This is a genomic window from Actibacterium lipolyticum (assembly GCF_900184935.1).
GTDB classification, from domain to species: Bacteria; Pseudomonadota; Alphaproteobacteria; order Rhodobacterales; family Rhodobacteraceae; genus Actibacterium_A; species Actibacterium_A lipolyticum.
Genome location: NZ_FXYE01000002.1, coordinates 505,855 through 562,023, shown reverse-complemented (window position 1 = coordinate 562,023; position 56,169 = coordinate 505,855). Strand labels below are relative to the sequence as shown.

Sequence of the window (56,169 nt, the reverse complement as noted above, 5' to 3'; positions counted from 1 at the left end):
AGTTGAAAAAACGGGTTGGGCATCATGCCCGTGATCGGGTATGAACCAAAGGCAAGGGCTGTTGCACCAAGCCACTGATTGGTGTTCCGCATGGTTTCCATAAGGTCGTAGGTTGCTAGATTTTTCATTGAGCACTCCTTCGGGAAACCACCCGGTGACTGAATTGCAGGTTTTTCGCACGGGGAGGTGCGATGCTGCAAGTGCGAAGGATAGGGGGGATTTTCGCGCATGACAACTGAAGAAGCGACGCAGGCTGCAAACCTAGATCGGCTGAACGAAAATTTGGCCAAAGTTGAGAAGCTGTCAGAACGTCTTGTGTCTGCATTGTCCAACAAGCGAAAAGTCGATCCGAACCTACAAGGCCCAAGCCATGATTTGTTCATGAAGGCCACGGCGGCTTATTTTTCGGAATTCATGCAAAGCCCGTCGAAAATATTCGAACAACAGATCGGGTATTGGGGGAAAACCCTTAAACACTTCATCGAAGCGCAAGAGGCGTTGGCCAGCGGAAAGCTGATGCCAGCCCCCGACAACACGCCCAGCGATCCGCGCTTTTCCAACGAGCTTTGGCAAACGCACCCCTATTTTAACTACATCAAACAACAATATTTGATGTCATCGCAGGCCATCGAAGATGCCGTAAAGGGTATCCAAGGGCTGGACGACAAAGACCGAAAGCGAGTCGAATACTTCTCGCGGCAGATCATCGACATGATGTCGCCCGCCAATTTTCTGGGCACCAACCCCGAAGCATTGGCCCGTGCGGTTGAAACCGATGGGGCGTCTTTGGTTCAAGGGTTGGAAAACCTTGTGCGCGATATCGAAAGCAACAGCGGCGAGTTGTTGGTGACGCTGGCGGACAGCGCGGCGTTTAAGGTCGGCGAAAACATCGCGGCAACGCCGGGCAAAGTGGTGTTCCGCAACCGTATGTTCGAACTGATTCAATATACGCCGACGACAGAAAAGGTGCATGCAACGCCGTTGATCATCTTCCCGCCGTGGATCAACAAGTTCTACATTATGGACCTGAAGCCCAAAAACTCGTTGATCAAATGGATCGTCGATCAGGGCTTTACGCTCTTCGTTGTCAGCTGGGCCAACCCGGATGCCAGCTATGCCGATGTCGGCATGGATCAGTATGTCGAAGAAGGCTACCTGACCGCAATCGAAGAGGTGAAGGCGATCACCGGAGAGCCGAAAGTGAACGCCGTTGGCTACTGCATCGCGGGCACCACGCTTTCGCTGGTTCTGGGCCTGTTGGAAAAGCGGGGGGATAAGTCTGTCCGCTCTGCCACGCTGTTTACGACTCTTACTGATTTCTCGGATCAGGGAGAGGTCGGCGTCTTCCTTGATGATGATTTCGTCGATGGAATCGAGAGAGAGGTCATGCAAAACGGCTTCTTGGATTCTTTTTTCATGTCGCGGACGTTTTCGTTCCTGCGCTCAAACGACCTAATCTATCGACCCGCCATTCGCAGCTATATGATGGGAGAGGCACCCCCAGCATTCGACCTTTTGTTCTGGAACGGGGATGGGACAAACCTTCCGGCCAAGATGGTTGTCGAATACTTGCGTGGGTTGTGTCAGGGTGATGGGCTGGCGCAGGGCAAGTTCCCGATCTGCGGTGAAACGCCTTCTTTGAAAGATGTCAAAGTTCCGCTGTGCGCCATCGCATGCGAGACCGATCATATCGCCGCGTGGAAATCGAGCTTCAATGGCGTTCGCCAGATGGGAAGCCGGGACAAGACCTTTATTCTTTCTGAAAGCGGCCACGTCGCCGGTATCATCAATCCGCCATCAAAGATGAAGTATGGTCACTACACGAACGACGGCCCGATGAAGGATGCTGACACGTGGCGCGCCGAAGCCGAATACCACGAAGGGTCGTGGTGGCCCCGGTGGGGAGCTTGGCTGAAAAAGCGATCTGGCAAGCAGGTTCCCGCGCGCGAGCCGGGTGATTCTAGTCACCCTGCAGTTGCGGATGCACCCGGGACATACGTCGTTTCCAAGTGAAACTACTGATATTCATGGATTAATATGAATAATGCTGCGCCGCAGCAAAAGTGCTTGCAATGCTGCACTGCAGCACGTATATATTCTTCAGGCACAGAAACGGGGTAGACCACCTCGGACCAATGGAGAATTTAAAATGGCTACCGCACAAGATTTTTCAAAAGTGATGCAGGATATGATGGCATCGTTCCCAGTTGACATGTCCGCAATGCAGGACGCTTTCAAAACATCCGCTTCGCTTGGCGAAAAAATGTCCAAAGTTGCTTTGGAAGCCGCTGACAAATCCAGCGAGATTTCTTCGAAGTGGACAAAAGACACGCTCAACAAAATGGGTGATGTAACCACCGTTAAAGCTGAGCCAACAGATTACACCAAAGCAATCACCGATTTCGCATCTGCTTCGGCTGAGATGGCTGCTGAAAACATGGCTGCTTTCGCTGAAGTTGCGAAAAAAGTTCAGATGGAAACTGTTGAGCTGATGCTGGCTGCTGGCAAAGACATCTCGGAAGACGCAACTGCCGTGATGAAGAAAGCCACAGACGAAGCAACTGCTGCCGCTAAAAAAGCGACCTCGGTTAAGAAGTAAAACGGGATTTCGCATCGACATCCTCCCAGTTGATGTGATCGCGTGGGGCGGGCCTTTGTGCCCGCCCTTTCTTTTTGCGAAAAGGGGGCCTAAGCTTCTCTGCACTGCAACAATGAACACAACGTGGGGGGAATGCTTGTGACGGACGACGCGACACCGCTTCTGATCAAGCGCTATGCCAGTCGGCGCCTGTATAATACCGAAACCAGCGACTATGTGACGCTGGAAGATATCGCTCGGTTTATACGCGAAGGCCGGGAGGTACAGATCATTGATCTTAAAAGTGGGGATGACCTAACACGTCAGTATCTACTTCAAATCGTTGCCGAACATGAAAGCCGGGGTGAAAATGTTTTGCCCATTAACGTGCTGACAGATCTGGTGCGTAGCTACACAACACAAGCGCACAGCGTCGTGCCGCAGTTCTTGGCGATGAGCTTTGATATGCTGCGCGATGGCCAGTCCAAAATGATGGAGAATTTGGGGACGATTCCGAACCCAATGGCCACCATGCCGGGCTTTGACGCAATGCAGAAACAACAAGAAGCGTTTCTGAAAGCTATGACCGGCGGCATGGGCAAAAACTGGGCCACGGGTCCGGCAACGAACGATGACGATGAAGGCAGCGCTGCTAAAAGCGATGATCTGAACGACATCAAAAAACAGTTGGCAGAGCTTCAGGCGAAACTGTCGAAGCTGGGCGAATAGAATTTGGGCGGGCCGCAACCGGGGAGGAATGCGGCCCGCCTTTTAGTTAAGCGACCTCGGCGAAGACTTTCTTCAGCGCGGCTTCCAACTTTTCAAACATTTCATCCATCTGCGGTTCGGTCATGATGAATGGCGGGCACAGAACAACCGATTGCCCCAGCGGGCGACAGATCAGCCCGTGATCGGTGCAGGTGTTGGCGATGCGTTCGCTGACCGAAAGGCTGCTGTCGAACGGTGTTTTGGTGTCTTTGTCTTTCACCGCTTCCAGGGCACCCATCAGGCCTTTGCCGCGCCATTCCCCGATGTTGGGGTTTTCGGCCAGCCGGGCCATGTTCGCTTCGAACTTGGGTGTCAACGCGCGGACGTTTTCCAGCAAACCTTCGTTCAGGATCACGTCGATTGCCTTCAATGCAATTGCAGAACCCACTGGATGCCCTGACGCAGTAAAGCCATGCGGGAATTCTTCGATCGCTTCGCTGGCTGCTTGCAGCCGGTCGCTTAGCTCTGGCCCAAGAATGACAGCGCCCATCGGGAAATACCCAGCCGTCAGGTTCTTGGACGAGATGATGGCATCCGGCATGAAGTCATAGGTCTGACAGCCCCAAAGTTCGCCCGTGCGCCCAAAGCCGCAGATCACCTCGTCCGCGACAAGGGGGATGCCGTGCTTTTTCAGGATGGGCGCGATGGCTTGGAAATAGCCTTCGGATGGCGGGATAACGCCGCCAGCACCCATCACGGGTTCGGCAAAGAAACCGGCGATCGTATCGGCGCCTTCGCGGGCGATGACGTCTTCCAGCTCTTGCGCCATGCGTTTGGTGAATTCGGCTTCGGTTTCACCCTCCAGCCCTTCGCGCCAGTAGTGCGGGCAGGTCAGGTGGATGAACCCGTCCAGCGGCAGACCGAAGACAGAGTTATAGGGCTTGCCCGTCATCGAGGCTGAAACCACCGTCACCCCATGATAGCCGTTCTTGCGGGTGATGATCTTACGGCGCTGCGGCTGCCCTTCGGCACCACCAAGGAACCACAGCATTTTGACCATTGTGTCGTTCGCTTCAGAGCCGGAGTTGGTGTAAAACACCTTGCCGCGTTCGTAGGGTGACACCTCTACCAATTTCTCGCTTAGCATCACGGTTTGGTCGGACATGCGGCCAAAGAAGGCGTGGTATCCGGGGAACCGGTCGTATTGCGCCTTCGCGGCTTCGGCCAGGCCGGCATGATCGAAACCGGCAACCATATTCCAAAGGCCCGAGTTCGCATCCAGATAGCGCCGCCCGTGTACGTCAAACACATACGGGCCTTCGCCGTGGGTTAGGACGACGGTGCCGCGTTCCTTGATGGAGGGCAGGTCCGTGAAACCGTAAAACGTATTCGTGTCGGCGCGGGCTTCCCAGCTGTTTGGGTTTTCGTCACGCATGGCTTCTTTCCTTGTGCCAATGGTTTTTTGCAACGCTATCTCTGCTGTTTGAAAGGTGCAATTGCCCGCGTGAGCGGCACTGGCAGAATGCTTGTTTGCCGGTCAGATTGCCCGATAATTCGCGCGGGTTTACGCCACTTTGTTTTGCCCGCCACTCCGTCCGGGGGCTTAGGTGCGTTGCGCCATGATCGTAATGATCTTAGGTTGGCGCCGTTAGTGTAGGAATATATTTATGGCGCAAACTACTGGCCGCATGACCCTTTGGGGTATCGAAACGTTTATTGCGGTTGCCGAAGAAGGGTCAGTGTCGGCTGCGGCGCGTCGTTTGGGGGCCAGCCCTTCGGGCGTTAGTCAGCAGCTTGCCGGGCTTGAGGCCGCACTTGGTGCAACGTTGATGGATCGTTCGACCCGGCCTGTTTCCCTTACACCAGCCGGACAGATGTTTCGCCGCCGCGCCCAGACCATCCTTGCCGAAAGCCAACAGGCCAAGGCAGAGCTTGCCGCACATGACCTTTCTGCGCTTACCGATTTTCGCCTTGGGATGATCGAAGATTTCGACGCGGACGTCACGCCACGGCTTTTGGCTGACATGGCTGGGGAATTGCAGACTTGCCAGTTCTTGCTGGAAACCGGGGCTAGCCACCGGTTGTTCGGTCTGCTTGATGGGCGGGCGTTGGATATGATCGTGGCCGCCGACATGGGGGCCGCCGCCGACTGGATGGAGGTTCACCCGCTGTTAAAGGAACCCTTCGTTGCCGCGGTTCCCGCGGGAATGATTGACCCTGACAGTGACGTCTTGCGCCAGCTTCAGGCGCTTCCGCTGATCCAATATACTCAGCGCCACCATATGGGCCGCCAAATCGCCGAACACCTTGCCCGCCAGCATCTGACCTTGGCCCATCGGTTCGAGTTGGACAGCTATCACGCCATCCTTTCCATGGTGGCCAGCGGGTCGGGGTGGACGATCCTGACGCCGCTTGGGTATTTGCGCGCCCAGCGGTTTCGCGATCAAGTGACGTTGATGCCACTGCCATTCGCGCCGCTGTCACGCACTATATCACTTAGCGCGCGATCCGGCGTCTTGCAGGATATGCCAAGCAACGTTGCCGCGCGCCTTCGCCCCTTGTTGGACGAGATGATCGTCACCCCCGCAACCGCGCATTTGCCGTGGTTGCAGGGTGATCTGGCGGTTCTTTAGGTGCCGTAGGCGCGGGTGTCGCCCATCACATCTTCTGCCGCGTCGATGAGGGCGCTGGCGATGAAATCAAGCTCTGGCTTTTTCAGGCGGGCGGGCAGGCGCACATCGCAGGCCCGCATCAGCATGGCACGCGTTTGCGGAAGCTCGGGCGTTTCGCCTTTGATGAATTGCCAGTTCCAGAACGCGCGCGCGTTGTCTTGGGACAGGCCAAACACCTGAACGCTGATCCCGCGCTGTTTGGCAGCCGCTTGAAAGGCGCGGGCGTCATCGTCGGATTCAAAACCTACAAGGTTGAACTGAATCGAATCCGGCGCACGTTCTTCTGGCAACAGCGGGGCGGGGACGTTCAGCCAAGCTGTTTCGTTCAACAGCCCGGCGACATAATCGTGGTTCGCGCGGCCATCACGGATACGGCGGGCGACTTCGGGCAGTTGCGGGCGGATTACGGCCGCCGAAAGGTTCTGCATCCGCGTGTTGTAAAGCGGCAGTTTGTTTTGCCAATGCGCGAACCGGTCATGCACGACCTTGTGCTTCTTCCAGTTATGTTCGTACGCGCCCGACATGATGATGGCTTTGGCGATAATGTCTGCGTCATCGGTGATCAGGATGCCACCTTCGCCCGCATTAATCATCTTGTAAGACTGGAATGAGAAGCAGCCGATCTTACCCAAGGTGCCGATCTTTTTGCCATGCCACAGCGTGCCCAGCGAATGGGCTGCGTCTTCGATGACGGGTACACCGCGTGCTTCGGCCAGGGCCATGATCCCGTCCATATCAGACGTGTGGCCGCGCATGTGGCTGATGATGATGGCCTGAATGTCGTCGGTCAGCTTGGCCTCAAAATCGGCCATGTCGATGCGATAGTTTTCGGCAACCTCAACCAGCACAGGCTGGCAATCGGCATGTACGATGGCCGAAGGAACGGCGGCAAAGGTGAAGGCCGGAACCAGAACCTTCGCATCGCGGGGCAGGTCCAGCGTTTTCAGTGACAGGAACAACGCGGCCGAACAAGACGCGACAGCCAGCGCATATTTGGCCCCCATAAATTCAGCGAATTCTTGTTCCAACAGGGCGACTGGCGCGTTTTCTGGCGCCGTATAACGGAACAGATCACCGCTTTGCAGCAGGCGGTCAATTTCTTCGCGCGCCGCTTCGGGGATGGATTCAGCGTCGTAGACATTGGGGGCGAGGGCCATGTTGCACCTTTTCTGAATGTCATATTCAGAAAAACTGTAAGTGATTGCCGGGAAACGGCCAATCCTTTTTTCCAGAGAAGGCGGTTACATGCCGATTTTGTCACGCATCGCATACCAGCTCATCGCGAGGGCAAGCATGGGTGATCTCAACACACCGCCGCCGGGAAAGCGGGGCGTGGGGATGCGCGACATCACATCAAAGCGTTCGGCCTGACCGGCGGTTGCCTCGGCCATGATCTGGCCCGCCAGAACGGCAAGCGCGACCCCATGCCCGGAATAACCTGATGCCGACAACATGTTATCGGCGGGGCGGGTGAAGAATGGCAGGCGGTTCATCGTGATCGCCAGCGTGCCACCCCACGCATAGTCGATTTTCGCGTCCTTGAGCTGTGGGAACACCTCTAACATCGGTTTGCGCACGGTGGCCGCGATGTCGGACGGAAAGCGGTAGCCATAGCTTTCGCCACCGCCAAACAGCAGCCGGTTATCAGCGGATAGCCGGAAATAGTTCACCACGAATTTGCTGTCGGCGACGGCAACATCTTTGGCCAAAACGCGGCTTGGGTCTTCCAGCGGTTCGGTGGCAACGATGAAGTTGTTGATCGGCATAACGCGTGAGGCAACCTTACGCTCCAACCCGCCCAGATAACCGTTGGTGGCTAGGATGACGTGATCGGCAGTGACGCGGCCTTTATCTGTCTGCACAACTGCCTTTGCCCCGTGGCGGATGTTGTGAACGTGCGACATTTCATGGATGCGGGCACCCGTTCTGGCCGCCGCAGTTGCGATGCCAAAGGCAAGGGCCAGTGGGTGCAAATGCCCGGCACCCCAATCGACGCTGCCGCCTTGATACGCGTGTGATCCGACCAGCGCCTGCATGGCGTCACGGTCCAGCGGTTCAACCTGGTCGTAGCCATATTCGTTGCGCAGTTTGTCGGCATAGGCGTGATTGTGGGGCACGTCTTTTGCCTGCCATTCGGCATGAACCACGCCAGGGCGATAGCCGCAGTCGATGTTATGCGCATCGATCAGCTGCGCAATCAGGGCCTTGGCGTCTTCGCCGAACTGCCAAAGGGTGCGCGCATCGTCGCGCCCCACCAAACGTTCCAGCGCATCTTGTTCAAGCCGTTGACCGGAACCAACCTGCCCGCCGTTGCGCCCTGATGCGCCAAACCCGACCCGGTGCGCCTCTAACAGCACCACGTCAAAGCCACGTTGGGAAAGGTGCAGCGCGGCGGATAGGCCTGTGTATCCGCCACCGATGATACAGACATCCGCCTTGGTTTCACCGCGCAATTCGGGGAAAGGCGCGGGTAGGGTGGCCGTGGCGGCATACCAACTGTCGGGGTATTCACCCCGACGGTCGTTTGAAAACAACAGGTTCATACGTTCAACAACAGATGCTCACGCTCCCACGGGCTGATGACCTGAAGGAACTCTTTATATTCAAGGGTTTTGACGGCGGAGTAGACTTTGCAGAACTCCTCTCCCAAGACAGCGCGCACATCGGGGGAGCTGTCGAACAGATCAAGCGCTTCGTTCATGCCGCGCGGGATACCTTCGTCACTGGCATAGGCATCCCCCTTGAATTCAGCGTTGGGATACTTCTTTTCCATCAGCCCAAGATACCCGCACGCAAGCGAGGCCGCGATGCCCAGATAGGGGTTGCAATCCATCCCGGCGATCCGGTTTTCCAATCGGCGCGAGGTAGCATCAGACACCGGAACCCGCAGGCCTGTCGTGCGGTTGTCGCGCCCCCATTCAAGGTTGATCGGCGCGGCAAAGTCAGGGACGTACCGGCGATAGCTGTTCACATAGGGCGCCAGCAGTGCAATCACCGACGGCATGTGGGTCTGCATCCCAGCGATGAAATGCAGGAAGGTTTCGGTTTCCGTGCCGTCGGGTTGGGAAAAGATGTTTTCCCCAGTTTTCGCATCGACCACCGAATGGTGAATATGCATGGCCGAACCGGGCTCGTCCTGAATGGGCTTGGCCATAAAGGTGGCAAAGCAATCGTGGCGCAGGGCGGCTTCGCGGATCATGCGTTTGAAGAAGAAGATTTCGTCCGCCAGACGCACGGGGTCGCCATGGCGCAGGTTCATTTCAATCTGTCCGGCACCGCCTTCTTGCAGGATGCCGTCAATTTCAAACCCTTGTGCTTCGGCGAAATCATAGATGTCGTCGATGACGGGGCCATATTCGTCAACCGCACTCATCGAATAGGCCTGACGGGCCGCCGCGCGACGGCCAGAGCGGCCCATGGGTGGCTCGATCGGGTGGGCCGGGTCGATGTTGCGTGCGACCAGAAAGAATTCCATCTCGGGGGCGACGATGGGTTGCCAGCCTTGCGCGTTGTAAAGCTCTACCACGCGTTTCAGCACGTTGCGCGGGGCGACGGGCACCGGGTTGCCGTCTTGGTCGTTGATGTCGTGGATCACCTGAAGGGTCCAGTCCGCCGTCCACGGTGCGGCGGTGGCGGTGGACATGTCTGGGGTCAGGATCATGTCAGGTTCGGTAAAGGCCTGATCTTCCATGTTGGCCCAATCGCCAGTGATGGTTTGCTGAAAGATCGAGTTGGGCAAATAGAAATGGGTCTGCTTGGCGAACTTAGATGCTGGCATCGCCTTGCCCCGCGCCACGCCCGCAATGTCCGAGACGATGCATTCCACCTCATCCAGCCGTCGGCCCGCGATGAATTCCTGAGCAGCTTCGGGAAGGTCGTTCGTCCAATCAGGCATGATGCACCTTGTAAGAGTGTTTGAAAAACGCGGTAAACATATCCGCTATTTCTAAGCTGTTTGTTTGGGTGGTCAAAGTTGCCTCGGCAGATTTCAGCAACGGGTCGGGGACAACCCCGACACCGCGTTCGCGGATCAATTTGCCAGTGAATTCGGCGTCAAACTCTGGATGGGGCTGCACCGTAAGCGCGCGATCATCATAGGCAAGGGCGGCATAGGGGCAGAAATCGCTGGTTCCGATGACGGTCGCGCCTTCGGGAAGCTTGGTCACCTGATCCTGATGCCAAGCGTTCAGGGCGACCTCTTTCCCGTTTAGGGTATAGGTCTGCCGACCCACCGACCAACCGCCGCTGAACTTTTCGACCTTGCCGCCAAGGGCTTGCGCGATGATCTGATGGCCAAAGCAGACGCCAACCATGGGCACGGCCTTCGCGTACGCATCGCGGACGAATTGTTCCAGCGGTTTGATGAACGGCAGATCGTCATAGGCCCCGTGCCGAGACCCCGTGATCAGCCATCCGTCGGCGTCATCAACACTGTCTGGGAACTGCATGTCGACCACCGACCAGCGGCGAAAATCGAACCCGCGCCCGCCAAGCAGTTGTTCAAACATATCAGGGTATTCGCCATGCGCGTCCCGAAGTGTTTCGGGCACATGGCCGGTTTGCAGGATTCCGATCCGCATTGGGGTGCTCTTGTTTGTTGCTTGCCTGACGGTAGCCGTGGCCGTGACGCCCGGCAAGAGGCGTCAAACAGTATCGAGGTACAGGTCAATCCGTTCCTGGGCGCTTAGCTCTTCGTAAAAACGAAGCTCTTGGCGTTTGGTCAGGGTCAGGTTGTTTATCAGCTCTTCTGGGAAAATGCGTTTGATTTCAGAACTGGCTTCGAAGGCATCGATCGCTTCGCCCCATGTGCCGGGCATCTGTTCCAGATCCAGATCATAGGCGTTACCGGTGATCGGTGCGGGCGGTTCTGCCGCATCCTCTAGCCCGTTCAGGGCTGCGCCCAGCACGGTGGCCAGCATCAGATATGGGTTGATATCCCCCCCGGCGACGCGGTGTTCGATCCGGCGCGCGGCGGGGCTTCCGCCCGGCACGCGGATCGCGGCGGTGCGGTTTTCATAGGCCCAGCAGATACCGGTTGGCGCATGAGCATCCGGGACAAGCCGGTCATAGCTGTTCCCGTGTGGCGCAAACAAAAGGCCCGATCCGGGAATAGCCTTCAGGCAGCCCGCAACCGCGTGGTGCAATTCGTCAGACCCTTTGGGGCCACCGTCATCGAAGATGTTGTTCCCATCCTTATCAAGGATGGAAAAATGGGTGTGCATCCCGTTTCCGGCGTAATCTTCATAGGGTTTGGCCATAAAGCTGGCGGCAAAACCGTGTTTGCGGGCCAACCCGCGCACAAGAATTTTGAACAGCCACGTATCATCCGCCGCCTTCAGCGCGTCGGGCTGGTGCATCAGGTTGATTTCGAACTGGCCCAGACCTGCCTCGGAAATGGCGGTGTCGGCGGGAATGTCCATCGCCTCGCACGCGTCATAAAGGTCGGTGAAGAACGCATCGAACGCATCCAGCGCCCGCAAGGCCAGCGTATCGGCACCCGATCGGCGTTTGCCGGTTCTGGGCGACGGCGGCACGCGCAACGTTCGGCCACTGTCGTCGATCAGATAGAATTCAAGCTCTGTCGCGACCACGGGTGTCAGCCCGCGTTCGGCATAGCGTTTGACGATGCGTGACAGCGCGTGGCGTGGGTCGCCGTCGAATGGGCGGCCGTCTTCGTGATACATCCACAGGGGCAGCAGGGCGGTTGGTGCCTCTAGCCATGGCATGGGGATGAAGCCACGTTCGGTTGGTTTCAGAACGCCGTCTGGATCGCCCGAGTCAAAAACCAGCGGGCTGTTTTCAATGTCTTCCCCCCAGATATCAAGGTTCAGCACGGAAAACGGAAACCGCGTGCCGTCCTCTTCGACCTTGCCAGCAAAGCGAGTGGGGATGCGTTTGCCGCGTGCTTGCCCATTCAGGTCGCAGGCCGCAACGCGGATCGTGCGGACCTCGGGGTGGGCCATAAGCCATTCGCTCATCTAATTACCTGTGGTTTGAAACGTATGCGGCTGCGCGTGGCTTGCGGCAGGTGCCGGTTAAGCCGCCGGTTGATCAGCCCGAACAAAGAGATAATCACCAAGGTCAGCAAGATGAAGTACCCCGCAACGATTGGATAAGGAATAAATGGGTTAAACGTCTTGTCGGCGAAATAGCTGGCATAATACAGCGCATCGCCCTTTTGCTTCCACGCTGGAAAGCCTGAAAAATAGACAAGCGTGGTGGCGTGAAAAAGAAAGATCGCTTCGTTCGTATAAGCGGGCCACGCAAGGCGCAGCATGGTGGGCCAGATCACGCGGCGGAACTTGGTCAGGCCGGTCATGCCATAGGCATCAGCCGCTTCGATATCGCCACGCGGGATCGACCGCAGCGCGCCATAAAAGATCTCGCCGGTATAGGCGGCGGTGTTCAGGAACAGCACGATCAAAGCCCCGGCCCACGCGCGTGTCAGCCAGCTGGTCGCGGCCGTAATCTCTATAAACCCAAGGTTCAGTTCGATCCCCGACTTGGGCAGCAGCACGAAGGTTTCGTAGGCCAGAAAGAACTGGATAAACAGAGGCGAGCCGCGGAACAGAAAGATGAACCATTCGGCCGGTTTGCGGATCGCCCAGACGGGGCTGGCCTTTGCCAGTGCCACGGCGGTGGCAAGGAAGAACCCAAACAACAGCGCCAGCGCACCGAAATAGACGTTCCAGATCAGGCCAGAGCCGATCAACGTGACCTGTTCGCAGAGGGTGAAATCAGTGCGCGGCAACAGCCGTTCACCGATACCGATGGAACGCAGGGCGTAGTCTTGGATGGTTTGCAGGCAGCTCATGCGGCGGCCTTTCTTTGTGCGTCGCCTGCCATCGTGGCTTGGCCATGCGACAGGCGGTAGGTCAGGCGGCTAAGTACCATCTCACTTAGTTTCGTCAGGCCAAGGTAGAACACCAGAAGGCCAAGGAAATAGTACAAGCGCCAGTCAGGGTGCGGATACGCAAAGATGGAGGTTTTGGCCCCACCCAGTTCACGCGCCCAATAAACAATATCTTCGACACCCAGCAGGAACAGCAGTGGCGTGGCCTTGATCAGGATCATCCACAGGTTCGACAGGCCGGGCAGGGCATAGACCCACATTTGCGGCACAAGGATGCGCCAGAAGGCTTGGCGGTCTGTCATGCCATATGCCTCGGCGGTTTCCATTTGGGCGCGGGGCACAGCCTTCATCGCGCCGAACAGAACGTTGGCGGCAAAGGCGCCAAACACGATCGCAAAAGCAAGGACCGCCAGAAAGAAGCCATAGGTTTCGTGAACCCATTGCGGGCTGCTGGACAGCGGCATTTTGGCGACCGAGCAGACGACAAAATCACTGCCCTGACGAATGGGTTCTTCCCAATCGGGGCATTTTGCTTTGTGGCGCAGCCATTCGATGCCCTGATCCAATGCGAAAGGCACGAACAAGAAGAACGCAATGTCCGGGATGCCACGCACCATCGAGGTATAGGCCTTACCGAACCAGCGCAGCGGCAAGAAGGCCGAGCGCGCGGCAATTGCCCCGCCAAAGCCAAAGGCAAGCGCGGCGGGCGCAGTGATAAGCAAAAGCACCATCACAACACCGAACGAGCCGTAAAACGCCATGTGCTTGCCGTTTGTTAGGTAACAGGCAAGCCACGAAAAGCCTTCAAGGCTGGAGGGATCTGAGCAATAGGAAAACATAAAAATCGGCGGGGCCTGATGCGGCCCCGCCTGTGTCTAGATCAGTACGTACCGATTTCTTCGCCGAACCACTTCTGAAGCATGGTGTTCAGCGTGCCATCTTCTTTCATCGAAGTGATGGCGGCGTCGAACTTTGTTTTCAGCTCGGCGTCGGATTCGCGCAGGCCAAGGCCGATGCCACCGCCCAGCGGTACACCTTCGCCGACCCATTCCAGATCGGATTCAGCGACGATTGGCGCAAGGAAGTCTTTGTCAGCGAATACAGCGTCAGCCTCGCCGTTTTTGACGGCAGCAACGGTTTCGTCTGGCGTTGCGAATTCCAGCAGGGTCGCGCCGGTTTCAGCAACATAACCCGCTTGGATCGTACCAGTCTGAGCCGCGATAACGCCGCCTTTCAGGTCTGCGCCCGTGTCGATTGCCGCATAGGAAGATTCAGTTGGCGGATAGTAATCTTGGGTGAAGTCGATGACTTCGTCACGCTCTGCGGTGATCGACATGCCAGCGATGATCGTGTCGTAGTTGCCGGAAACGAGGTTCGGGATGATCGAATCCCATTCGTTTGTGACCCATTCACAGGTCAGTTCGGCGCGTGCGCACAGCTCGTCGCCCAGTTCACGCTCAAACCCGTCAACTTCGCCATTGTCGTTGATGAAGTTGTACGGAGGGTAGGCGCCCTCGGTCCCCATGCGCACGACGTCTTGTGCGGATGCAAAGCTTGCGGTCATTGCCAGTAGGGCGGTGCCAAGCATTAGTTTTTTCATGGTCTTATTACTCCCGTGTTGTGGTGGTCTTCTTTGTTTTTGGTTCAGGCCGATACGGTCGCGCTTAGGAATTGTTGCAGCCGTTCGGTTTTTGGGTTGGCAAAAAGCTCTGCCGGTGGGCCTTCTTCTTCGATCTTGCCCTTGTGCAAGAACACGACATGGTCGGACACGTCCGCCGCCATGCGCATGTCGTGGGTGACGATAATCATGGTGCGGCCTTCTTCGGCCAACGCCCGGATTACGCGCACGACCTCCTGCTCCAACTCGGGGTCCAGCGCCGAGGTGGGTTCGTCAAACAGCAAGGCCTTCGGTTCCATCGCCAACGCACGGGCAATTGCCGCTCGCTGTTGTTGGCCGCCGGAAAGCATCGCCGGATATACATCGCATTTGTCGCCGATTCCCACCTTGGCAAGCAAGGCGCGCGCGCGGGTTTCCACCACATCGCGATCTTGGCCCAGAACGGTAATCGGTGCTTCCATCACATTTTGCAGGATGGTCATGTGGGCCCACAGGTTGAACTGCTGAAACACCATCGACAGATTGGTGCGCAGGCGGATCATCTGTTTTTTATCGGCAGGATGGCGGCGAATACCGGTGCCGTTCCATTTCACGGCCTCACCATCAAACAGAATGTCGCCCTGTTGGCTGTTTTCCAACAGATTCGCACAACGCAGGATCGTTGACTTGCCCGAACCCGAAGACCCGATCAGCGATACAACATCGCCCTTTTGTGCAGAAATGTTCACGCCCTTAAGCACTTCGAGTTCACCGAAGCTTTTGTGAAGGTCGCGGATTTCGATAACGGGTGCTTCTTGGTCGGTCACGTTTGGCACTTTTGTTGGTTTGGCTGTGAAGTAGGGCGCAAAATTGCGTCAAATGCAACGGGGTGCAGCAAATGACGTGACTGTCAGCCTAAGATTCAGGCGTATCCCCGGTTGCTTGCCCCGGGCCGGGCGGTGTCGGAACGGCCAAGTAATCGGACAGCGGAATATGTGCAAGCCCCCGAATGCCAAGCGCGTGACGATCCGCATCGGAAAGGGTGCCCACGGCGGTTTTCAATGCGCGAAAATGCGCGGTCGTATCGGTGCCCTTGGCTGCGATGAACGCCAAGCCCGGCGATGCGTCTGTGCGCCCGATCACCTTAAGCGCCTGCGCCGCCTTGTCGTGGGCGCGGATAAACCGCCAGGAAACTTCATCCAACGCGGCAATGTCGGCCTTGCCCGATGCGACGGCGGCCGCGCTTTGGCGATGTGCCCCTGTCAAGGTCGGGTTGCGAAAGCTGAAACCATTCCGTTTGGCAAACAGCTGTGGCGCGGCCCAGCCCGAGTGCGAGCTTTCGTCATTAAAAGCAAAGTGGCGGTCGGCGTAACTGGCGGCATCCTCAGCGTCGTCATGGCGGGCGACAAACACACTGCGGTAATGCCCGGCGGGCGTGTCAGCCAAACCAAAGTCCAACGTCCCGATGACTTCGACGCGATCATGGAAATCGCGTCTCAGTGGAAGCCCACAGATTTGGCCAAAGACCAGTTCGGGGTGGCCCCATCCGGTAACAATGTCGATTTCGCGGTCAAGTGCGTGTGGCGCGGGAACGCCTTCGTCGCGCAGGGCATCGCGGATCAACGACCAAAGCGCATCATGCGCGGCCGCATTTTCCGGCCGGTCGTACATCGGAAATGACGCGATCATGCGCGCTTGGCTTCCACCCGTTGGCGCGCCAAGTTGCTGTCGCGGTCATTCACGCCAAGCAAGTTGGCGACCAGCCGCAATAGCGCGTCCTCTTCGTGGTCGCGCACGCCATCGGCCAGAACGACATCCCACAGGGCCTCGACCACGGCTTCACGTTCTTCATAGGCGACCGCGTCTTTAATCGCGCGGGTGAAGCGAACAGTGTCGGGGGCTTCGGATTCGAGCGTTTCCGCATTACCACGCAGGGCCGAAGCCTCGAACGGAGAGAGGCCATAACGGGAGGCAAGAATTCGGTCGATCCGCGTGATCTCTTCCGGGGCGTATTCGCCATCGGATTTTGCAATGCGTACCAACAAAGCGCCCAAGGCAAGGCGGGCGTCTTCGTCAGCTAAACGATCGGGCTGTGGCTGGATCAGCCGGGATAGGAAATCAGCAAACATAAAGGTGATATATGTCGCCGGGTCCGGCAGGCCAAGGGGCGTTATCCCAGCGGCGGGGTCAGCTGAAAAATGATGTCGTCGATGGCAACGCCGCCGGGGTCCGTATTGGTGACCACAACGCCGGCGATATCAGGAATGTTCCGGGCGCGTCGCCATCCAAGCTCTGTGATGCCGCTGGAAAGGTTATGATCCTGCGCGTCGATCAGAACACCCGCACGCGTAAAAAACGCGATTTGCAGGCGGCCAAGCACGGGCGCGTTGCCAAGCGGCGTGGCATAATGCGTGTGAACGCGCAGCCCCATAGCGGCCTGATCGTGATCAAAAAGGATCGCAAGCGCGCCTTCGCCTCGGCCGGTGATCTTCCCAATGCCGTCCTGACCCAGCGGGAAAAGCGCGTTAGAGGCAAAGCCGTTGTGAAACGCGACGCTTTGGTTTTGGTTCGCTTGACCGGGCAGCAACCGAAGCGGAGTTTCCGCATCACGGTTTGAAAGTTTATCGTGGCCTTGCGGGCTGAATGACAGAACCTGCCCCTGAAACCGTTCGCCCAACCAAGCGCCCTTGAAATAGACGTTATGGTCGAAGGTCATGCCCGGTTCGGGCCGCTGGGGCAGGGTTTCAAAAGAGATGATGCCGTCCAGCTCTCGCTTCAGCGTGGCATAGTCGGCGGGTGCGATTTGTTGCGCAATCGCGGGCGCAGAAAGCGCGGCCCAAACGATAAGGGCCGCGCGAAGCATTAATTACACCAACCGCGAAATATCCCGCGCCGCGCGAACGAAGTCGGCAAACAGGGGGTGCGGGGCGAAAGGTTTCGATTTCAGTTCCGGGTGGAACTGAACGCCGATGAACCAAGGGTGGTCTTTCACCTCTACGATTTCAGGAAGGCGCCCGTCGGGCGACATGCCCGAGAAGCACAGGCCATGCTCTTCCAGCTGTTTGCGGAACTTTGTGTCCACCTCGTAACGGTGACGGTGGCGTTCTTCGATCGCGGTAGAGCCGTAAACCTCGGCGACTTTCGAACCTTTGCTCAACGTCGCGGAATAGGCGCCAAGGCGCATGGTGCCGCCTTTGTCGTCGTCAACTTTACGCGCCACGGTACTGTTGCCCTGCACCCATTCTTTCAGGTGGTACACAACCGGCGTGAACCGCTTTTCGCCTGCTTCGTGGTCGAACTCTTCCGAACCAGCATCGGCCACACCGGCCAGATTGCGGGCCGCTTCGATCACGGCCATTTGCATGCCAAGGCAGATCCCTAGGTAGGGAATCTTGCGTTCCCGTGCGAATTGGGCCGCTTTGATTTTACCTTCGGTGCCGCGTTCGCCGAAGCCGCCGGGAACCAGAATCGCGTGGAACCCTTCCAGATAGGGGGCGGGGTCTTCGCGATCAAAAATCTCGGCGTCGATCCATTCGGATTTCACTTTTACCCGGTTGGCCATGCCGCCATGGGTCAAAGCCTCGGCTATTGATTTATAGGCGTCTTCAAGCTGCGTGTATTTCCCAACAATCGCGACCTTCACTTCGCCTTCGGCGTTGAAAATGCGGTCGGATACATCTTCCCAACGGGAAAGATCGGGTTTTGGCGCAGGCGAAATATCAAACGCGTCCAGAACAGCCTGATCCAAACCTTCGCGGTGATAGGCAAGCGGCGCTTCGTAGATCGACTTAAGATCCTGCGCGGCAATCACGGAATCGGGGCGTACGTTGCAGAACAGTGCCAGTTTATCGCGTTCTTTCTGCGGAATCGGACCTTCAGAGCGGCAGACCAGAACGTCTGGCGCGATCCCGATGGAGCGCAGCTCTTTCACACTGTGCTGGGTCGGCTTTGTCTTCAACTCGCCGCTGGCTTTCACGAAGGGCAGCAGCGTCAGGTGCATAAAGATACACTGGCCGCGCGGCTTGTCTTGGCTGAACTGGCGGATCGCTTCGAAGAATGGCAGCCCTTCGATATCACCCACCGTGCCGCCGATTTCGCACAGCATGAAGTCAACTTCGTCTTCGCCGATCGAGATAAAGTCTTTAATCTCGTTCGTGACGTGCGGGATCACCTGAATGGTTTTGCCAAGGTAATCGCCGCGGCGCTCTTTCTCCAACACGGTGGAGTAGATGCGCCCAGAGCTAACGGAATCAGTGTTGCGGGCCGAAACGCCGGTGAAGCGTTCATAGTGGCCAAGATCCAGATCAGTTTCCGCGCCATCGTCAGTGACGAACACTTCGCCATGTTCGAAAGGGGACATCGTGCCCGGATCGACGTTCAGATAGGGGTCTAGTTTGCGCAGCCGAACGGAGAAACCGCGCGCCTGAAGAAGTGAGCCAAGCGCGGCAGAGGCAAGGCCCTTGCCTAACGAAGATACAACGCCGCCTGTAATGAAAATGAACCGTGCCATATGGCTGGCATCCCCCGTGATTTTGTCATGTTTTGGCTGCTCGATCCGGTTTCGAAAAACCGCAGCATCACGGGATTTAAGGTATAACGGATTCGCGCCCGCGCCGCAACCTGACCGCAAGATGCTGGGTCACATAAACGGCCCAGAGCAATGTTTAGTGGTTATCTTAGTCCGCGCGTGGCGGAATCAGCGGTGCGTCGCTGGAAGCGGGTGGCAACAGATCACCGGCAGGCAATGTTGGCGCTGTTTCTTCCTCAACCGGCGCTTGAACGCCAATCCGGTCCAGAACAGAGCTGCCCGCGGATTTTTCCGCCGCGATGATTGTCAGCGTGAGCGACGTGATAACAAACGCGATGCCGAAAACCCAAGTCAGCTTGGCAAGCGCGGATGCGGCCGAGCGACCGCTCATCACGCCGCCACCGGCGCCACCACCACTACTGCCCATACCAAGGCCCCCACCTTCGGAGCGTTGCAAAAGAACGATTCCGATCAGGCATAGCGCAAGGATCAGGTGAATGATGAGAACGACGTTTTCCATAGGCGGGCGGATCCGGTTTGTTTGTCGGGTCTATCTAGGCGGATGAACGCCCGGTCGCAACCCCTGTCTGGCAGGGTCGTGCGAAAGTTATCATTGTCGACGCAGGGGAAGACGAAACTATTCGTCGATATCGTCAATGTCGGCCTGACCCGAAAGGGTGCGACGCACGCGGCTCCAACTTAGGCCGATGCCAAGGACGAACGATAGCGCGATAATGCCCAGCCACAGGTTCAGCGATGGGTTTTCCAGCGTCAGAACGCCCCAATCGATCAAGACCCAGATCAGCGCGCCCATCAGCGCAGCCACCAAAAGCATGCCAAAGGCACCGATCGAACGCAGCGTGGCCCGCAGATAAATGATATAGCCGATCAGCAAGATAAGGCCGGACAAAACGGCGACGGGCAAATGTTCGGGGTAGCTTTTCGTGGCCCAGCGTACAAAATTCCACTGGGTTGGATTGTATGTCAGCGCCAAAAGGACAAAGGCAAACAGCCAGCGCAGAAAAATACCCGTCATTCATTCTCTCCGAATTTGCAGGGCTTTGGTGGCCCAATCGCGGCTTTCTGTCTAGCCCTGCGATGAAATAGAGGTTTCCGTGCGCCGCTTAGAAGGCTATACGGGCGCGGGTTTTTCGTGAAAACAAGGATCAATTATGGCCAATGTCGTCGTCGTCGGCGCCCAATGGGGTGACGAAGGAAAAGGCAAGATTGTGGATTGGCTCTCTGAGCGGGCTGATGTGATTGCACGCTTTCAGGGTGGCCACAATGCGGGCCACACTCTGGTCATTGATGGCGAGGTTTTTAAGCTCTCGCTGCTGCCATCGGGTATCGTGCGCAAGGGCAAACGCTCTGTTATCGGGAACGGCGTTGTGCTGGACCCATGGGCGCTGATGGATGAGATTGAGCGGCTGACAGCGCAGGGCGTGGAAGTGACGCCTGCGAATCTGATGATCGCTGAAAATACGCCACTGATTCTTCCGGTGCATGGTGAACTGGACCGAGCGCGCGAAGATCAGAACGCGGTTGCCAAGATCGGCACAACAGGTCGCGGCATCGGCCCGGCATATGAAGATAAAGTTGGCCGCCGTACCGTGCGCGTGGCTGATCTGGCCGACAAGGCGACGCTAGAGTCGCGTGTTGACCGTCTGTTGGTGCACCACGACGCGCTGCGCCGTGGCCTTGGCCTGCCCGAGGTTGATCGCGCCGCACTTCTGGCCAAGCTGGAAGAGATCGCGCCAAAGCTGCTGCCATTCGCAGCGCCGGTTTGGAAAGTGCTTAACGAAGATCGCCGCGCCGGTAAGCGTATCTTGTTTGAGGGTGCGCAAGGCGCGCTGTTGGACATCGACTTTGGCACCTATCCGTTTGTGACATCGTCCAACACGATGGCTGGCATGGCTTCCACCGGTACGGGTCTTGGCCCAGGTGCCGTGGATTTCGTTCTGGGGATCGTCAAAGCCTATACCACCCGCGTGGGTGAGGGGCCGTTCCCGACAGAACTGGACGACGATAACGGCCAACGTCTGGGCGAACGCGGCCATGAATTTGGCACCGTCACAGGGCGCAAACGTCGTTGTGGTTGGTTCGATGCGGTTCTGGTTCGCCAGACATGCGCGACCTCTGGTGTTTCCGGTATCGCATTGACAAAGCTTGATGTTTTGGACGGCTTTGAAAAGCTGAACATCTGTACCGGGTACGAACTGGACGGCGAAACGTTGGACTATCTGCCCACCGCCGCCGATCAGCAGGCCCGTGTGAAGCCGATCTATGAAACCATGGATGGCTGGTCGGAAAGCACCGCCGGTGCGCGCAGCTGGGCGGATTTGCCTGCTGCTGCGATCAAGTATGTGCGTCGCGTTGAAGAGTTGATTCAATGCCCCGTCGCACTTCTTTCAACTTCGCCAGAGCGTGACGACACCATTCTGGTCACCGATCCGTTCGCTGACTGATGGCGTTGTCGCACAAAGCCCGCCGGCGTTGGTCGTTGGTTTTGCTACTGATCGGCTTGCCGCTGTATATCGTGGTGGCCGTCACGCTGGTTGGGCTTTTTGAGCGGCCTTCGATCTTGGTCGAACTTGTTATCTATATCGCGCTTGGCATTCTGTGGGCGCTGCCATTCAAGTTTGTGTTCAAGGGCGTAGGGCGCGAAGATCCTGACGCATAAAACGAAAAAGGCGGCGGACTGTTGGGTCCACCGCCTTTAATTTTTCTGCCATCTGGCCGGGGCAATTAGCCCGCGGCAGATTTAAAGCGCGATTCCTTGGCAATTGTGAAAAGACCGCGCTCGACCCGTTCAAAGTGACCTTCACGCAGCAGGCGGCCAAAGGCACGTAGCTTGTCTTCGCGGGAAAACACTTCTTCGCCGCTGTGTTCATTGACGACGCTCATGACCTGCATGCGGGTAAAGTTGGGCGCATCTTCCACGGAAGCGGTGTAAACCGCCGCAGCTTCCAGCAGCTCGTGCAATTCAGCGGCACCCGTACGGTTGGCGAATGCTTTGAAGCCTTCATCAGCGCCGAAGGTGTTTGTATCAACAGTGGCTTCGGGCTTACCCAGAACAAGCGTCCCGATTTCGTTGTTCCGGTCTTCTTTTCCGGCAACATCATCTGCAACCTGAAGATCGGTCATCTCAACGGCGTCTGTTTCGTCGATGCGCTGTTCGGAAACCAGCATCAACGGAGGCATCCGCTTGGACGAAGGGGGCTTGTCACCTTGGCGCGTGCGCTGAGCGACAGCATCGGCAAGATCTTGACGATAAAGCTTTTTCTCGGCCTCTTCGTCTTCGGTCTTTTTGTTTGGCTTGCCGCGGCGTTCTGCAACGGTGGCAGCAACAGCAGCCTTCAGATGGGCGATGGCCGAACGGCGGCGCTTATGCTCTGGGCCGTCCATCTTTGTGTTCACTTCGTCGACAAGGCGCGAAACTGCGGCCTCTTCGGTTTCAGCGTCCGTCGCATCATCCTTCTTGTGCGCTTTGACTTCGGCGGCGTGCTCGTCCTCGTGGACGGCAGCCAACTGATTGCGCAGGTCTGCTTCGTCCTCTTTGGAAAGCTCTTCTGCCGCTTCGGATTTCGCGACCTGGATTTTACGAACTTCGACTTTGCGGCCTGAACTGCTCCGGTCTGCGGGGCGTTCTTCTGGCACGGAGGGCACGATGGTTTCAGCTTCGGGAGTGTCCGAACGCTTAACCTTCACAACGCGGGCACGTGCGCGGGCAACCGCGTCGCGCGCTTTGTCGAACTCGTCAACCTCGTCTTCTTTAGCGGGGTGCATCACAAGCACGTCGGCTGGAGCCTGCTCTTCGACTTCTGCGGCGGGCTCTTCTACGATTTCAGCGATCGGCGCTGCGATTGCTTCCTCGACCATGCTGGGTTCGACGGGCTTTTCTTCGGCGACTGTTTCGGCTTCAGCTTCAACCAGTGCCTCGATGTCCGCAGTCACGGCAGGGGTGTCATCCTCTGCTGCTTCGGCGGGGGCTTCGTCTTCAACAGCCGGTTTGGCGCTGGTTGCTGCAAGAATGCGTTCGATCGACAGCGGCGCTTCGTCTTCGACGGCCTCTGCTACTACGGCTTCTTCCTGCGCTTCTTCTTCCACGACCTCTGCAACTTCGGCTTCGTCTTCGACGGCCTCGACAGTTACGTCTTCGGCTTCGGCCTCGTCAGCGAGAACCAGTGGGGCCTCTTCCGCTTTCGCGTCATTATTGATCGCTTCCAGAATTTCTTCTGTAACGTCTTCGACCTGTTTGGCTTCAGCAGCCTCGGTAACGGCAGGTTCTGCTGCTACTTCCTCGGAAACCTCTTCAACGATTTCCTCGGGCAAGACAGCTTCTTCGGCGACCGCTTCTTCTACGACAGGGGCGGGAACCTCTTCGGCTTCTTCTTCAAATGCTGCTGGCTGTGCCGGGGCGCTGGGGCGCGGTGCGTCAACTGCTGCGCGGATACGGGCCAATTTGTTTGCAACCGAACCCATATCGCTCTGCGCGGGCTCAACAACTTCTGCAGCCGGGGCGGGCTGAGGCGCAGCGGGCTTTTGAGCGGGCTCAGCAGCCACGGCGGTAGGTTGTTGTGCGTCATCAGCGCGAAGGACGATCCCGTTGCCGTCAACATGCGCTTCGACAGAGTGGCTGATGCCGCGCTGCGCGATGCGCTGAAGCATGTCGGCATCTGGGGTCGGAGGTTCGGCACCAAAATACCGATCATCCGCGGCAAGGTCGCGGAAATACTCCGCAATTGCTTTCATTGTGCTAAAGGAATCATCAAATCCTTCGAGCGTACATGAGAAGGTTCCGTAAGATACGGTGAGAATTTTACTCTCTCCAACCATTGGCTCGTTCACTTTCTTCGGCTACCTGCGTTTACCTATCAATCATAGGCTTGTTTCTTAAGATGAAACACAACTGGGAAATTTGGGGGGATTAATCGTGTCGAGAATGTGGCGATTTATCCTTTTGGATAGGGTCTGAGCTCGAAATAGCATGAAACTGCACGAAATTGACATAATTACGCTGATTGGCGGCGGCGACGTCAAAAACGCAGATCTTAGAGAATCATTAGCTATAGCGCCCACTTTGGTTGCTGCGGACGGTGGCGCGGATACTGCGTTGGCGGCCGGTGTTCTACCTAAGGCTGTTTTTGGTGACATGGACTCAATCAGCGCTGAAACAACGTCCGCTATCCCTGCGGATCGGTTACATTTTATCGCAGAGCAAGAAACGACCGATTTTGAGAAATGTTTACGCAGCATTCAGGCGCCGTTGATTTTGGGTTTGGGTTTTTTGGGTGATCGTTTGGATCATCAGCTTGCCGCGTTAACAGCGCTGGCGCGTCACGCAGAAACGCGTTGCATCCTAATTGGGCCTTGTGACGTTACGTTTGTCTGCCCGCCACAATTATCGCTAAATCTTCCGGTCGGCTCGCGGGTCTCATTGTTTCCATTGGGGCGTGTAAACGGAAAGAGTGATGGGTTGGAATGGCCCATCGATGGAATAGAATTTGCGCCGGACGGATTGATCGGTACGTCAAACCGCGCGTCCAAAGATGTGGTGACCCTTGAAATGGATGCGCCGAAGATGGCCGTTATCCTTCCCCGCGCGGCGTTGGGGGCGGCGGTCGCCGCGCTGAAGCCTTAGCGGTTTGCCTTCAGCAATTGGGAACGTTGACGGCCAAGCCGCCTAGGGCGGTTTCTTTGTACTTGTCGCTCATGTCTTGTCCGGTCTGGCGCATGGTTTCGATGCAGGCATCAAGCGGCACCAGATGCTGCCCGTCACCGCGCAGCGCAAGCGAGGCCGCCGAAACCGCCTTGATCGCGCCCAGCCCGTTACGTTCGATACAAGGGACCTGAACCAACCCCTTAACGGGATCGCATGTCATGCCAAGGTGATGTTCCAACGCGATCTCGGCGGCGTTTTCCACTTGTTCGGGCGTGCCGCCCAACACGGCGGCCAAGCCGGCGGCGGCCATTGCGGCGGCACTTCCGACTTCGGCCTGACATCCACATTCAGCCCCCGAAATGGACGCGTTATGTTTGACCAGCCCGCCAATGGCCGATGCGGTCAGCAAAAACTCCCCCACACGGGACCGGGTCGCGCCGGGCACGTAATCCAGCCAATAACGTATGGTCGCAGGTACAACGCCCGCCGCTCCGTTGGTCGGGGCCGTCACGACCTGCCCCCCGGCGGCGTTTTCTTCGTTTACCGCCATGGCATAGACGCTGATCCGGTCATTAATCGTGTGGGGCGCGGTCAGGTTCATGCCCTTTTCAGCCTCAAGTGCGGCGTTGATGGCGTGGGCGCGGCGGCGCACGTTCAACCCGCCGGGTAAGATGCCCGGTGTTGCCAGACCGCGGTCTATACAATCTGACATCACTTGCCAGATGCGCGCCAGCCCCTCGTCGATTTCGGCCGGGGACTGAAAGGCACGTTCATTCGCATCTTTCATCTGCGCGATGGTCTTGCCGCTGGACTGCGCCATCTTCAGCATCTCAGCGGCGCTGTGAAACGGATAGGGGATTGGCGTCGCCGGTGTGGAGGCCGTTTCATTGCCGCCTTGAAGTTCGGCGTCGGTCACCACAAAGCCACCGCCGATGGAATAATAGGTTTCCTGCAGGATGATATCGCCCTGCGCATCGCTTGCCATCAGGATCATGCCATTGGCGTGGCCGGGCAGGGGCGCATCATAATCAAAGATCAGATCGGTCTCGGGGTCAAAGCTTAGCGCGGCCAGCCCATCAGGGCGCACCATCTTTTCACGCTTCACGTCGGCCAGCGCGGCTTCGGCTTTTACCGCGTCATAGATATCGGGCGTGAACCCAGCCAGCCCAAGGATAACGGCGCGATCCGTTGCATGCCCAACGCCCGTAAACGCCAATGACCCATGAAGCGAGGCGCGCACGCCTTGCGCCACAAACGGGGCAGCGCGCAGGGTATCAAGGAACCGCGCAGCCGCCACCATTGGCCCCATCGTGTGCGAGGACGACGGGCCAACACCCACTTTGAACATGTCAAAAACAGAAAGGAACATTCCCAACCTTTCGCGCCGCTTTCCATCAGAAGACTGCGCTTTCCATCCTGCAGCCAGTCTGAAAACGACGCAATAAGCACCGCAATGATCATGGATTGCCCCGGTTGCATGGGTTTCTATGGCAAAGCCGACGCAATTGCCCCTCGCAGCCACGGTGCACTTCTCTTATAACAGCCGGGAACAGGACAGGAGATCAGCCATGAGCGGAGAGCTTTCCCCAATCGATAGGGCTAAATTCGTAGCCGCCAAACGCGCGGTTGATTTCGTCGAAGACGGGATGCGGGTTGGTCTTGGCACGGGGTCCACGGCGGCGTGGATGGTGCGGTGTCTTGGTGAATTGGTCCGTGATGAAGGGCTGAAAATTCGGGGTATTCCAACGTCGACTCGTACGGCGGAGCTGGCACGGCAAGTTGGCATCGAAGTCACCTCGTTGGACGAAGCCAAATGGCTTGATCTGACGATTGATGGTGCCGACGAATTCGACGATGAACTGAACCTGATCAAAGGTGGCGGCGGTGCGCTGTTGCAGGAAAAGATCGTGGCGACAGCGTCTGATCAGATGATTGTGATCGCCGATGTGGCCAAGCAGGTGTCGAACCTAGGCGCGTTTCCATTGCCGGTGGAGGTTATTCCATTCGGCTGGCAGACCACCAAGGCGCTGGTCGAAGAAACGCTTGTAAGCCTTGATGTTTTGGGCCGCGAAACGACCCTGCGCATGAACGGCACATCGCCCTTCGTAACGGACGAGGGCAACTATATCGTTGATCTGCATTTGAACCGTATCTCTAACGCGCGGCAGATGGCACTGGTCATGAACCAGATCCCCGGCGTGGTTGAAAACGGTCTGTTTATTGATATTTGCGATGTGGTCATCATCGGCCATGGCGACGGCAAGGTTGAAATCCGCGACATTAACGCTGGCACCGTTAACGAAGAGCGGATCGATTTTGTAGATAACGACAACCTGTTCGCAGATATCTGAGGCATCCAAGACTATGAGCTTTGACTATGACCTGTTTGTAATCGGCGGCGGTTCCGGTGGGGTGCGTGCGGCGCGCCTTGCGTCCAGCGAAGCGGGGGCCAAAGTTGGCCTTGCCGAAGAATACCGTATGGGCGGCACCTGCGTTATCCGTGGCTGTGTTCCCAAAAAGCTTATGGTGTTTGCATCCACCTATTCCTCTGCCTTCGAAGACGCGCGGGAATATGGCTGGGATGTCACGGCGGGTGATTTCGATTGGCCGGTCTTCCGCACAAAGCTTAACGCAGAGCTGGACCGGCTAGAGGGGCTTTACACAAAGAACCTTGGCAATGCCGGTGTGGAAATTCACAACGCCCGCGCAGTGATCAAAGATGCCCACACCGTTGAACTTTCAACCGGGCAGACCTTTACCGCCAAACATATCCTTGTGGCCGTGGGCGGTACGCCGTTCGTGCCTGATATGGAAGGGGCGGAACATGTCATCACCTCGAACGAGGTGTTCAATCTTGAAAAGCTGCCCAAGAACATCCTGATCGTCGGCGGCGGGTACATCGCGTGTGAATTCGCCTGCATTTTGAATGGCATGGGCGTTGACGTGACACAGTATTACCGCGGCGCGCAAATCCTTCGCGGGTTTGATGGCGAGGCCCGCGGGCACGTTGCCGAACTGATGGTGCAAAAAGGTGTGAACCTGCATGTGGGCACCGATGTTCTAGAGATCAAAAAGGTCGATGGGGGCCTTTGGGTGAAATCTGCAGATGGCGAAGAGGGCGTGTATGAACACGTCATGTACGCCACCGGTCGCCGCCCCAACACCGATGGTTTGGGGCTGGAAGAAGCAGGCGTAAAGCTTGGCCGTTGGGGGCAGGTAGAGGTTGACGATTATTCGCAAACCTCGGTCCCGTCGATTTACGCGGTGGGCGATGTGACCGACCGGATCAACCTGACGCCTGTCGCAATCCGCGAAGGCGCGGCCTTTGTTGAAACCGTCTTTAAGGGCAACCCAACGAAGCCGGATCATGAACTGGTCGCTGGTGCTGTATTTACGCAGCCCGAATTGGGTTCGGTTGGCCTGACAGAAGAAGATGCGCGCGATCAGGAACCGATTGAGGTGTACTGCGCCTCGTTCCGGCCGATGCAGACTTTGTTTGCGGGGCGCACGGATCGTGTGATGATGAAACTGATTGTCAGTCAGGCAACACGTAAGGTGCTTGGCTGTCATATCGTTTCAGATCAGGCCGGAGAACTGATACAACTTGCAGCAGTCGCAATCAAAATGGGCGCGACAAAAGAAGATTTTGACCGCACTGTTGCGGTCCACCCGACGATGTCGGAAGAACTGGTAACGATGAAGACGCCGGTGCGGACGGCTTGAATTCCGCGCCTGTAGGACCACTTTTGGAATGCACGACGCGATAACACGAAAAGAGGTAGTAACCTGAATGTCTGGTAATGGCGGAGGCCCTTGGGGAGGCGGCGGTTCTAATAAGAACGGCGGCGGGAACCGTGGAAATGATGGGCGCGGCAACGGTAACGAAGGCCCGCAGATTCCTGAAATCGACGAGTTGATGAAAAAAGGCCAAGAGCAGCTTCGCGTGCTTATGGGCGGGCGCGGAGGAGGGAATCCTCCTGGTCGCCCCGGTGGCGGCACAGGCGGCCCCGGCTTTTCGCGTGGAACAGTGGCACTTGCGCTTCTTGGCGCTGCGGTGCTTTGGGGCATGTCCTCGTTCTATACGGTCAAGCCGGAAGAGCAGTCTGTTGAACTGTTCCTTGGCAAGTATTTGGAAACTGGTGAACCGGGTCTGAACTTTGCCCCGTGGCCACTGGTGACCAAAGAGATTGAGGCGGTAACGCGCGAACGTACCGTTGATATCGGCCTTGGCCGTGCCGGTGGCGATGCGGGTCTGATGTTGACAGGCGATGAAAACATCGTGGACATCGATTTCCAAATTGTTTGGAACATCAACGATCTTCGCGGTTTCCTGTTTAACCTGCGCGACCCTGAACAAACGATTGCTGCGGTGTCTGAATCCGCGATGCGCGAAATCATCGCGCAGTCTGAACTTGCGCCGATCCTGAACCGGGACCGTGGCTCTATTGCGGTTCGTCTTCAGGAACTGATTCAAAACACGCTCGACAGCTATGATGCTGGCATGAACGTTGTTCGCGTCAACTTCGACAAGGCCGACCCGCCGCGCGAAGTGATCGACAGTTTCCGCGAAGTGCAAGCCGCTGAACAGGAACGTGACCGTTTGGAAAAGCAGGCTGATGCCTATGCCAACCGGGTTGTTGCTGGCGCACGTGGTGAAGCCGCGCAGGTTCTGGAAGAATCCGAAGGTTACCGTGCACGCGTTGTGAACGAAGCCCAGGGTGAGGCAAGCCGCTTTACCTCGGTCCTTCAGGAGTACCAGAAAGCACCAGAAGTGACGCGCAAGCGCCTGTATCTGGAAACCATGGAAGAGGTCCTTGGCCGCGTGGATAAGATCATTCTGGATGACAGCGCACAGGGCGGTCAGGGCGTTGTTCCCTATCTGCCGCTGAATGAACTGCGTCGCACGACACCTTCGACAGGGGGGAACTAAGCCATGAAAAAATCTACGCTTCTCCTACCGATCGCCTTTGTGGCCGTTATTGCGGTTCTGTCATCGGTTTTCATCGTGGATGAACGTCAAAAGGCGCTTGTCCTTCAGTTTGGTCGTGTGATTGACGTAAAAGAAGACCCCGGTCTGGCGTTCAAAATCCCGCTGATCCAAGAGGTTGTCCGTTACGACGACCGTATCCTCAGCCGCGATATCGACCCGCTGGAAGTTACCCCACTGGATGATCGCCGTTTGGTGGTTGATGCGTTCGCGCGTTACCGCATCGCCGATGTACGCCAGTTCCGTCAGGCTGTTGGTGTGGGCGGTACCCGTTCTGCCGAAGATCGGCTTGATCGGGTTATTCGCGCCGCGACGCGTGAAGTGCTGGGTTCTGTCAGCTCGAACGATATCCTAAGCTCGGACCGTTTCGCGCTGATGCTGCGGATCCGGAACTCGGCGATTTCCGAAGCCAGCAACCTTGGTCTGGAAATCATCGACGTGCGTCTGAAACGTACCGACCTTCCGGAACAGAACCTTGATGCCACTTTCAGCCGTATGCGCGCAGAGCGTGAACGCGAAGCAGCGGATGAAATCGCGCGCGGTGAAGAAGCCGCACAGCGGGTTCGTGCGCAAGCTGACCGTACAGTGGTAGAGCTGGTATCAGACGCCAACCGTCAGTCCGAGATTGTGCGCGGTGAAGCAGATGCTGAACGCAACAACATCTTCGCCGAAGCCTATGGCGCGGATCAGGAATTCTTTGAATTCTATCGTTCGCTTTCGGCTTATTCGCGTGCGTTGCAGGGCCGTAACTCGACAATGGTTCTGTCGCCTGACAGCGAATTCTTCAACTACCTGCGGCAAGCAGAGCGTCCCTGATGGCGACCTTCTTGCTAGCCATCGGGTTAGTTCTGATCGTAGAGGGGCTGGTGTTCGCACTGGCCCCTTCACGTTTGGAGGACCTGTTAGAGGCGCTGAAACAGCTTACGATTGAAAACCGGCGCTCAATTGGATTGCTGGCCCTTGCGGCCGGAATTACGCTTGTTTGGCTTGCCCAATCGCTTTCAAGCTGAGAAGCTTTGCCAAACACACGTCATCACATCGATGTGAAAAAACGCGACAGGCTTTGAGTTGAACGTTCGGCTCCCTATCTAACAGATAGAAGATGTGGGGCAGGGCGCATCGCCTATCGCCCCGGCAGGATTTTACGAGGAGGAACATCCTTTGACACCTCAGGCACTACAACTCACGGCTCGGGCGGACTCCGGGCCATTGCGTGCGCTTTGGGCACTGATGCTTGGACTTGCGCTTGTGATGGCGCAAACGATCGCCGCTCAGGCCCGTGGCATGCCAGAAAGTTTTGCCGATCTGGCCGATCAGGTCAGTCCGGCCGTTGTGAATATCACCACGTCAACCACCGTTGCCGCATCAACCGGCCCCGGCCCGCAACTTCCAGAAGGGTCCCCGTTTGAGGATTTCTTCCGTGATTTCATGGGCCCCGATGGGGACGATGGCCAACGCCGTCAGCGCCGCAGTCAGGCGCTTGGGTCTGGTTTCGTGATTTCTGAAGACGGGTTCATCGTGACCAACAACCACGTCATCGAAAAAGCCGACGAGATTGAGATTGAGTTCTTTTCGGGCAAAACCCTAGAGGCAAAGGTGATCGGCACCGACCCGAACACCGATATCGCGCTGTTGAAGGTTGAAAGCGACGAACCGCTTTCGTTTGTACCTTTCGGTGACAGTGACCTGATGCGCGTTGGCGATTGGGTCATGGCGATGGGCAACCCGCTGGGTCAGGGCTTTTCGGTTTCGGCCGGTATCGTTTCGGCGCGCAATCGGGCGCTAACGGGCACCTATGATGACTTTATTCAGACAGACGCGGCGATCAACCGGGGCAACTCGGGCGGGCCGCTGTTCAACATGGATGGTCAGGTGATCGGTGTGAACACTGCAATCCTAAGCCCCAATGGTGGTTCCATCGGGATCGGCTTTTCCATGGCGTCTAACGTTGTAACCAACGTGATCGGGCAGCTTCAGGAATTTGGCGAAACTCGCCGTGGTTGGTTGGGTGTGCGCATCCAAGATGTAACCCCTGACGTGGCCGAGGCGATTGGTCTGGAAACTGCCGCTGGTGCGCTGGTGACAGACGTTCCCGAAGGCCCCGCCGCCGAGGGTGGTATCGAAGCTGGTGATGTCATCACCTCGTTCGATGGTGTCGAAGTGGCGGATACCCGTGAACTGGTGCGCGTTGTTGGCAACTCTGGTGTTGGCGAAACCGTGCGTGTGGTTGTGTTCCGTGATGGAAAGACACAGACGCTGAAAGTAACGCTGGGTCGTCGCGAAACCGCTGAAAACGCCGTACCTGCCGCAGCACCCGCCCTAGAAGACGAAGTCGTAGAGAAAGAGCTTCTGGGTCTGACGCTGACACCCCTTACCGATGAGCTGCGCGATCAGCTGGAAGTCGGTAGCTTGGGCGAAGGTCTGGTTGTCACCGACGTTGATGAAATGAGCGAGGCTTATGAAAAAGGCCTGCGCGCAGGCGACGTGATCACCGAAGCCGGTCAGCAAAAGGTGGCCAGCGCCGACGATCTTGAAGCGCGCGTGGAAGAGGCAAAAGAGGCCGGTCGCAAATCGCTTCTACTGCTGATCCGCCGTCAGGGAGAGCCACGCTTTGTGGCGCTTTCGCTGGACGACTGATCTTAGCGAATGTTCAAAACAAGGGGCGCCTTGAACGGGCGCCCTTTTTCTATCCAATCAGCCCCCTCTGGCAAATCGCCGATCCATCGCATATCTGACAGGGGAACACGGTTTGACGAGACGAGGCAAGAATGGCGAAGATTACATATATCGAGCATAACGGCACAGAACATGTTGTGGATGTCGCGAACGGGCTGACAGTCATGGAAGGCGCGCGTGACAACAACGTTCCGGGCATCGACGCGGATTGCGGTGGGGCCTGCGCATGTTCCACCTGCCACGCGTATGTCGCCCCCGAGTGGGTCGAAAAAGTTCCAGCGATGGAAGCGATGGAAGAAGACATGCTTGATTTCGCCTATCAGCCTGATCCGGCCCGGTCGCGCCTGACCTGCCAGATCAAGGTGACTGACGATCTGGATGGTCTGGTTGTGAACCTGCCTGAAAAGCAAATCTGATGCTGCGCGCGGCGATCATCGGCATTGCCGCGCTCTGTTGCGGCGCGGCGCAGGGCCAAATCGTTGCTGCGGAATTTGGCGGGCCAACGACCCGCTATGCACACGGCGTTCTGGGCGATGCCATCGAATACGGCACGCTGGAGCTGCGCCTGAAAGGCGGGCAGGGGCGGCGCATCGTGCTGCCCGAAGCTCGCGTCTTCGAAGACCTAGCCCCACGCCTTGCCGATCTGGATGGCGACGGTGCGCCCGAAGTGATCGTGGTGGAATCCGATCAGAACCTTGGCGCGCGGCTTAGCGTCTATGGCCCCGACGGCCTGATCGCCGCGACCCCATTCATCGGTCGCAGTAACCGCTGGCTGGCCCCCATCGGCGCGGCGGACCTTGACGGTGACGGCATGGTGGAGATCGCCTATATCGACCGCCCGCATTTGGCCAAACTGCTGCGCGTCTGGCGTTTCCAGAACGGTATGCTGGAACTAGTGGCCGAGGCTGAGGGACTGACCAACCACCAGATCGGTCAAGACTTCATCTCTGGCGGTATCCGCGACTGCGGGCAGGGGCCAGAGTTAATCACGGCCAATGCCAACTGGAGCCAGATCGTGGCGACCCGTTTGGAAGAGGGCCGCCTGACCACCCGCCCGCTTGCCAGCTATGCCGGGCCGCGAAGTTTCGCGCCCGTACTGGCGTGTGGCGAGTAACCAAGGGAAAGCCCCTTAGGTTTACTTGAAATGTGGCTGACTATGCTGAGCCCCTTACCCGTGTTCAGCGTTTTGCCCGCCCAATCGTCAGTCCAAGGATTGGGCTGCCGTTCCCCAAAATGAATCCCCCTCAATGACGACGACCTTCGGCCGTCGGCAGGTGTTTTGATTTCGGTTGCATTTGATTTCAATCAATTACGCCGCGCCAAATAACGCGAATATTGACCTGTCTGATCTGCCCTGACGCCCCGTCTTTGCTTCGGGGCCCGCTGATTGGGCCAAATGATTTTAGTTTGGGGGCGATATGACAAAACCAAGTGACCGAACGGCAAATGCGAAACCGCGTGAGCGTTTGGGTACTGGCGCGATTGCCGGTGCAACACTTGTTTTTTGTGCCCCCGCAGCGGCCGCGCCTGTGCCATTCCACAAAAGCTGGGACGAAAAGGCAGACGTTGCTGTGATCGGCTCGGGCTTGGTGAGCAACCCCGAGAAAAAGGGAGGCGCGCCACAGACGCACACCAAGCTGTGCGGCCTGTTCCTGCCGCGTGCAGGGGGATTTTCCATGACCGCATCGCGCGTTTTGCACAAATTTAGTGAGGAGCTATGAAAATGTCTGAACAATCGAAAAACAAGATTGGCAAGGCCGTAACACGGCGCGCAATGCTGGGTGCAGGTGCTGCTGCTGGTGCCGCCTTCGCATTGGGCAGCGGGGCCGAGGCCGCACCGCAGGCGATGCCAGAAAGCTGGGACGAAGAAGTCGATGTGATCATCGTCGGAACGGGTTTTGCCGGGCTGGCAGCCGCGATCGAGGCGACCAAAGCGGGGGCTTCGGTCGCCCTGCTTGAAAAGATGCGCACGCCGGGGGGCAATTCGATCATCAGCGGCGGTGTCATCGCAGCCGCAGGTTCGCCGTTGCAAGCCGAAGAGGGCATCGAGGATTCCGTTCAGACGCTTATCGACGACATGATGAAGGCGGGTCTGAACCTTAACCATCCGGAACTCGTGCGTATCATCGCCGAAAAGTCGGTGGAAACTGTGCAATGGACGATTGATGAACTTGGCGTCGAATACCGTGGTCTGGCCCATATGGGGGGCCATGCGGTGCCGCGTTCTTACGCGCTTGCAGCCGGTAGCGGATCGGGCATCGTTGTGCCGCAGTTGGACAAGCTCAAAGAGATGGGGGTCGAGCCGCGGACCCGCACGTTGATGAAGCACCTGTTGCGCGACCCAGATGGTCGGGTGAAGGGCGTGATCGTACATGAAAAGTACCGCCACCCTGATCTGGACAGTGGCACGCCAAAGTCGATCAAAGCGCGCAAGGCCGTGATCATGGCAACGGGTGGTTTCGGCAACGATCCGTCCTTCCGCAAGTTGCAGGACCCGCGCCTTGGCGGTGAACTGGACACCACCAACCACCCCGGTGCCACGGCGCAGCCCCTGCGCGAGGCGATGAACATCGGCTGCACACTTGTGCAACCTTCGTGGATTCAGCTGGGGCCTTGGACCAGCCCGGACGAACGTGGTTTTGGCTATGCGCCGCATTTCGTGCAGGGCGTCGCCGCCTCGTACGGGTTGTGGGTTGATACGCAGACGGGCAAGCGTTTCGTCAACGAATTGGCCGACCGCAAGACCCGCGCGGATGCCATTCTGGCGGCAGGGAACAAATGTATCGCGTTCTCGGATGCCGATGGTTACGTCAAGGGTTCGACGGGCCGTCCGACTGACAACCTCGACAAGATGAAAGAAGCGGGCGTTCTTTTGGAATACCCCTCGCTTGAGGAGATGGCGGCGGCGCATAACATTCCGCTCGACGCGCTGAAGGAAACGATCGAGACCTTTAACGCGGGTGTCGACGCGGGCGAAGACAGCGAAATGGGGCGCTACATGTCCGACAAAGTCGGCAAGATTGGCACGGCGCCATTCTACGTCGTGCGGCTTTCTCCCAAAGTTCACCACACCATGGGTGGTTGCGCCATCAACGAGAAAGCCGAGGCCATCGATGTGGTTAGTGGCGAACCGATCGTCGGGCTTTACGTCGTGGGCGAGGCCGCCGGTGGCGTTCACGGGGCGTCGCGATTGGGGTCATGTGCCTACGCGGATTGCCTGACGTTTGGCCGGATCGCAGGGCAGAACGCGGCCGCGGTGGAAAGTTGGAGCTAAGCCGCAACCGTATGACAAGAACGACCGCATGGCGTTTCGTGCGCCATGCGGTCTGCCACACTTAAGGGAGACGTCGATGGTTTTGCGAAGGCTGACGATAGCGGTGTTATTCGCGCTTGTTTTGTCTGTTCCATTCAGTGGTCAGTTAGCTGCGCAACCCGAAAGCCAGTGTTTCGTGGTGGATGACGGGGTCTGTATTTGGCCTGCCGCTTCGGATGACAACAAGCCTCGTCAGCAACGACAAAACTCCCACGCGGGCGAAGAGGGCCTGACGGGCCATGACGGCAAGCCCGCGCCGGAACATGTCTGCGCAACCTGTCACGAAGAGCCAGACCTGCTGCCCGAAGGCCATTTGCGTACTGCGGGCATGTCGATGCGTGGCTGCCGGATTTGCCACGGCACGGATCAGGCCTCGTCGCTTGATGGCACCATCTTCCAGAGCCACACGCATTTCTTCGCCGGGGGAACCTGTGTCGGCTGTCACGAAGACCCCGAGGATCCGGGTGAACCAGAGACAGCGGTTTGCACCGCCTGCCATGGCACGCTTGAGGAACTTGCGCTTAAAACCGAACACGTCGCGCACGCAAACCCACATGCCTCCCCTCATGGTGCGCCTTATGCGGAATGCGTGCTGTGCCATTACCAACATGAACCGCCAGACAATTTTTGCGCCACCTGTCATGATTTTGAGTTCAAGTTGCCATGACAGGAAATCCAGGCGGAACAGATAAGGCACCTTTTCAAGGAAAGCAGGGAATGATGACGCGCTCTACTCTGGCGGCGATCTGCGCTGTGGCTATCGCTTGGCTGGCTGGATCGGCCGCAGCGACGCCCCAATTGGGCGACGATTGTAAGGCTTGTCACAACAGCAACGTCTATTTGCCCCCGGCGCACCCCAACGTGGCAAACATGAGTTCCGCAGTCTGCCAGACTTGCCATGTGGCCACGATGACCCAAGATCAGGACCAGACGCGCACCACATCGCAAATCCAACAACAGGATCAAGATCAGGACAGGGATCAGCAGCGCGACCAAAATCAGTCGCGTCAGCAGGTCCGCCTTGGTGGGGACCCGGCGGCGAATGTTTTGGGCACCCATGCGGCAGCGCGCAAGGGCGATCCGGGCAAGGAAATCGAACAGTACCTTAACCGCGCACAAGACGCCGCCGTCGAAACCGGTGAGGGGTACGGCGACGACGAAAAGTTTGACCACGAACACCACAACAGCGACGCGCGGATGGCCGAGGATGCCAATCAGTGGCGCTATCGGCTGTTGATGGGGTATCTCTATTCATCGGACATTGAACAGCACCAATCCGGCGGAAATCTGGGTGGCGGCGGTTCACATGAAGATGGCGGCGGCGGCGAACATGGTCTGGCCTCTGGCCACGATGAGGGCGAAGGTGACGACGGGTCCTATTTCCGGGTTGGTGCGCGCGCGGATTACACCAGCTATATCGGTAATGATCAGACCCTGACCTACAGCTTTACGCTTAACCGCGACGACTTTACCGGGCTAGAGCAGATCCGATATGTCGGCAGGGTCAAGCTTGATTGGCATTGGAAACTGGACGATGGGTCGATCAAGGTTTCGCCCTACATTCAGCGGTCCTCGTTCGATGTCTTGGACGGCGAAGATCGCGCATTCTGGGCGCTGGGCCTGAATGCCAACCGCAACCTGTCGGTGTCGCCGACCGAGGCGCTGAGTTTGACTTTCCGCTACAAGCAGCGCCGGTATGACGGCGAAGATACGACGCGCAGGGCCGACCTGCGGTTGGGCACAGTCTATCAGCATGACCTTGGCGAATGGGGCCGGTATCGGTTGGGTTTTGGCCTGCCAATTCGCAATAATCCCAAACGCGACGACAAACGCTATACCGGGCAGGTCTTGACCGCAGGCTTCGGTGGGACACTGACGAACGGGGCGTTCGGGTGGCTTTCGACTGAACTTGGCCGTCGCGTTTATCGCGATGCGGACCGGACGGCGGGTTACGTTCGCAAGGACAGCTACATTGGGCTCGGCGCGTCTTACGTCGATCCGCGGCTTGAGATATTTGGAACCGCCCCGCAGTTCTCCTGCCAAGTCCGATGGACGGATTCTAACATCGCCGCATACGACACAACATCGACCTACTGTGCCCTGCTGTTCGACAAGCGCTTTTGAGGGCGGGGCGGTTCCACTTTCTAGTCAGGCTTGGACCAAAGAGCCAAGTCCGGCTGCCTCCCGCTCTGCGGGGCATTGGCCGCGTCAGAACAGCCAGTCGTAGCGATTAAGCCGCACACCCTTCGCAGACCCAATTCAACCACTTCGCGGACCTTGGCGACAACGCGCGAGCCCCGTCTGAAAACGGGGCCACCTGCTTGGCTGCAATGCCGGGTTGGAAGGTTTGGGCAGTTCTGGAGTGTGGGGGCATATGATCACCCCCTCGCAGGCGTTGCTCACCGAGCGAATGTCCGGTTGGAGCCCAAATTTCTAATTCGATACATGTATTTCGAAAGCCCCCATTTATAATACCAGATGGCGCCTTCAAAACTTCCACAATAGCCAAAATGGTGCCACAAAATAGGGTTAGGCGAGACTCCATGATCCGCATTTTCATTATTCTCATGGCTGTGTTTGTCAGCCTTTGTGTATTCCTATATTCACAGGTCGAGTACAGGATCGGGCCGAGCTTTGTACAGACGAACAGTACCGACCTTGTAACCAAATGGACGGGTGGTGATGGAGCATCAGTTAGGCTGCGCTACCCTCGAGCGGCGGGAACTGACTTACAAACAGTTTCCGGGAAAAACAGTCAATGGGCCAACTTTGAACTGATGGGGCCCGAGCTTACACCTGCGTCCCTAATTCCAAAACAGGATCGTATAGTTTTCGAAATCCATGAGGGGTTCCAAGTGTCGCGCCCGCCCGAAATTGGGATTACGTTGACAGGCAGAAATTATACAGCAATGGGTGTTCGGAACTTTGCCTGCGGCTCTGTTCGACACAGCAGATATATTGGTGAAACCCTTTTTGACCTCGTTGGATTTGACACGCTTGAAGGCCGCGGACGCGGGCCCGGGAGGCTGAAAGTGGATGGTACGAGGGGCAGCCTTTTGCCTGTTTTGCCGGCCCCATTGGGCGATGCCAATCTGTACTTTGCCGAATTGTACGACGATTCGAACGCAACCATGATCACGTGCACATACGGTGCGCCCAATTGCGTTGCTTCGTTCAATTGGCGCGGAATGCAGGCGAGTGTTGCCTTCGACGCCTGGCATCTTGAACACTGGCGGGATAGGCGCAAAACAGCTCGTGACTATCTTGACAGTATAATGGCCGACGACCCGGAAATTGAGGCACGTGTTGTGCCGGACAGGGTCTCAAACTGTCCTGAAATCTCCGGTCTGATTGGCGCTAATTGAACCCACGGGTGCGTTCATTTGATAAGCCGCAAAGCGGACATCGGCGCTGGAACGACACCAGAGCATCTAGAAAGCCAGCGCCACTAAAAGTGTCGCCAGCCTTCGTGGGGCCGGTTCCGTCGGATCGCGAAACCAATCCGAAGCCGTACTTACAACGCCCGCCACCCGATATCGCGGCGGTAAAAGCCGCCGGGCCAGTCGATTGCCTCGACCATCGCATAGGCACGGTCGCGCGCTTCCTGAAGGGTCGCGCCGCGGGCGGTAACGTTAAGAACGCGCCCGCCGTTTGCCGTAACCTTGCCGTCGATTTCTTTGGTGCCCGCGTGGAAAACCATGTTCATGCTGTCTTCGGGCAGGGTATCCAGCCCACCGATGACAGAACCCTTTTCATAGCTGCCCGGATAACCATTCGCGGCCATCACGACCGTCATGGCGTGATCGTCGGCCCAGTTTACCTGAGCTTCGCCCAAACGCCCTTCGGCGCAGGCCAGCAGAAGGTCCAGCGCCTGCGCGCCCAGCCGCATCATCAGCACCTGACACTCTGGGTCGCCAAAGCGCACGTTGTATTCCACCAGACGCGGCTGGCCGTCTTTGATCATAAACCCAGCATAGAGCACGCCTTTGTAAGGGGTGCCGCGCTTGGCCATCTGTGCCACGGTGGGGCGGATGATCTGTTCCATCGCCAGCTCTGCCACTGCGTCGGTCAGGACGGGCGCGGGGGAATAGGCCCCCATGCCGCCGGTGTTTGGGCCAGTGTCACCTTCGCCAACACGCTTGTGATCCTGCGCCGTGCCAACGGGCAGCACGTTTTCGCCGTCACACAGTATGAAGAACGATGCTTCCTCGCCCTCCATGAATTCTTCGATCACGACCTCTGCACCGGCTTCGCCGAATTCACCGCCGAACATATCGTCGATGGCGGCCAGCGCGGTTTCATCGTCCATCGCGACGATCACGCCTTTACCGGCGGCCAGGCCGTCGGCCTTTACGACGATGGGTGCGCCTTGTTCGCGAATATAGGCTTTGGCGGGCTCGGCTTCGGTGAAACGCGCATAGGCAGCGGTGGGCGCGCCACAGGCATCGCAAATCTCTTTGGTGAAGGCTTTGGACGCTTCCAGCGCCGCAGCGGCCTGACTTGGCCCAAAGCATGGGATGCCCGCGGCATCCAGCCTGTCTGCCACACCTGCGGCCAGCGGAGCCTCTGGCCCGATCACCACAAAGCTGATGGCGTTTTCTTCGGCGAAGGTCACGACCGAACCGCCATCGTTGATATTCAGCTCGGCGCATTCGGCCAACTGCGCGATGCCGGCATTACCGGGCGCAACGATCAACCGATCGCATTTCGGGTTTTGTTTAATTGCCCATGCCAACGCATGTTCGCGCCCGCCGCCGCCCAAAATCAGAATATTCATCTGCTGCCCCCGCTTGGCCTTCGTTCCGGCGCGTTCTAAGCTGGTGCAAAGCGCAACACAAGCGAGCAGACATGTCAGACCTGATTGACGACCCGACACCGGGGATTAATGCCCCCGAATTTACCGTCACCGAACTTTCGGGTGCGGTGAAGCGCACGATCGAAGGTGAATTCAGCCATGTGCGTGTCCGTGGGGAGATTGGCCGCGTGTCGCGCCCGCGATCAGGGCATATCTATCTGGATCTGAAAGATGACCGCGCGGTCATCTCGGGTGTGATCTGGAAGGGCGTGGCCGCGCGCCTTGCCACGCAACCTGAAGAAGGGTTGGAGGTTGTCGCCACAGGCCGCCTGACTACATTCCCCGGCCAGTCGAAATACCAGATCGTGATCGAAGACATTGCGCCTGCGGGCATGGGTGCCCTTATGGCGATGCTGGAAAAGCGCAAGAAGGCACTGGAGGGGGAGGGGCTATTTGCGGCTGAACGGAAAAAACCGCTGCCCTATCTGCCCGAGGTCATCGGGGTCGTTACGTCGCCCTCGGGCGCGGTGATCCGCGATATCCTGCATCGCTTGCGGGATCGTTTCCCGCGCAAGGTTCTAATTTGGCCGGTTGCGGTGCAGGGGCAAAAATGCGCGCCCGAAGTGACCCGCGCCATCGAAGGGTTCAACCGTTTGACGCCCGGCGGCGCGCTGCCCCGGCCTGATCTGCTGATTGTCGCGCGGGGCGGTGGCTCGATCGAGGATTTGTGGGGCTTCAACGAAGAAAGTGTCGCCCGTGCGGCGGCTGCGTCTGACATTCCGCTTATCTCTGCGGTTGGGCACGAAACTGATACCACCCTGATTGACTTCGTTTCAGACCGGCGCGCGCCAACGCCCACCGCCGCCGCCGAATTGGCCGTGCCGGTGCGGATGGAGTTGCTGGCATGGGTCGATGGCCAATCCGCGCGCCTGACCCGCGGTATCACTCAGTCCACCACGCAGCGCGGGCAACGCCTGCGCGATCTGTCCCGTGCTTTGCCCAAACCCGGTGTTCTGGTCGAAGCTGCGCGTCAGCGGCTTGACTATACGTCTGACAGGCTTGGCCCATCGCTGCATGCAGCCGCCCAGAAAAAGCGCGTTCGCATGGTCGAGGTCAGCGGCTCTTTGCGCCCGGCAAGTTTGAACCGTCTGACGGCAGAGGCAAAGCGCCGCCTTGGCGACCGCACAAGCCGCCTGCAACCGCAACTTTTGACGCGCGATATTGAGCGTAAGAAAAATGATCTGGGCAAAATCCTTGCGCGTCTTGATCGGGTTGGGAATTCGCAAGTGGCTAAGTGGAGCACTGATCTGTCCGCCCTTGAACGTATGCGCCAAAGCTTGGGCTATGAAGAAACCTTAAAACGCGGATACGCGGTTGTCCGGTCCGGCGATCAGGTGATCACCACGAAATCAGCCGCCGAAAAAGCGACCGCGTTGGAAATTCAGTTTCAGGATGGCAGTTTCAAGATTGGCGCAAAGCCATCAAAGCCCAAATCAAAACCAACCCCGCCGCCTGAACAGGGTACGCTTCTTTAACTTTCAAATTTGGCTAAACATTCCGGTTACGGGCTGCTCCGCCGTAAGGCGGTGCAAAAAAGGAGTGCGCCGCAGGCGCGCAATTGGATCAGACCCCAACCCGTGGCCCCGGGCATATCAATGGTTCGGGGCTTTGATCCACTTCGATCAGTTGGGTGGCTTCCGGATCATTTTCAAACCGGGCCATTACGCCGTCCGATTCATTGAAAAAGCTCCAGCATTGGGGGGTGTCCGGCGCGTTTTCGTAGACAAAGCAGATCTGGCCCGCCTGTTCGTACCAGTGCCCCTCCATGCATTCACCATCCAGAAACGTCCAGATGACCCTGCGATCGGGCAAATACTGTTCCGCCCCATAGGCAACACCATCATTGCCAAAGTACAGGGTTTTGCCGGTCGCGTACCGTTCAAACGCGGCGCCGTTCATCGCCGGTTCGGCATAGGCGGGCGTGGCGGTAACTATAGCGGCAATCAGTATGGCACGGCGCATCGCAGAACCCTTAGCGGTTACAGGTGGTCTTAGGTTGGCATAGCGACCAGAAAAGTTCCATCCAAGTTGCCGTTACCCGGCGGTCTTCCACCGGGCCACGCGTTTGTCCATCACGCGCCGCCATAGCGTTGGGAACAGGGCCAACGTCGCCATCGCGGGCAGGCTGGCGGGAAGGGTGGGCGCGTCTTTCCGTTCGGGCAGGTGCAGTGCCGGATAGGCGCGGGTGGGGTGCGCGTGATGGTCGGAATGGCGCGGCGCGTTCAGCATTAAGTAGCTGGAAAACCAATGTGGCGCGTTCCAAGAATGGCGCTCTCCCACTGGTTCATAGCGGCCATTCGCGGATTTCGCGCGGCTTAGGCCGTAGTGTTGAACATAGTCCGACAGCAACAACTGCGCGGTCGCATAGCCGGCAAGGGCCAGATGGGCCAACAGGCCCGATATGCCAAACACTGCCGCGCTAAGCGCCAATAACACCACCGCTCCGCCGACGTAGCTGATATAGGGGTGGGTCCAAAGCGGGGGCTTGGGGCTGCGCGACCGGCGAAGATGGTTTTCCGCAACTAGACCGGCGCGGAACGATCCGATCCAAGCGCGCGGCGCGAACCGGTAATAGCTTTCCCCCAAATCGGCCGAATTCGGATCATCCGGCGTCGCGACAAACCTGTGGTGTACCTTTGGGTGGGCCGAAGCGTGATGGCCGAACAGGTGACTGATATAAACCCATCGCCCCAACGCCCGCAGCGGCCTTTGCCCCCGGTGGATAAGCTCATGCGCGTTCGAGTTGCTGACCTGCCCAAAGAAAAGGCCGAACGCGAAAAAGGCAGCGATGCGTTCGCTGACGCTCAGACCGCTGGTGCCCGATACGGCCCAGACCCCCAGCGCAAACAGCCCGAAATGAGCGACGGCGAGCGTGGCAGACAGGCCATCAGCGGCAGGGAACTCAGCGCCTTCCGGTGCGTCGGGCGTGATGATTGCCACAAGTTGGTCCAACAGGAACGCAAACGCCGTCAGATACGCAAGCGCCAGCCATATCCACACGCCCCCCGTCGCCGCCCCCAGCACAAGCAGCGGAAGAGGGGCCAACGTGGCCATCGCAAATAGGATAACAGAGCGTCGCTTGTTCATATTCTTCGTCATTCAGATCCCCGTGGGCGCACCATGGGCGAAAGCGCGCCCGCTTGCCAACCCCGTCGGGCTGAGGAATAGGATAGGCACCGGCGGAGGAAAGGGAAGGTTATGGGTATAAACACTGTGCTCTTTGGCGTGGCCGTCTGTGCGGCGGTTGCCTATTTGCCGCTTAGCAGTCGCACATCTTCGACGCGTAAAACCCTGATTAAGACTATTCCGCTGCCGCTGTTCGCGTTGATTGCCATTCTTGCCCACGCGCCATGGCTTTTGGTGATTGGGCTTGGGCTTTCCGCATTTGGTGATTTCGCCCTGTCACGCGAAGGCGAGTCTGCGTTCATGGCAGGCTTGATGGGCTTTGGCGCGGCGCATTTGGCATATATCGCTTTGTTCTTACCGCTGGGTGGAGGGCTGGACCTTGCCTTTGAATTGGCACCGCTACCTGCGATTGCCCTTCTGGTAATGGCCATATCGACCGAGTTTTGGCTGGCCCCGCATACCGGCGCGCTTCGTTGGGCGGTGCGGTGTTATGTGGTGCTGATCACAGTGATGGGGCTGGCCGCATTCGCGTTGCCGGCACAGTATCATCTGGCAACTGTGGGGGCGGGGCTTTTTGTGCTGTCTGATCTGATCCTGTCGGTTCAACTGTTTCGCTTGGCCCCGACATCTGCGGTAAAACGCCCCGCTGGATGGCTGCTTTGGGTGCTTTATGTGGCCGGGCAGGCGTTTATCTTGGCCGCGTTTGTTCCGCTGTCCCTTCCATAGGCCGGAAATAGCCATTAAGTGACGGATAACCGGAGGCACTCATGGCGTTTTTCAGAAAGCTCAAGGACAAGCTGTTCAAATCTTCTTCCAAGCTGGAAGAGGGGTTAGAGGCGATCGTTGACGAAGGCGGCGAAGAAGAACTGGTGGAGGCTGTTTCACAGCAAGAACCAGAGCCCGCTCCGCAGCCAGAACCCGAACCCGAAGTGGAACCCACACCGGAACCGCAGCCAGAGCCTGAACCTCTGCCAGAGCCGGAACCGGCCCCCGAACCAATCCCTGAGCCAGAGCCGCAGCCAGAACCAGAACCGACCCCGGTTCCGATGCCAGAGCCGCCTCAGCCGTTGGAAGAACCCGAACCCACGCCCGAACCCGTGAATGTGCCCATTCCCGGTGGTGATCAGGTTGAGGTTGACGTGCCAGTCGAGGCACCGGTTCTGCCCGATATCATGCCAGACCCCACACCCGTTGAAATGCCCACCTATTCCCCCGGCGGGGTTGAGGTAAGCGCAGACGCGGGCAAACCCGGCTTTCTGGGCCGTATTCTGGGGCGCAGCCAGCCAAAGACCGTCAAGCGCCGCGTGCTGGACGACGACATGCTGGAAAGCCTGGAAGAGCTGTTGATCACCGCCGATATGGGCGTGGATACCGCGCTACGCGTTACGGCCAACATGGCCGAGGGGCGGTTTGGCAAGAAGCTGTCGGTGGACGAGATTAAGGGCCTGCTGGCCAGCGAAATCGCACGGATCATGGAACCTGTGGCAAAACCTTTGCCGCTGTACCCGACACGCCCGCAGGTGGTGCTTGTGGTTGGGGTGAACGGTTCTGGCAAGACGACAACGATTGGCAAGCTTGCCAGCCAGTTCAAAGCAGCCGGTAAAAGCGTTGTGATTGCCGCCGGTGATACATTCCGCGCGGCGGCTGTTGAGCAACTGCAGGTTTGGGGCGATCGCGCGGGCGTGCCCGTGCTGACCGCGCCAGAAGGGTCTGACCCTGCATCGTTGGCCTATGACGCCATGACCAAGGCACAGGAAGACGGCGCAGATCTTTTGCTGATCGACACGGCCGGGCGGTTGCAAAACCGCGCCGACCTGATGGAAGAGCTGTCCAAGATCGTGCGCGTGATCCGTAAGAAAGACCCAGAGGCACCGCATAACACCCTGCTGGTGCTGGATGCGACCACGGGCCAGAACGCGCTTAATCAGGTGGATACGTTCCAAAAGCTTGCGGATGTGTCGGGCCTTGTGATGACCAAACTGGACGGGACGGCCAAGGGCGGTGTGCTGGTCGCGCTGGCGGATAAGTTCGGCCTGCCGATCCACGCCATTGGCGTCGGCGAACAGATCGATGATCTGGACGCGTTCGACCCCGAAGATTTCGCAAACGCGTTGGCTGGCGTCGAAAGCTGATCCAGTTGAAAACCCAAAGGCGCCTCGTTCTGTATGAGTGATTGGCTAATCTCCCTCGAAGGGACCGAGGCGGGCAAGACCTTGGCGCTGTCACTGGCGTTGATGGCCGCGTTTTTGCATGCGGTGTTTGGTGCGTTGCAAAAGGGGCGGTTCGACCCGTGGCTGTCGCGCGGGGCGATTGATATCTGGCTATTCGCGCTTAGCCTTCCCATCGCACTGTTTCTGGTGCCGTGGCCGCAGGGGCACGAATGGCTGATACTGCTGGGGACCGTGCCGATTCACCTGACTTATAAGCTGGGGATGGCGCTGGCCTATAGCAGGGGGTCGTTCACGGTTGTCTATCCCGTTGTGCGGGGCACGGGGCCGCTGTTCACGGTTGTTGGCGCGTGGCTTATCTTTGACGAGACATTCAGCGGCGTTCAGTGGCTGGGCGTTGCTGTTTTGTTGGCCGGTATCTTTGGCTTGGCCGTGTACAACCTGATCCACGTGGAAGTTGGCCGCGCTACTTTGGTGCCTGCGCTGTGGCTTGCGGTGGCGACGGGCGCGTTGGTGGCGCTTTACACCACCTATGATGCGTTCGGCATCCGCGCGACGCCTGATCCGTTCACGTTCTTGGCGTGGTTCTTCCTGATCACGGCTATCGATTTTCCGGTGCTGGCATTTTTGCGGTATCGCGCCATGAAGAACCCGCCCGACCTGCGCCCACTGTTGACGCGCGGGGCATTCGGCGCGGTGGTGGCCTATGGCAGTTTCGGATCGGTGATGATGGCCACACGGCTTGATAAAGTAGGAGAGGCCGCAGTGTTGCGCGAAACATCCACGGTGTTTGCGGCCCTGATCGGCTGGATTGTCCTAAAAGAAACCGTCGGCCCACGTCGGTTGGCCTTAATGACGTTGATTGCCCTTGGCGCTGTGATAGTTGAGATGGGCGCATAGGAGAGAACCCGTATGGCTGAAAAACAGATCAACCCGTTCGTTAGATTGGGGTTAGAGATCGGCCCGATCGTCGCATTCTTTGTGGCCTACGTGAAGCTGAAGGGGCAAACCTTTACCATCGGCGGCACCGACTATGACGGGTTCATCCTTGTCACCGCGGGCTTCATTCCGCTGATCCTTCTAAGCACATTTCTGATGTGGAAGCTGTCTGGTCACATCTCGAAGATGCAGATTGTAACTGCGGTGCTTGTGGTGGTGTTTGGCGGGCTGACGGTCTGGTTGAACGATGATCGCTTCATCAAGATGAAACCAACGATGATCTACACCCTGTTTGCGGGCATTCTTGGGTTCGGGCTTTTGCGCGGTGAGTCGTATTTGAAATACGTGATGGAAGGGATGATGCCGCTTCAGCACGAAGGCTGGCTTATCCTGACGAGGCGCTTGATGTTTTTCTTCGCCCTTCTGGCCATCCTGAACGAGGTGATCTGGCGCACGATGTCCACCGATGCGTGGGTGAATTTCAAAACCTTCGGCCTGACAGTGGCGATCTTCGTGTTTTTCATGACGCAAAATGGTTTGTTTCAGAAATACGCGATCGAAGAAAAGAACGGCTAAGCGGATGCGCTGGGCGTGTTAAACGCCCAGCGGTTGTTCATGCTTTACGCTTTGCCTTTGAACAACACATCCTGCGCTTTTTTATCTTTTTGCAGGTTCGAACGCTTTTCAGCCGCGACAGCGCGACCTTTTTGAACGCTGGGGCGGTTGCCCACCAGATCCAGCCAACGGGCAAGGTTGGGCTTGTCATCCAGCGTTTGTTGCTGCCCCTCCCACAACGAAGCCCAAGGCCAAATCGCCATATCGGCAATCGAATAGAAATCGCCTGCAACATATTCGTTCTTCGCCAGCTGCCGGTCCAATACGCCGTAAAGGCGCGCGGTTTCATTGCGATACCTGTCTTTGGCATAGGGCAGGTCGTTGGGTGGTTCCATGCTGGGTGCGTATTTCAGAAAGTGGTGGGCCTGTCCGGCCATCGGGCCGACGCCGCCCATCTGCCACATTAGCCACTGGTCAACTGCGATGCGGTCACGTTCGGTCGGGCCGCCGAACTTGCCAGTCTTGCGGGCAAGATACTGCAAAATGGCACCGGATTCGAAAATTGCGATCGGTTCGCCATCTGGCCCTTCGGGGTCAACGATTGCGGGCATTCTGTTGTTGGGGGCGATTTTCAGGAACTCCGGTTCAAACTGCTCGCCCGCGCCGATGTTCACCAGATGCAGGTTATAGGGCAGGCCCATTTCCTCTAGGGCGATGGAAACTTTCCAGCCGTTCGGGGTGGGCCAATAGTGCAGGTCGATCGGGGATGTCATGGGCGCGCTCCTTTGCTTGGGCATCAGGATGGTGTTTTCCCGACAAAGGGCAAGGGTAGGTTTACGCGCGGCGGTGCAAGAAGCCGTGACCAGCGGCGGCTTGAACCTTCGGGCACACAGTTACGCAAGGCTGTCAGTGGCATCCCTTCGCGCAGGAAGGCGCGGTACAGATCGAACATTCCGGGGCGCAGATAGGGGCTCCAATGGCACACGCGGCGCGAAGGCGGGGCGATGTGCAGCCCGATACGTGCCAGCCCCTCCAGCGTGTCGGGGTGGTCAATCTGAAGGTCCAGCCAGTTGCGGCGTTTTGAAAACCCGCCTTGCCCAAGCGCGCGGTCGCCGGGGCGGTGTGGGGCCACCAGACCTTCGAACATCAAATCGTAAAGATCGTTTTCCCGGCTGGTGATGTTCAGGAATTCGGCGCATTGCCCCGCAGGTGTATCAAGCGCGGCGCGGGCGCGGCTGGTCATTTCTGCCGGGGTCATCAGCACGACGCGGCGCAGCGCGCGCGGGGGCATCTGCGCCATCCCGCTTAGTGTGACGCGCGCACCCAGCGAATGGGTCATCACATCGACCCGCTGTCCGGGGCGCAATTGTGAAATGATGGCTGTCAGTTGCGCTAACGCCTTGCCTGCGTGTTCGGCATTGGCGCACGCGCGCCAAATATGCCCGGACGCGTCCCAGCCGAATGAAATGCAAAGCCCTTCGTTAGGGTGGAGGTCGGTGAACCCCAGTTCTGTGGGCCAAGAAATGGCACGGCGGTTTTTGGGTTTGGGCGACAGGGAAAGGATATGTTCGTGTGGCGAACGGCTTTCCTGAAACGGTGAAAACTTGAACCCGTGGATCAGCACGATCACCGGGGCCGTGCGGGGAACGCGGTGAAACGCATCGGCCAGAACGCCCTTTAGGTCGCCACCGTTTGCCGGGGCGGGCAGGTCATTCACGGCATTGATCTTGACGAGGGGCATTGGGGCAGCTCCCACTACATCTTGCGCACAGGGCTTAGCGTGGCCATACGACACCTGCGTGACCGGCCTGTTACAGATGCGTGACGTGCTTGACTGAAACCGGGTGCGGCGGTATGGCTCAGCCCGTGGCGATTTGTTACCGGATTGCGGGCCACGTTAAACATTCCGCTAAAGAGGTCAGGGATGTATTGCACCCCCGCCTTTCCCGGTCGGGGGTTTTTCTTTGCGCGGAGGATGCGCCGATGACGAAATGGAGCAAACGCACAAATCAAGTGCACGCTGGGACTCGCCGCAGCCAGTATGGTGAGGTGTCTGAGTCGATTTTCCTGACACAGGGATTCGTCTATGACACTGCCGAACAGGCAGAAGCGCGGTTCGTAGAGCTGGGCGAAGATGAGTTCATCTATGCCCGCTATGGCAACCCAACCGTTCGTATGTTCGAAGAACGTATCGCAGCCGTTGAAGGTGCTGAAGATGCCTTTGCCACGGCCAGCGGCATGGCGGCGGTGAACGCGGCACTGGTTTCGATGCTGAAGGCCGGCGATCACGTGGTTGCGTCGCGGGCGTTGTTTGGGTCGTGCCTCTATATCCTCGAAAACATTCTGGTGCGTTACGGCGTGTCGGTCAGCTTTGTTGACGGCACCGATCTGGACCAGTGGAAAAGCGCGATCACCGATCAGACAAAGGCTGTGTTCCTAGAGTCGGTTTCCAACCCAACGTTGGAAGTGATCGACCTGAAATCCGTATGCGAAATCGCCCATGCGGCTGGCGCGCTGGTGATCGTTGATAACGTGTTCGCAACGCCGACGTTTTCCAACGCGATTGAACTTGGCGCCGATGTCGTCGTCTATTCCGCGACCAAGCATATCGACGGGCAAGGGCGTTGCCTTGGCGGCGTGATCCTTGGCAGCGAAGACTATATTCGCGGCACACTTGAACCCTACATGAAGCATACCGGCGGCGCGATGAGCCCGTTTAACGCGTGGGTGATGCTGAAAGGTATCGAAACTCTTGACCTGCGGGTCCATGCGCAAAACGAAACTGCGCAAAAACTGGCCAACGCGCTGGAAGGCCACGAAAAGCTGTCGCGCGTGATCTATCCGGGGTTGGCATCGCACCCGCAGCACGACATCGCCATGGCGCAGATCGGGGCGGGCGGCACAATGTTGTCGATCGAACTGGCCGGTGGCCAAGAGGCCGCGTTCAAGTTCCTTAACACATTGGAACTGTTCACGATTACCAACAACCTTGGCGACGCGAAAAGCCTTGTTACCCATCCCGCGACGACCACGCATCAGCGTCTGTCGGATGAGCAAAAGGTAACGCTGGGCATCTCGCCCGGGTTGGTTCGCATTTCAGTCGGGCTGGAAGACAGCGCCGATTTGCTGGCCGATTTGACGAACGCGCTTGCGGTTACGTAACGACTAAAAACAGGGGCCGGACTGGACAGTTCGCAGATCGGCCCCACATGATGCCCGGGAAACATCGGTGAACGGGAGAGCCGGATGAACATCCATGATCGCGACCCTGATCGCGAAGAGGTCGAGCATGCGCTTGCCACTTTGCGCCGCTGGGCTCAGACCGCGCCAGAAGAAGAGCTTGCCGGTCTGGAGCCTCCATTGGCACGCCTTGTGCCGGGCGCAGAGCTGTCTAATGGCCCCGCGTTGCGGCGCGCCTATCCCGAAGAATTCACCGTGGATGAGGCGTATAAAGCCACGTTGCCCGACCTTCAGAATGGTCCCTCCAGCCTGATCCGTGGGGCAAAACAGGCGATTCAGCATGTCGGCATTTCCAACTTTCGCCTGCCCATCCGGTTTCACACACGCGACGATGGCGACCTGACGCTTGAAACTTCGGTCACGGGCACCGTCAGCCTAGAGGCCGAAAAGAAGGGCATCAACATGTCGCGCATCATGCGCAGCTTTTATGGCCACGCTGAACGCGCCTTTAGCTTTGAGGTGATCGATTCCGCGCTGGATGCCTATAAGCGCGACCTAGACAGTTTCGATGCCCGCATCATGATGCGCTTTTCCTTCCCGGTTTTGCGCCCGTCGCTGCGGTCGGGGCTGGAAGGTTATCAATATTACGACATCGCGCTGGAACTGGTTGAACAGGACGGCGTGCGTAAAAAGATCATGCATGTGGATTACGTCTATTCCTCGACCTGCCCATGCTCGCTTGAATTGGCCGAACACGCGCGTCAGGTGCGCGGGCAAATGGCGACGCCGCACGCCCAGCGTTCGGTCGCGCGGGTATCGGTTCTGTTGGCCGACGGGGCAGAGTGTCTGTGGTTCGAAGACCTGATCGACATGTGCCGCGACGCCGTGCCGACGGAAACGCAGGTGATGGTAAAGCGCGAAGACGAACAGGCCTTTGCCGAGCTGAACGCCGCGAACCCGATTTTCGTCGAAGACGCCGCACGGCTGTTCTGTGAAGGGCTGCGCAATGATGCGCGCATTTCCGATTTCCGCGTTGTGGCCAGCCATCAGGAAAGCCTGCACAGCCACGATGCCGTCAGCGTTCTGGTCGAAGGGCCGACCTTTGCCAACGAAAGCCTAGACCCACAGCTTTTTGCGACGCTGATCCACCGGGGCTAAGTTCGCACGATCTTGACAGTCGCGCGCGGCGGGGCCAAGCCTTCGAACATGATCGATCTACGCCCTGTTGTTTATGTCATCGGCCTGCTTGTCGCTGTTTTGGGCGTCACGATGCTGATTCCGCTAAGTGTTGACCTGTGGGTCGGCAATGGCGAATGGGCGGTTTTCCTAGAGGCGTCGATCCTGACCGTGTTGACGGGGGGCGTGCTTGCGCTTGCGTCTTCTAACGGGGTCGAATCTGGCCTGACGCTGCGCCAGACCTTTTTGCTGACAACGGGCGTCTGGCTGATCTTGCCGATTTTCGGCTCAATCCCCTTTCTGATCGGGGCAACGGACGCGCGGTTGGTCGATGCGTTCTTTGAGGCGATGTCGGGGCTTACCACCACAGGTTCCACCGTTTTTTCCGGTCTGGATGATCTGCCCGCCGGGTTGCTGCTGTGGCGGTCTATGCTGCAATGGTTCGGCGGGGTCGGGATTATTGTCGTGGCGATGGTCTTCTTGCCGGAACTGAAGGTCGGGGGGATGCAAATCTTCCGATCCGAGGCTTTTGACACCGACGGCAAAGTGCTGCCGCGCGCCGCGCAGATTGCGGCGCGTATTTCGGTTATCTATCTGCTTCTGACGATCGCTTGTTTCGTCGCCTATCTGCTTGTCGGGATGGCGCGGTTTGATGCGCTGAACCACGCGCTGACGACGATGTCGACGGGTGGTTTTTCGAACCGTGATGCCTCTTTCGGGGCGTTTCAGGGCGCGCCGGAATACATCGCATCGATCTTTATGGTTTTGGCGAGCTTGCCGTTCGTGCGCTACGTTCAGATCATGGCTGGTCATTCCGGCCCGATCTTGCGCGACAGTCAGGTCAGGGTGTTTCTGATCACGATTTCGGTGCTTGTCGCGGTGCTGACGGTGTTTCGCGTTGTGGTAAATGACGACCATATGGAGCATGCGTTCCGCGAGGCGATTTTTAACGTCACCTCAATCATGACCGGCACTGGATACGCCAGCGTTGATTACCAGCTTTGGGGCGCGTTCCCGGTTGTGGTCTTCTTCTTTATCGGGCTGGTTGGCGGCTGCGCTGGATCGACCTGCTGTTCGATCAAAGTATTCCGTTTTCAGCTTTTGTTTGCGTCCATCCGCACCCAGATTAGCCGCATCTATGCACCGCATGGGGTGTTTGCCCCCCGTTATGACGGGCGCCCTGTGTCCGAAGATGTGCTGTCTTCGGTCATGGCGTTCTTTGTGCTGTTCGTGGTGTCGTTGGGCATTCTGTCGGTGCTTTTGGCGCTGACCGGGCTGGATTTCGTGACCTCGGTTTCCGGGGCCGCCACGGCGCTGGCCAACATCGGGCCGGGGCTGGGCGATATCATTGGGCCTTCTGGGAACTTCTCTGAAATCAACGACACGGCAAAGTGGCTGCTAGCCGCCGCGATGTTGATCGGGCGGCTAGAGCTTTTGGCGGTTTACGCAATGTTGACCGTTCAGTTCTGGCGCGGCTGACGGGTTACTTCCAACAACTGACCAGCACAGCCATATCAGAGGCAAACGTGGTCAGGTCAACCGGGTCCATCGGCCCGCTGTTATCCGACGCAGCCATCGGAACCCCACTGGCCGACAGGAACCCGGCAACAGTCGGAACGTTGGCGGCAAAGTTCACATCGTCGGGCAGTTTGCGGCTGCCTTGATCCTTCGTCAGAAGAACCCCCATTACCGCGCCGGTGGCGTCAAAGACGGGGCCACCAGCATCGCCGGGCAGGGTGTTCAGGGCAAGCCGGTTGATCCCGTCTTCGCCGGAAAGCCCGCGCAGGTCTGCCAGTTTGCCGTAGGTCAGCACAGGCAGGTCAAGCGCGTCGCCATACGAAAAACCGGCAACGGCAACGTCAGATTGCAAACGCGGAACGCCGGTTTGGAAGGCCGCATAGGCGATAGGTGCAAGCGGTTCGTTCGGGCGCAAAACCGCAAGGCCCAGCGTTTCGTCGACTGCGGCGATTTCGGCGTCATATTCATCAGCGATGGTCAGGCGTTGGCATTGATCCAGGACTTCTGAGGTCGTCAGCACCGTGCCTTGGCCATCGACGTAAAAACCTGTGCGTGCGACATCCGCGCGGCGAATTTCCAGCCCAGACATCAGGTCGATGCTTTGTTCGGGACTGGCTTCGCCGATTGTGTCGTCTAGGGCGCGGTCGCCGAAGGGCTCAAAGCTGTCGCGCATGATTTGTGCGGCGCGGTTCATCAGCTTTTCGTCTTCGGGCCGCCACGTCAGCGTGAAGCCCTTAACCATCCCATTGGCCAAAGCGGCATAGGTGTAAGAATGCAGCTCGTCGTTCTGACCCGTCAGCACAAATGACCGCTTGTTGCGTTCGCGCGCGCCGTTCAGGGGAACGATTTCCAGCGTTTGCATGATGTCATAAAGGCCAAACAAGGTGTTTTGATCGCCCGTCTGGCTGATCAGCAGAACCCGCACGCCGTTGTTGGCGGTGTTGTCATAGTGCGCAAATGGCGGCTCATAGCGGGCGAATTCGACCATGCCGGTTGGCATTGTGACACTGATACCGGCCTTGCTGTCATCAACCGTGCGCAACCCAAGCGAGGCGAAGGCATCACGGTAACCTTTCATCAAGGCCTGACGTTGTTTGGTGGTCAGAACCCCAGTCGGGTCATACGCCATCGCGGCCTGATATGCGGCCATCGCGTTGCGGGTGCCGGGGCCGAATGACCCATCAATCGCGGCTGTATAGAACCCTTCCCATTTCAGGGCTTCTTGCAGCTCCATCCGTTCTTCGCGGGTTAGGTCACGTTCTGCGCGGCGTGCTTGGGCGGGTGTTTCATCGGGCAGGGCGGTCGGCTGAACAATGGTTGGCGCGGGTTCAACTGGGGTGACACGGGCTGTTGCGCCGATGGGCCAGAATTGCTGTTGAAAGGTTGCTCCGTCGGAAAGATAGCTGTCTGACGGGATCAGGCGTTCGCGGCGCAAAGCCTGCAACTGATTGGCCGCGCCTTCGGCCGTGAAAGGCCCAAGCGCAATCGCATACCAACCGGATCGAAGCTGGAAACCCGCGACGTTGGAAAACGCGTTTGCGTATGCCCGCGCGCGGTCTTGTGCTTGGCGCAATGTTGGGCGTGCTTCAATTTGCACCCAAACACTGTTTTGCGCCGCTGCCGGAATTGCCCAAATCAAAATCAAAAACACAAATGCAATTACTTGCCGCATTACCCGAAAATTCCCTGTTTCTTGCGCCAAATGGCGAATCCGACCCAAAGGCTACCAAAGCCATGAGCGTTTGCACGTCAATTATCCTTGGCAGCGCCGATTGACCATACCGCCCAGCTTGCATATTGAGACGCTGTTTCCCATCAGCGGGGCCAAGGAACATGACCGACAGCACTCCCCGTAGCTTTCAGGAGATCATCCTGAGACTGCAGAACTACTGGGCAGCAAAGGGCTGCGCGGTGCTTCAACCTTATGATATGGAAGTGGGCGCAGGCACGTTCCACCCGGCAACAACGTTGCGCGCGCTAGGCTCTAAGCCTTGGGCGGCGGCGTATGTACAGCCGTCGCGCCGCCCCACCGATGGCCGGTACGGTGAAAACCCGAACCGCCTGCAGCATTATTACCAGTTCCAAGTCTTGATCAAACCAAGCCCGCCGGACCTGCAAGAACTGTATCTTGGCAGCCTTGAGGCGATTGGCATCGACATGGACCTGCACGACATCCGCTTTGTAGAGGATGACTGGGAAAGCCCAACGCTGGGCGCGTGGGGCCTTGGCTGGGAAGTCTGGTGTGACGGCATGGAAGTCAGCCAGTTCACCTATTTCCAACAAGTTGGCGGGCATGATTGTCACCCCGTCTCGGGCGAGCTGACCTATGGGTTGGAACGTTTGGCGATGTACGTTCTGGGCGTCGATCACGTGATGGACATGCCTTACAACGATCCACAGACGCCGATCCCGTTGAAATACGGTGATGTATTCCGCCAGACAGAGGCCGAATATTCGCGCTGGAACTTTGACATTGCGGATACCGCATCCCTGCTGAAGCATTTCGAAGATGCCGAGGCAGAGTGTGAGGCGATCCTGACGCATCCTTACGAAGATCCGAAAACCGGCAAGCGTATTGTGATGGCGCACCCGGCCTATGATCAGTGCATCAAGGCCAGTCACCTGTTTAACCTGTTGGACGCGCGCGGCGTTATTTCGGTCACGGAACGTCAGGCCTATATCGGGCGTGTGCGGGCGTTGGCCAAGAAATGCGCGGATGCGTTTGTTCAGACCGAAGCAGGCGGGTGGGCCGCAGAATGACAATGGGCAAACTGCTTGCGGGGTTTATTGTTGTGTCGGCATTGGCAGCGGGTATCGCGATCTATTACCTTCAGGTTTACGCGTTCTATGAACCCGTGAAAGCCGTCGGACAGGATGATGTGGTGCTGACCAGCCTCGTGTCTGGCGCGCCAGAAGGCATCATCTATGACGAGTTTGAAGCGATTGACGCCGAAAGCTCCCCCTTGCGGTATCGCGCCTGTTTCACCACCCCAATGAGCCAGTCGATGCTGACCGAAACCTATCAGGTCTTTGACAAAGCTGTGCCGCTGATTGGCCCCGGTTGGTTTGATTGCTACG

The 56,169-nt window shown here is 57.9% G+C and carries 56 protein-coding genes and 1 riboswitch (2 of these 57 cut by a window edge); of the genes, 30 read left to right on the top strand and 26 right to left on the bottom strand.

Annotated elements, in window-relative coordinates; genetic code table 11:
* On the bottom strand, positions 1–128 hold the start of the coding sequence (phaZ, locus tag COL8621_RS11420; RefSeq protein WP_093967487.1) for a polyhydroxyalkanoate depolymerase. 1,150 nt of this gene lie to the left of the window's left edge; only the first 128 of its 1,278 coding nucleotides appear in the window; the start codon lies at positions 126–128; its stop codon lies off the left edge, out of view.
* 100 nt (positions 129–228) lie between these two features.
* Here phaZ and phaC point away from each other — a divergent pair, with 100 nt between their 5' ends.
* The 3 genes from phaC to phaR all read left to right on the top strand — a co-directional run bounded on the left by phaC (position 229) and on the right by phaR (position 3,307).
* On the top strand, positions 229–2,013 hold the full coding sequence (gene phaC / locus COL8621_RS11415) for a class I poly(R)-hydroxyalkanoic acid synthase (RefSeq protein WP_093967486.1): 1,785 nt from the start codon (positions 229–231) through the stop codon (positions 2,011–2,013).
* 136 nt (positions 2,014–2,149) lie between these two features.
* Entirely contained in the window at positions 2,150–2,599 is a 450-nt protein-coding gene (locus tag COL8621_RS11410) for a phasin family protein (protein WP_093967485.1), read from the top strand.
* 132 nt (positions 2,600–2,731) lie between these two features.
* Positions 2,732–3,307, top strand: coding sequence for a polyhydroxyalkanoate synthesis repressor PhaR (gene phaR / locus COL8621_RS11405; RefSeq protein WP_093967484.1), 576 nt, complete (start codon positions 2,732–2,734; stop codon positions 3,305–3,307).
* Between the two features lie 46 nt (positions 3,308–3,353).
* On the opposite strand, the gene COL8621_RS11400 is transcribed toward phaR, so the two are convergent.
* Complete coding sequence (locus tag COL8621_RS11400; protein WP_093968535.1) at positions 3,354–4,721, bottom strand: aminotransferase; 1,368 nt, start codon at positions 4,719–4,721, stop codon at positions 3,354–3,356.
* 232 nt (positions 4,722–4,953) lie between these two features.
* On the opposite strand from COL8621_RS11400, the gene COL8621_RS11395 reads away from it, so the two are divergent.
* Positions 4,954–5,919, top strand: a complete 966-nt coding sequence (locus COL8621_RS11395; protein ID WP_093967483.1) for a LysR family transcriptional regulator — start codon at positions 4,954–4,956, stop codon at positions 5,917–5,919.
* On the opposite strand, the gene COL8621_RS11390 is transcribed toward COL8621_RS11395, so the two are convergent.
* From COL8621_RS11390 to COL8621_RS11320, 15 genes are all read right to left on the bottom strand, one after another.
* Positions 5,916–7,115, bottom strand: a complete 1,200-nt coding sequence (locus COL8621_RS11390; RefSeq protein WP_093967482.1) for a DegT/DnrJ/EryC1/StrS family aminotransferase — start codon at positions 7,113–7,115, stop codon at positions 5,916–5,918. The two genes, COL8621_RS11395 and COL8621_RS11390, sit on opposite strands and share 4 nt — an antisense overlap.
* Positions 7,116–7,199: 84 nt before the next feature.
* Positions 7,200–8,501: an NAD(P)/FAD-dependent oxidoreductase gene (locus tag COL8621_RS11385; RefSeq protein ID WP_093967481.1), complete on the bottom strand. Its 1,302-nt coding sequence runs from the start codon at positions 8,499–8,501 to the stop codon at positions 7,200–7,202.
* The gene (locus tag COL8621_RS11380; RefSeq protein WP_093967480.1) at positions 8,498–9,853 is read right to left on the bottom strand and encodes a glutamine synthetase family protein; all 1,356 of its coding nucleotides are present in this window, start codon (positions 9,851–9,853) and stop codon (positions 8,498–8,500) included. The genes COL8621_RS11385 and COL8621_RS11380 overlap by 4 nt, the downstream gene beginning before the upstream one ends.
* The gene (locus COL8621_RS11375) at positions 9,846–10,538 is read right to left on the bottom strand and encodes a type 1 glutamine amidotransferase (protein ID WP_093967479.1); all 693 of its coding nucleotides are present in this window, start codon (positions 10,536–10,538) and stop codon (positions 9,846–9,848) included. Before COL8621_RS11375 ends, COL8621_RS11380 begins: the two co-directional genes overlap by 8 nt.
* A 63-nt stretch (positions 10,539–10,601) precedes the next feature.
* The gene (locus COL8621_RS11370) at positions 10,602–11,936 is read right to left on the bottom strand and encodes a glutamine synthetase family protein (RefSeq protein ID WP_093967478.1); all 1,335 of its coding nucleotides are present in this window, start codon (positions 11,934–11,936) and stop codon (positions 10,602–10,604) included.
* Entirely contained in the window at positions 11,933–12,772 is an 840-nt protein-coding gene (locus tag COL8621_RS11365) for an ABC transporter permease (RefSeq protein WP_093967477.1), read from the bottom strand. Before COL8621_RS11365 ends, COL8621_RS11370 begins: the two co-directional genes overlap by 4 nt.
* Positions 12,769–13,650: an ABC transporter permease gene (locus COL8621_RS11360; RefSeq protein WP_093967476.1), complete on the bottom strand. Its 882-nt coding sequence runs from the start codon at positions 13,648–13,650 to the stop codon at positions 12,769–12,771. Before COL8621_RS11360 ends, COL8621_RS11365 begins: the two co-directional genes overlap by 4 nt.
* A 41-nt stretch (positions 13,651–13,691) precedes the next feature.
* The gene (locus COL8621_RS11355; RefSeq protein ID WP_093967475.1) at positions 13,692–14,411 is read right to left on the bottom strand and encodes a transporter substrate-binding domain-containing protein; all 720 of its coding nucleotides are present in this window, start codon (positions 14,409–14,411) and stop codon (positions 13,692–13,694) included.
* Positions 14,412–14,455: 44 nt separating this feature from the next.
* Positions 14,456–15,235: an ABC transporter ATP-binding protein gene (locus tag COL8621_RS11350; RefSeq protein WP_176438481.1), complete on the bottom strand. Its 780-nt coding sequence runs from the start codon at positions 15,233–15,235 to the stop codon at positions 14,456–14,458.
* Between the two features lie 88 nt (positions 15,236–15,323).
* A complete protein-coding gene (locus tag COL8621_RS11345) occupies positions 15,324–16,097 on the bottom strand; it encodes a phosphate/phosphite/phosphonate ABC transporter substrate-binding protein (RefSeq protein ID WP_093967473.1) in 774 nt (257 codons plus the stop codon).
* Entirely contained in the window at positions 16,094–16,537 is a 444-nt protein-coding gene (locus COL8621_RS11340; RefSeq protein WP_093967472.1) for a tellurite resistance TerB family protein, read from the bottom strand. Before COL8621_RS11340 ends, COL8621_RS11345 begins: the two co-directional genes overlap by 4 nt.
* A 41-nt stretch (positions 16,538–16,578) precedes the next feature.
* A complete protein-coding gene (locus COL8621_RS11335) occupies positions 16,579–17,271 on the bottom strand; it encodes a hypothetical protein (RefSeq protein WP_093967471.1) in 693 nt (230 codons plus the stop codon).
* 3 nt (positions 17,272–17,274) lie between these two features.
* A complete protein-coding gene (pyrG, locus tag COL8621_RS11330) occupies positions 17,275–18,918 on the bottom strand; it encodes a CTP synthase (RefSeq protein ID WP_093967470.1) in 1,644 nt (547 codons plus the stop codon).
* A 166-nt stretch (positions 18,919–19,084) separates the two neighbouring features.
* A complete protein-coding gene (secG, locus tag COL8621_RS11325; RefSeq protein WP_093967469.1) occupies positions 19,085–19,456 on the bottom strand; it encodes a preprotein translocase subunit SecG in 372 nt (123 codons plus the stop codon).
* Between the two features lie 117 nt (positions 19,457–19,573).
* Positions 19,574–19,972, bottom strand: coding sequence for a DUF6524 family protein (locus COL8621_RS11320; RefSeq protein WP_093967468.1), 399 nt, complete (start codon positions 19,970–19,972; stop codon positions 19,574–19,576).
* Between the two features lie 136 nt (positions 19,973–20,108).
* Between COL8621_RS11320 and COL8621_RS11315 the strand changes: the two genes are divergently transcribed.
* Both COL8621_RS11315 and COL8621_RS11310 read left to right on the top strand, forming a co-directional pair.
* Positions 20,109–21,401 (top strand): adenylosuccinate synthase, encoded by a 1,293-nt coding sequence (locus tag COL8621_RS11315; RefSeq protein ID WP_093967467.1) that lies wholly within the window; start codon positions 20,109–20,111, stop codon positions 21,399–21,401.
* Positions 21,401–21,616 (top strand): DUF2842 domain-containing protein, encoded by a 216-nt coding sequence (locus tag COL8621_RS11310; protein ID WP_093967466.1) that lies wholly within the window; start codon positions 21,401–21,403, stop codon positions 21,614–21,616. Before COL8621_RS11315 ends, COL8621_RS11310 begins: the two co-directional genes overlap by 1 nt.
* Before the next feature lie 65 nt (positions 21,617–21,681).
* Here COL8621_RS11310 and COL8621_RS11305 read toward each other — a convergent pair whose 3' ends face one another.
* Entirely contained in the window at positions 21,682–23,688 is a 2,007-nt protein-coding gene (locus tag COL8621_RS11305; protein WP_093967465.1) for a hypothetical protein, read from the bottom strand.
* A gap of 235 nt (positions 23,689–23,923) precedes the next feature.
* On the opposite strand from COL8621_RS11305, the gene COL8621_RS11300 reads away from it, so the two are divergent.
* Entirely contained in the window at positions 23,924–24,577 is a 654-nt protein-coding gene (locus COL8621_RS11300) for a thiamine diphosphokinase (RefSeq protein WP_093967464.1), read from the top strand.
* A gap of 10 nt (positions 24,578–24,587) precedes the next feature.
* Here COL8621_RS11300 and COL8621_RS11295 read toward each other — a convergent pair whose 3' ends face one another.
* Entirely contained in the window at positions 24,588–25,967 is a 1,380-nt protein-coding gene (locus tag COL8621_RS11295; protein ID WP_093967463.1) for an L-serine ammonia-lyase, read from the bottom strand.
* A gap of 199 nt (positions 25,968–26,166) precedes the next feature.
* Between COL8621_RS11295 and rpiA the strand changes: the two genes are divergently transcribed.
* The 13 genes from rpiA (at position 26,167) to COL8621_RS11230 (ending at position 38,939) form a co-directional block, all read left to right on the top strand.
* Positions 26,167–26,949: a ribose-5-phosphate isomerase RpiA gene (rpiA, locus tag COL8621_RS11290; RefSeq protein ID WP_093967462.1), complete on the top strand. Its 783-nt coding sequence runs from the start codon at positions 26,167–26,169 to the stop codon at positions 26,947–26,949.
* Positions 26,950–26,962: 13 nt separating this feature from the next.
* Positions 26,963–28,321: a glutathione-disulfide reductase gene (gene gor / locus COL8621_RS11285; RefSeq protein ID WP_093967461.1), complete on the top strand. Its 1,359-nt coding sequence runs from the start codon at positions 26,963–26,965 to the stop codon at positions 28,319–28,321.
* A 67-nt stretch (positions 28,322–28,388) separates the two neighbouring features.
* Complete coding sequence (hflK, locus tag COL8621_RS11280) at positions 28,389–29,528, top strand: FtsH protease activity modulator HflK (RefSeq protein ID WP_093967460.1); 1,140 nt, start codon at positions 28,389–28,391, stop codon at positions 29,526–29,528.
* A 3-nt stretch (positions 29,529–29,531) separates the two neighbouring features.
* Positions 29,532–30,401, top strand: a complete 870-nt coding sequence (gene hflC, locus COL8621_RS11275) for a protease modulator HflC (RefSeq protein ID WP_093967459.1) — start codon at positions 29,532–29,534, stop codon at positions 30,399–30,401.
* The gene (locus tag COL8621_RS11270) at positions 30,401–30,595 is read left to right on the top strand and encodes a DUF2065 domain-containing protein (protein WP_093967458.1); all 195 of its coding nucleotides are present in this window, start codon (positions 30,401–30,403) and stop codon (positions 30,593–30,595) included. The genes hflC and COL8621_RS11270 overlap by 1 nt, the downstream gene beginning before the upstream one ends.
* A 220-nt stretch (positions 30,596–30,815) precedes the next feature.
* Complete coding sequence (locus tag COL8621_RS11265) at positions 30,816–32,222, top strand: Do family serine endopeptidase (RefSeq protein WP_093967457.1); 1,407 nt, start codon at positions 30,816–30,818, stop codon at positions 32,220–32,222.
* Positions 32,223–32,353: 131 nt separating this feature from the next.
* A complete protein-coding gene (locus COL8621_RS11260; protein WP_093967456.1) occupies positions 32,354–32,677 on the top strand; it encodes a 2Fe-2S iron-sulfur cluster-binding protein in 324 nt (107 codons plus the stop codon).
* On the top strand, positions 32,677–33,375 hold the full coding sequence (locus COL8621_RS11255) for an FG-GAP repeat domain-containing protein (protein WP_093967455.1): 699 nt from the start codon (positions 32,677–32,679) through the stop codon (positions 33,373–33,375). The genes COL8621_RS11260 and COL8621_RS11255 overlap by 1 nt, the downstream gene beginning before the upstream one ends.
* Positions 33,376–33,679: 304 nt before the next feature.
* The gene (locus tag COL8621_RS11250) at positions 33,680–33,982 is read left to right on the top strand and encodes a hypothetical protein (protein ID WP_093967454.1); all 303 of its coding nucleotides are present in this window, start codon (positions 33,680–33,682) and stop codon (positions 33,980–33,982) included.
* A 2-nt stretch (positions 33,983–33,984) separates the two neighbouring features.
* Complete coding sequence (locus COL8621_RS11245; protein WP_093968534.1) at positions 33,985–35,535, top strand: flavocytochrome c; 1,551 nt, start codon at positions 33,985–33,987, stop codon at positions 35,533–35,535.
* A gap of 76 nt (positions 35,536–35,611) precedes the next feature.
* On the top strand, positions 35,612–36,241 hold the full coding sequence (locus tag COL8621_RS11240) for a cytochrome c3 family protein (RefSeq protein ID WP_176438480.1): 630 nt from the start codon (positions 35,612–35,614) through the stop codon (positions 36,239–36,241).
* 50 nt (positions 36,242–36,291) lie between these two features.
* On the top strand, positions 36,292–37,698 hold the full coding sequence (locus COL8621_RS11235) for a surface lipoprotein assembly modifier (protein WP_141137882.1): 1,407 nt from the start codon (positions 36,292–36,294) through the stop codon (positions 37,696–37,698).
* A 419-nt stretch (positions 37,699–38,117) separates the two neighbouring features.
* Entirely contained in the window at positions 38,118–38,939 is an 822-nt protein-coding gene (locus COL8621_RS11230; RefSeq protein WP_093967451.1) for a hypothetical protein, read from the top strand.
* 149 nt (positions 38,940–39,088) lie between these two features.
* Here COL8621_RS11230 and purD read toward each other — a convergent pair whose 3' ends face one another.
* A complete protein-coding gene (purD, locus tag COL8621_RS11225) occupies positions 39,089–40,351 on the bottom strand; it encodes a phosphoribosylamine--glycine ligase (protein ID WP_093967450.1) in 1,263 nt (420 codons plus the stop codon).
* A 71-nt stretch (positions 40,352–40,422) separates the two neighbouring features.
* On the opposite strand from purD, the gene xseA reads away from it, so the two are divergent.
* Positions 40,423–41,904 (top strand): exodeoxyribonuclease VII large subunit, encoded by a 1,482-nt coding sequence (gene xseA, locus COL8621_RS11220; protein ID WP_093967449.1) that lies wholly within the window; start codon positions 40,423–40,425, stop codon positions 41,902–41,904.
* 88 nt (positions 41,905–41,992) lie between these two features.
* Here the strand turns inward: xseA and COL8621_RS11215 are convergent, their stop codons facing one another.
* Together COL8621_RS11215 and COL8621_RS11210 are read right to left on the bottom strand one after the other, a co-directional pair.
* A complete protein-coding gene (locus tag COL8621_RS11215; RefSeq protein ID WP_093967448.1) occupies positions 41,993–42,391 on the bottom strand; it encodes a hypothetical protein in 399 nt (132 codons plus the stop codon).
* A gap of 72 nt (positions 42,392–42,463) precedes the next feature.
* On the bottom strand, positions 42,464–43,528 hold the full coding sequence (locus COL8621_RS11210) for an alkane 1-monooxygenase (protein WP_235823842.1): 1,065 nt from the start codon (positions 43,526–43,528) through the stop codon (positions 42,464–42,466).
* 99 nt (positions 43,529–43,627) lie between these two features.
* Here COL8621_RS11210 and COL8621_RS11205 point away from each other — a divergent pair, with 99 nt between their 5' ends.
* The 4 genes from COL8621_RS11205 to COL8621_RS11190 are packed head-to-tail and all read left to right on the top strand — an operon-like array spanning position 43,628 to position 47,238.
* Entirely contained in the window at positions 43,628–44,281 is a 654-nt protein-coding gene (locus COL8621_RS11205; protein WP_093967447.1) for a lysoplasmalogenase family protein, read from the top strand.
* A 41-nt stretch (positions 44,282–44,322) separates the two neighbouring features.
* The gene (gene ftsY / locus COL8621_RS11200) at positions 44,323–45,687 is read left to right on the top strand and encodes a signal recognition particle-docking protein FtsY (protein WP_093967446.1); all 1,365 of its coding nucleotides are present in this window, start codon (positions 44,323–44,325) and stop codon (positions 45,685–45,687) included.
* A 33-nt stretch (positions 45,688–45,720) separates the two neighbouring features.
* Positions 45,721–46,623, top strand: a complete 903-nt coding sequence (locus COL8621_RS11195; protein ID WP_093967445.1) for an EamA family transporter — start codon at positions 45,721–45,723, stop codon at positions 46,621–46,623.
* A 12-nt stretch (positions 46,624–46,635) separates the two neighbouring features.
* Positions 46,636–47,238, top strand: a complete 603-nt coding sequence (locus COL8621_RS11190; protein ID WP_093967444.1) for an inner membrane-spanning protein YciB — start codon at positions 46,636–46,638, stop codon at positions 47,236–47,238.
* Between the two features lie 44 nt (positions 47,239–47,282).
* Here COL8621_RS11190 and COL8621_RS11185 read toward each other — a convergent pair whose 3' ends face one another.
* A complete protein-coding gene (locus COL8621_RS11185; RefSeq protein WP_093968532.1) occupies positions 47,283–47,990 on the bottom strand; it encodes a glutathione S-transferase family protein in 708 nt (235 codons plus the stop codon).
* Positions 47,991–48,013: 23 nt separating this feature from the next.
* The gene (locus COL8621_RS11180; RefSeq protein WP_093967443.1) at positions 48,014–48,958 is read right to left on the bottom strand and encodes an alpha/beta hydrolase; all 945 of its coding nucleotides are present in this window, start codon (positions 48,956–48,958) and stop codon (positions 48,014–48,016) included.
* 115 nt (positions 48,959–49,073) lie between these two features.
* A riboswitch (SAM riboswitch) is annotated at positions 49,074–49,151 on the top strand.
* A 49-nt stretch (positions 49,152–49,200) separates the two neighbouring features.
* On the opposite strand from COL8621_RS11180, the gene metZ reads away from it, so the two are divergent.
* The 3 genes from metZ (at position 49,201) to COL8621_RS11165 (ending at position 53,052) form a co-directional block, all read left to right on the top strand.
* On the top strand, positions 49,201–50,379 hold the full coding sequence (metZ, locus tag COL8621_RS11175) for an O-succinylhomoserine sulfhydrylase (RefSeq protein WP_093967442.1): 1,179 nt from the start codon (positions 49,201–49,203) through the stop codon (positions 50,377–50,379).
* Between the two features lie 84 nt (positions 50,380–50,463).
* Complete coding sequence (gene folE2 / locus COL8621_RS11170; protein WP_093967441.1) at positions 50,464–51,555, top strand: GTP cyclohydrolase FolE2; 1,092 nt, start codon at positions 50,464–50,466, stop codon at positions 51,553–51,555.
* A gap of 48 nt (positions 51,556–51,603) precedes the next feature.
* Positions 51,604–53,052 (top strand): TrkH family potassium uptake protein, encoded by a 1,449-nt coding sequence (locus COL8621_RS11165; RefSeq protein WP_093968531.1) that lies wholly within the window; start codon positions 51,604–51,606, stop codon positions 53,050–53,052.
* 4 nt (positions 53,053–53,056) lie between these two features.
* Here the strand turns inward: COL8621_RS11165 and COL8621_RS11160 are convergent, their stop codons facing one another.
* On the bottom strand, positions 53,057–54,688 hold the full coding sequence (locus COL8621_RS11160) for a serine protease (RefSeq protein WP_235823841.1): 1,632 nt from the start codon (positions 54,686–54,688) through the stop codon (positions 53,057–53,059).
* Positions 54,678–54,926 (bottom strand): hypothetical protein, encoded by a 249-nt coding sequence (locus COL8621_RS19155; protein ID WP_176438465.1) that lies wholly within the window; start codon positions 54,924–54,926, stop codon positions 54,678–54,680. The genes COL8621_RS11160 and COL8621_RS19155 overlap by 11 nt, the downstream gene beginning before the upstream one ends.
* Here COL8621_RS19155 and COL8621_RS11155 point away from each other — a divergent pair.
* Both COL8621_RS11155 and COL8621_RS11150 read left to right on the top strand, forming a co-directional pair.
* Positions 54,925–55,851 (top strand): glycine--tRNA ligase subunit alpha, encoded by a 927-nt coding sequence (locus COL8621_RS11155; protein WP_093967439.1) that lies wholly within the window; start codon positions 54,925–54,927, stop codon positions 55,849–55,851. The two genes, COL8621_RS19155 and COL8621_RS11155, sit on opposite strands and share 2 nt — an antisense overlap.
* Positions 55,852–55,853: 2 nt before the next feature.
* Positions 55,854–56,169: the 5' portion of a DUF6446 family protein gene (locus COL8621_RS11150; RefSeq protein ID WP_093968530.1), read on the top strand. 209 nt of this gene lie beyond the right edge of the window; the window shows 316 of its 525 coding nt (coding positions 1–316); it begins with the start codon at positions 55,854–55,856; its stop codon lies beyond the right edge, outside the window.

Excerpts from the sequence above, each read along its gene's own strand:
- COL8621_RS11270 (WP_093967458.1), top strand. The coding sequence starts at position 30,401 with ATGGCGACCTTCTTGCTAGCCATCGGGTTAGTTCTGATCGTAGAGGGG.
- COL8621_RS11320 (WP_093967468.1), bottom strand. The coding sequence starts at position 19,972 with ATGACGGGTATTTTTCTGCGCTGGCTGTTTGCCTTTGTCCTTTTGGCG.
- COL8621_RS11250 (WP_093967454.1), top strand. The coding sequence starts at position 33,680 with ATGACAAAACCAAGTGACCGAACGGCAAATGCGAAACCGCGTGAGCGT.
- phaR (WP_093967484.1), top strand. The coding sequence starts at position 2,732 with ATGCTTGTGACGGACGACGCGACACCGCTTCTGATCAAGCGCTATGCC.
- phaC (WP_093967486.1), top strand. The coding sequence starts at position 229 with ATGACAACTGAAGAAGCGACGCAGGCTGCAAACCTAGATCGGCTGAAC.
- COL8621_RS11390 (WP_093967482.1), bottom strand. The coding sequence starts at position 7,115 with ATGGCCCTCGCCCCCAATGTCTACGACGCTGAATCCATCCCCGAAGCG.
- COL8621_RS11155 (WP_093967439.1), top strand. The coding sequence starts at position 54,925 with ATGACCGACAGCACTCCCCGTAGCTTTCAGGAGATCATCCTGAGACTG.
- COL8621_RS11235 (WP_141137882.1), top strand. The coding sequence starts at position 36,292 with ATGATGACGCGCTCTACTCTGGCGGCGATCTGCGCTGTGGCTATCGCT.
- folE2 (WP_093967441.1), top strand. The coding sequence starts at position 50,464 with ATGAACATCCATGATCGCGACCCTGATCGCGAAGAGGTCGAGCATGCG.
- COL8621_RS11230 (WP_093967451.1), top strand. The coding sequence starts at position 38,118 with ATGATCCGCATTTTCATTATTCTCATGGCTGTGTTTGTCAGCCTTTGT.
- COL8621_RS11380 (WP_093967480.1), bottom strand. The coding sequence starts at position 9,853 with ATGCCTGATTGGACGAACGACCTTCCCGAAGCTGCTCAGGAATTCATC.
- COL8621_RS11180 (WP_093967443.1), bottom strand. The coding sequence starts at position 48,958 with ATGCCCCTCGTCAAGATCAATGCCGTGAATGACCTGCCCGCCCCGGCA.
- pyrG (WP_093967470.1), bottom strand. The coding sequence starts at position 18,918 with ATGGCACGGTTCATTTTCATTACAGGCGGCGTTGTATCTTCGTTAGGC.
- hflC (WP_093967459.1), top strand. The coding sequence starts at position 29,532 with ATGAAAAAATCTACGCTTCTCCTACCGATCGCCTTTGTGGCCGTTATT.
- COL8621_RS19155 (WP_176438465.1), bottom strand. The coding sequence starts at position 54,926 with ATGTTCCTTGGCCCCGCTGATGGGAAACAGCGTCTCAATATGCAAGCT.
- COL8621_RS11360 (WP_093967476.1), bottom strand. The coding sequence starts at position 13,650 with ATGTTTTCCTATTGCTCAGATCCCTCCAGCCTTGAAGGCTTTTCGTGG.
- COL8621_RS11410 (WP_093967485.1), top strand. The coding sequence starts at position 2,150 with ATGGCTACCGCACAAGATTTTTCAAAAGTGATGCAGGATATGATGGCA.
- COL8621_RS11300 (WP_093967464.1), top strand. The coding sequence starts at position 23,924 with ATGAAACTGCACGAAATTGACATAATTACGCTGATTGGCGGCGGCGAC.
- COL8621_RS11245 (WP_093968534.1), top strand. The coding sequence starts at position 33,985 with ATGTCTGAACAATCGAAAAACAAGATTGGCAAGGCCGTAACACGGCGC.
- COL8621_RS11335 (WP_093967471.1), bottom strand. The coding sequence starts at position 17,271 with ATGCTTCGCGCGGCCCTTATCGTTTGGGCCGCGCTTTCTGCGCCCGCG.
- COL8621_RS11265 (WP_093967457.1), top strand. The coding sequence starts at position 30,816 with ATGCTTGGACTTGCGCTTGTGATGGCGCAAACGATCGCCGCTCAGGCC.
- rpiA (WP_093967462.1), top strand. The coding sequence starts at position 26,167 with ATGAGCGGAGAGCTTTCCCCAATCGATAGGGCTAAATTCGTAGCCGCC.
- ftsY (WP_093967446.1), top strand. The coding sequence starts at position 44,323 with ATGGCGTTTTTCAGAAAGCTCAAGGACAAGCTGTTCAAATCTTCTTCC.
- gor (WP_093967461.1), top strand. The coding sequence starts at position 26,963 with ATGAGCTTTGACTATGACCTGTTTGTAATCGGCGGCGGTTCCGGTGGG.
- metZ (WP_093967442.1), top strand. The coding sequence starts at position 49,201 with ATGACGAAATGGAGCAAACGCACAAATCAAGTGCACGCTGGGACTCGC.
- COL8621_RS11395 (WP_093967483.1), top strand. The coding sequence starts at position 4,954 with ATGGCGCAAACTACTGGCCGCATGACCCTTTGGGGTATCGAAACGTTT.
- COL8621_RS11375 (WP_093967479.1), bottom strand. The coding sequence starts at position 10,538 with ATGCGGATCGGAATCCTGCAAACCGGCCATGTGCCCGAAACACTTCGG.
- COL8621_RS11385 (WP_093967481.1), bottom strand. The coding sequence starts at position 8,501 with ATGAACCTGTTGTTTTCAAACGACCGTCGGGGTGAATACCCCGACAGT.
- COL8621_RS11345 (WP_093967473.1), bottom strand. The coding sequence starts at position 16,097 with ATGATCGCGTCATTTCCGATGTACGACCGGCCGGAAAATGCGGCCGCG.
- hflK (WP_093967460.1), top strand. The coding sequence starts at position 28,389 with ATGTCTGGTAATGGCGGAGGCCCTTGGGGAGGCGGCGGTTCTAATAAG.
- COL8621_RS11185 (WP_093968532.1), bottom strand. The coding sequence starts at position 47,990 with ATGACATCCCCGATCGACCTGCACTATTGGCCCACCCCGAACGGCTGG.
- COL8621_RS11365 (WP_093967477.1), bottom strand. The coding sequence starts at position 12,772 with ATGAGCTGCCTGCAAACCATCCAAGACTACGCCCTGCGTTCCATCGGT.
- purD (WP_093967450.1), bottom strand. The coding sequence starts at position 40,351 with ATGAATATTCTGATTTTGGGCGGCGGCGGGCGCGAACATGCGTTGGCA.
- COL8621_RS11260 (WP_093967456.1), top strand. The coding sequence starts at position 32,354 with ATGGCGAAGATTACATATATCGAGCATAACGGCACAGAACATGTTGTG.
- COL8621_RS11240 (WP_176438480.1), top strand. The coding sequence starts at position 35,612 with ATGGTTTTGCGAAGGCTGACGATAGCGGTGTTATTCGCGCTTGTTTTG.
- COL8621_RS11210 (WP_235823842.1), bottom strand. The coding sequence starts at position 43,528 with ATGACGAAGAATATGAACAAGCGACGCTCTGTTATCCTATTTGCGATG.
- COL8621_RS11370 (WP_093967478.1), bottom strand. The coding sequence starts at position 11,936 with ATGAGCGAATGGCTTATGGCCCACCCCGAGGTCCGCACGATCCGCGTT.
- COL8621_RS11165 (WP_093968531.1), top strand. The coding sequence starts at position 51,604 with ATGATCGATCTACGCCCTGTTGTTTATGTCATCGGCCTGCTTGTCGCT.
- COL8621_RS11295 (WP_093967463.1), bottom strand. The coding sequence starts at position 25,967 with ATGTTCCTTTCTGTTTTTGACATGTTCAAAGTGGGTGTTGGCCCGTCG.
- COL8621_RS11310 (WP_093967466.1), top strand. The coding sequence starts at position 21,401 with ATGGCGTTGTCGCACAAAGCCCGCCGGCGTTGGTCGTTGGTTTTGCTA.
- COL8621_RS11255 (WP_093967455.1), top strand. The coding sequence starts at position 32,677 with ATGCTGCGCGCGGCGATCATCGGCATTGCCGCGCTCTGTTGCGGCGCG.
- COL8621_RS11205 (WP_093967447.1), top strand. The coding sequence starts at position 43,628 with ATGGGTATAAACACTGTGCTCTTTGGCGTGGCCGTCTGTGCGGCGGTT.
- xseA (WP_093967449.1), top strand. The coding sequence starts at position 40,423 with ATGTCAGACCTGATTGACGACCCGACACCGGGGATTAATGCCCCCGAA.
- COL8621_RS11315 (WP_093967467.1), top strand. The coding sequence starts at position 20,109 with ATGGCCAATGTCGTCGTCGTCGGCGCCCAATGGGGTGACGAAGGAAAA.
- secG (WP_093967469.1), bottom strand. The coding sequence starts at position 19,456 with ATGGAAAACGTCGTTCTCATCATTCACCTGATCCTTGCGCTATGCCTG.
- COL8621_RS11190 (WP_093967444.1), top strand. The coding sequence starts at position 46,636 with ATGGCTGAAAAACAGATCAACCCGTTCGTTAGATTGGGGTTAGAGATC.
- COL8621_RS11215 (WP_093967448.1), bottom strand. The coding sequence starts at position 42,391 with ATGCGCCGTGCCATACTGATTGCCGCTATAGTTACCGCCACGCCCGCC.
- COL8621_RS11305 (WP_093967465.1), bottom strand. The coding sequence starts at position 23,688 with ATGAAAGCAATTGCGGAGTATTTCCGCGACCTTGCCGCGGATGATCGG.
- COL8621_RS11400 (WP_093968535.1), bottom strand. The coding sequence starts at position 4,721 with ATGCGTGACGAAAACCCAAACAGCTGGGAAGCCCGCGCCGACACGAAT.
- COL8621_RS11340 (WP_093967472.1), bottom strand. The coding sequence starts at position 16,537 with ATGTTTGCTGATTTCCTATCCCGGCTGATCCAGCCACAGCCCGATCGT.
- COL8621_RS11355 (WP_093967475.1), bottom strand. The coding sequence starts at position 14,411 with ATGAAAAAACTAATGCTTGGCACCGCCCTACTGGCAATGACCGCAAGC.
- COL8621_RS11195 (WP_093967445.1), top strand. The coding sequence starts at position 45,721 with ATGAGTGATTGGCTAATCTCCCTCGAAGGGACCGAGGCGGGCAAGACC.